The 55484-nt window shown below is 63.9% G+C and carries 58 protein-coding genes and 1 tRNA gene (2 of these 59 running past the window's edge); 39 read left to right on the top strand and 20 right to left on the bottom strand.

What is annotated here, in order from left to right; genetic code table 11:
* Together B2W22_RS08835 and B2W22_RS08830 are read left to right on the top strand one after the other, a co-directional pair.
* On the top strand, positions 1 to 123 hold the final stretch of the coding sequence (locus B2W22_RS08835) for an AroM family protein (RefSeq protein WP_286937243.1). It extends 567 nt beyond the left edge of the window; the window shows 123 of its 690 coding nt (coding positions 568–690); its start codon lies off the left edge, out of view; it ends in the stop codon at positions 121 to 123.
* Positions 124 to 236: 113 nt separating this feature from the next.
* A complete protein-coding gene (locus B2W22_RS08830) occupies positions 237 to 1226 on the top strand; it encodes a Bug family tripartite tricarboxylate transporter substrate binding protein (RefSeq protein ID WP_286937241.1) in 990 nt (329 codons plus the stop codon).
* A 219-nt stretch (positions 1227 to 1445) separates the two neighbouring features.
* On the opposite strand, the gene coaBC is transcribed toward B2W22_RS08830, so the two are convergent.
* The 4 genes from coaBC to B2W22_RS08810 form a co-directional block, all read right to left on the bottom strand.
* Entirely contained in the window at positions 1446 to 2642 is a 1197-nt protein-coding gene (gene coaBC, locus B2W22_RS08825) for a bifunctional phosphopantothenoylcysteine decarboxylase/phosphopantothenate--cysteine ligase CoaBC (RefSeq protein WP_175123442.1), read from the bottom strand.
* Positions 2643 to 2915: 273 nt separating this feature from the next.
* The gene (gene lspA, locus B2W22_RS08820; protein ID WP_175123441.1) at positions 2916 to 3446 is read right to left on the bottom strand and encodes a signal peptidase II; all 531 of its coding nucleotides are present in this window, start codon (positions 3444 to 3446) and stop codon (positions 2916 to 2918) included.
* A 2-nt stretch (positions 3447 to 3448) separates the two neighbouring features.
* A complete protein-coding gene (gene ileS, locus B2W22_RS08815; RefSeq protein ID WP_175123440.1) occupies positions 3449 to 6316 on the bottom strand; it encodes an isoleucine--tRNA ligase in 2868 nt (955 codons plus the stop codon).
* Complete coding sequence (locus B2W22_RS08810; RefSeq protein ID WP_175123439.1) at positions 6306 to 7271, bottom strand: bifunctional riboflavin kinase/FAD synthetase; 966 nt, start codon at positions 7269 to 7271, stop codon at positions 6306 to 6308. Before B2W22_RS08810 ends, ileS begins: the two co-directional genes overlap by 11 nt.
* Before the next feature lie 146 nt (positions 7272 to 7417).
* Between B2W22_RS08810 and purN the strand changes: the two genes are divergently transcribed.
* Both purN and B2W22_RS08800 read left to right on the top strand, forming a co-directional pair.
* A complete protein-coding gene (gene purN / locus B2W22_RS08805) occupies positions 7418 to 8083 on the top strand; it encodes a phosphoribosylglycinamide formyltransferase (RefSeq protein WP_239214021.1) in 666 nt (221 codons plus the stop codon).
* Between the two features lie 1189 nt (positions 8084 to 9272).
* Complete coding sequence (locus B2W22_RS08800; protein WP_175123688.1) at positions 9273 to 10700, top strand: RsmB/NOP family class I SAM-dependent RNA methyltransferase; 1428 nt, start codon at positions 9273 to 9275, stop codon at positions 10698 to 10700.
* On the opposite strand, the gene B2W22_RS28505 is transcribed toward B2W22_RS08800, so the two are convergent.
* Both B2W22_RS28505 and B2W22_RS28500 read right to left on the bottom strand, forming a co-directional pair.
* The gene (locus B2W22_RS28505; protein ID WP_239214023.1) at positions 10684 to 10911 is read right to left on the bottom strand and encodes a hypothetical protein; all 228 of its coding nucleotides are present in this window, start codon (positions 10909 to 10911) and stop codon (positions 10684 to 10686) included. The two genes, B2W22_RS08800 and B2W22_RS28505, sit on opposite strands and share 17 nt — an antisense overlap.
* A 493-nt stretch (positions 10912 to 11404) precedes the next feature.
* Positions 11405 to 11581, bottom strand: a complete 177-nt coding sequence (locus B2W22_RS28500) for a hypothetical protein (RefSeq protein ID WP_370633070.1) — start codon at positions 11579 to 11581, stop codon at positions 11405 to 11407.
* On the opposite strand from B2W22_RS28500, the gene B2W22_RS08790 reads away from it, so the two are divergent.
* The 3 genes from B2W22_RS08790 to B2W22_RS08780 are packed head-to-tail and all read left to right on the top strand — an operon-like array spanning position 11501 to position 15240.
* Positions 11501 to 12637, top strand: a complete 1137-nt coding sequence (locus tag B2W22_RS08790) for a DesA family fatty acid desaturase (protein WP_370633069.1) — start codon at positions 11501 to 11503, stop codon at positions 12635 to 12637. The two genes, B2W22_RS28500 and B2W22_RS08790, sit on opposite strands and share 81 nt — an antisense overlap.
* A complete protein-coding gene (locus B2W22_RS08785; RefSeq protein ID WP_175123435.1) occupies positions 12634 to 14928 on the top strand; it encodes a UvrD-helicase domain-containing protein in 2295 nt (764 codons plus the stop codon). Before B2W22_RS08790 ends, B2W22_RS08785 begins: the two co-directional genes overlap by 4 nt.
* Positions 14929 to 14934: 6 nt before the next feature.
* Positions 14935 to 15240, top strand: coding sequence for a chorismate mutase (locus B2W22_RS08780; RefSeq protein ID WP_175123434.1), 306 nt, complete (start codon positions 14935 to 14937; stop codon positions 15238 to 15240).
* A gap of 91 nt (positions 15241 to 15331) precedes the next feature.
* On the opposite strand, the gene B2W22_RS08775 is transcribed toward B2W22_RS08780, so the two are convergent.
* The 5 genes from B2W22_RS08775 to dapC all read right to left on the bottom strand — a co-directional run bounded on the left by B2W22_RS08775 (position 15332) and on the right by dapC (position 21446).
* On the bottom strand, positions 15332 to 17266 hold the full coding sequence (locus B2W22_RS08775) for an ABC-F family ATP-binding cassette domain-containing protein (protein WP_175123433.1): 1935 nt from the start codon (positions 17264 to 17266) through the stop codon (positions 15332 to 15334).
* Positions 17263 to 18168 (bottom strand): 50S ribosomal protein L3 N(5)-glutamine methyltransferase, encoded by a 906-nt coding sequence (gene prmB, locus B2W22_RS08770; RefSeq protein ID WP_175123432.1) that lies wholly within the window; start codon positions 18166 to 18168, stop codon positions 17263 to 17265. Before prmB ends, B2W22_RS08775 begins: the two co-directional genes overlap by 4 nt.
* A gap of 96 nt (positions 18169 to 18264) precedes the next feature.
* Positions 18265 to 19404, bottom strand: coding sequence for a succinyl-diaminopimelate desuccinylase (dapE, locus tag B2W22_RS08765; RefSeq protein ID WP_175123431.1), 1140 nt, complete (start codon positions 19402 to 19404; stop codon positions 18265 to 18267).
* Entirely contained in the window at positions 19404 to 20225 is an 822-nt protein-coding gene (gene dapD / locus B2W22_RS08760) for a 2,3,4,5-tetrahydropyridine-2,6-dicarboxylate N-succinyltransferase (protein ID WP_175123430.1), read from the bottom strand. Before dapD ends, dapE begins: the two co-directional genes overlap by 1 nt.
* A gap of 24 nt (positions 20226 to 20249) precedes the next feature.
* Positions 20250 to 21446 (bottom strand): succinyldiaminopimelate transaminase, encoded by a 1197-nt coding sequence (gene dapC / locus B2W22_RS08755; RefSeq protein WP_175123429.1) that lies wholly within the window; start codon positions 21444 to 21446, stop codon positions 20250 to 20252.
* Between the two features lie 47 nt (positions 21447 to 21493).
* On the opposite strand from dapC, the gene B2W22_RS08750 reads away from it, so the two are divergent.
* Positions 21494 to 21580, top strand: a tRNA-Leu gene (locus tag B2W22_RS08750).
* A gap of 272 nt (positions 21581 to 21852) precedes the next feature.
* The gene (locus B2W22_RS08745) at positions 21853 to 23178 is read left to right on the top strand and encodes a diguanylate phosphodiesterase (RefSeq protein ID WP_246282937.1); all 1326 of its coding nucleotides are present in this window, start codon (positions 21853 to 21855) and stop codon (positions 23176 to 23178) included.
* A 20-nt stretch (positions 23179 to 23198) separates the two neighbouring features.
* On the opposite strand, the gene B2W22_RS08740 is transcribed toward B2W22_RS08745, so the two are convergent.
* Positions 23199 to 23480: a hypothetical protein gene (locus B2W22_RS08740; RefSeq protein WP_286937233.1), complete on the bottom strand. Its 282-nt coding sequence runs from the start codon at positions 23478 to 23480 to the stop codon at positions 23199 to 23201.
* Between the two features lie 262 nt (positions 23481 to 23742).
* Here B2W22_RS08740 and aqpZ point away from each other — a divergent pair, with 262 nt between their 5' ends.
* The 3 genes from aqpZ to B2W22_RS08725 all read left to right on the top strand — a co-directional run bounded on the left by aqpZ (position 23743) and on the right by B2W22_RS08725 (position 25827).
* A complete protein-coding gene (gene aqpZ / locus B2W22_RS08735) occupies positions 23743 to 24456 on the top strand; it encodes an aquaporin Z (protein ID WP_175123427.1) in 714 nt (237 codons plus the stop codon).
* Positions 24457 to 24592: 136 nt separating this feature from the next.
* Entirely contained in the window at positions 24593 to 25450 is an 858-nt protein-coding gene (gene kdsA, locus B2W22_RS08730) for a 3-deoxy-8-phosphooctulonate synthase (RefSeq protein ID WP_175123426.1), read from the top strand.
* A gap of 68 nt (positions 25451 to 25518) precedes the next feature.
* Positions 25519 to 25827, top strand: a complete 309-nt coding sequence (locus B2W22_RS08725) for a DUF3892 domain-containing protein (protein ID WP_175123425.1) — start codon at positions 25519 to 25521, stop codon at positions 25825 to 25827.
* A gap of 14 nt (positions 25828 to 25841) precedes the next feature.
* Here B2W22_RS08725 and B2W22_RS08720 read toward each other — a convergent pair whose 3' ends face one another.
* A complete protein-coding gene (locus B2W22_RS08720) occupies positions 25842 to 26327 on the bottom strand; it encodes a GNAT family N-acetyltransferase (protein ID WP_175123424.1) in 486 nt (161 codons plus the stop codon).
* A 161-nt stretch (positions 26328 to 26488) separates the two neighbouring features.
* Between B2W22_RS08720 and B2W22_RS08715 the strand changes: the two genes are divergently transcribed.
* Positions 26489 to 28138, top strand: a complete 1650-nt coding sequence (locus B2W22_RS08715) for an intermembrane transport protein PqiB (protein ID WP_286937231.1) — start codon at positions 26489 to 26491, stop codon at positions 28136 to 28138.
* A gap of 196 nt (positions 28139 to 28334) precedes the next feature.
* Positions 28335 to 28592: a hypothetical protein gene (locus B2W22_RS08710; protein WP_175123422.1), complete on the top strand. Its 258-nt coding sequence runs from the start codon at positions 28335 to 28337 to the stop codon at positions 28590 to 28592.
* A 10-nt stretch (positions 28593 to 28602) separates the two neighbouring features.
* Here the strand turns inward: B2W22_RS08710 and B2W22_RS08705 are convergent, their stop codons facing one another.
* Positions 28603 to 28911, bottom strand: a complete 309-nt coding sequence (locus B2W22_RS08705; protein WP_175123421.1) for a hypothetical protein — start codon at positions 28909 to 28911, stop codon at positions 28603 to 28605.
* A gap of 157 nt (positions 28912 to 29068) precedes the next feature.
* Between B2W22_RS08705 and B2W22_RS08700 the strand changes: the two genes are divergently transcribed.
* On the top strand, positions 29069 to 29467 hold the full coding sequence (locus B2W22_RS08700; protein WP_175123420.1) for a RidA family protein: 399 nt from the start codon (positions 29069 to 29071) through the stop codon (positions 29465 to 29467).
* Positions 29468 to 29500: 33 nt separating this feature from the next.
* On the opposite strand, the gene B2W22_RS08695 is transcribed toward B2W22_RS08700, so the two are convergent.
* Complete coding sequence (locus B2W22_RS08695) at positions 29501 to 30415, bottom strand: LysR family transcriptional regulator (protein ID WP_175123419.1); 915 nt, start codon at positions 30413 to 30415, stop codon at positions 29501 to 29503.
* A gap of 121 nt (positions 30416 to 30536) precedes the next feature.
* Here B2W22_RS08695 and B2W22_RS08690 point away from each other — a divergent pair, with 121 nt between their 5' ends.
* The 3 genes from B2W22_RS08690 (at position 30537) to B2W22_RS08680 (ending at position 32507) form a co-directional block, all read left to right on the top strand.
* The gene (locus B2W22_RS08690) at positions 30537 to 31694 is read left to right on the top strand and encodes a DSD1 family PLP-dependent enzyme (protein WP_175123418.1); all 1158 of its coding nucleotides are present in this window, start codon (positions 30537 to 30539) and stop codon (positions 31692 to 31694) included.
* Positions 31695 to 31719: 25 nt separating this feature from the next.
* Positions 31720 to 32106 carry a RidA family protein gene (locus tag B2W22_RS08685; protein WP_175123417.1) on the top strand — a complete coding sequence of 129 codons (387 nt, stop codon included), beginning with the start codon at positions 31720 to 31722 and terminating at the stop codon, positions 32104 to 32106.
* A gap of 95 nt (positions 32107 to 32201) precedes the next feature.
* Positions 32202 to 32507: a hypothetical protein gene (locus B2W22_RS08680; protein ID WP_175123416.1), complete on the top strand. Its 306-nt coding sequence runs from the start codon at positions 32202 to 32204 to the stop codon at positions 32505 to 32507.
* Positions 32508 to 32532: 25 nt separating this feature from the next.
* On the opposite strand, the gene B2W22_RS08675 is transcribed toward B2W22_RS08680, so the two are convergent.
* Complete coding sequence (locus tag B2W22_RS08675) at positions 32533 to 32832, bottom strand: DUF2513 domain-containing protein (protein WP_175123415.1); 300 nt, start codon at positions 32830 to 32832, stop codon at positions 32533 to 32535.
* 123 nt (positions 32833 to 32955) lie between these two features.
* Here B2W22_RS08675 and B2W22_RS08670 point away from each other — a divergent pair, with 123 nt between their 5' ends.
* The 5 genes from B2W22_RS08670 to B2W22_RS08650 all read left to right on the top strand — a co-directional run bounded on the left by B2W22_RS08670 (position 32956) and on the right by B2W22_RS08650 (position 35571).
* Positions 32956 to 33354: a hypothetical protein gene (locus B2W22_RS08670; protein WP_175123414.1), complete on the top strand. Its 399-nt coding sequence runs from the start codon at positions 32956 to 32958 to the stop codon at positions 33352 to 33354.
* Positions 33355 to 33447: 93 nt separating this feature from the next.
* Complete coding sequence (locus B2W22_RS08665) at positions 33448 to 33768, top strand: hypothetical protein (protein WP_175123413.1); 321 nt, start codon at positions 33448 to 33450, stop codon at positions 33766 to 33768.
* A gap of 371 nt (positions 33769 to 34139) precedes the next feature.
* On the top strand, positions 34140 to 34343 hold the full coding sequence (locus B2W22_RS08660; RefSeq protein ID WP_006220190.1) for a cold-shock protein: 204 nt from the start codon (positions 34140 to 34142) through the stop codon (positions 34341 to 34343).
* A 135-nt stretch (positions 34344 to 34478) separates the two neighbouring features.
* On the top strand, positions 34479 to 35042 hold the full coding sequence (locus B2W22_RS08655; protein ID WP_175123412.1) for a DUF924 family protein: 564 nt from the start codon (positions 34479 to 34481) through the stop codon (positions 35040 to 35042).
* Between the two features lie 322 nt (positions 35043 to 35364).
* Positions 35365 to 35571 carry a cold-shock protein gene (locus tag B2W22_RS08650; protein ID WP_042794090.1) on the top strand — a complete coding sequence of 69 codons (207 nt, stop codon included), beginning with the start codon at positions 35365 to 35367 and terminating at the stop codon, positions 35569 to 35571.
* Between the two features lie 96 nt (positions 35572 to 35667).
* Here the strand turns inward: B2W22_RS08650 and B2W22_RS08645 are convergent, their stop codons facing one another.
* On the bottom strand, positions 35668 to 36213 hold the full coding sequence (locus B2W22_RS08645) for a TIGR00645 family protein (protein ID WP_175123411.1): 546 nt from the start codon (positions 36211 to 36213) through the stop codon (positions 35668 to 35670).
* 256 nt (positions 36214 to 36469) lie between these two features.
* Between B2W22_RS08645 and B2W22_RS08640 the strand changes: the two genes are divergently transcribed.
* From B2W22_RS08640 to lon, 5 genes are all read left to right on the top strand, one after another.
* Complete coding sequence (locus B2W22_RS08640) at positions 36470 to 37225, top strand: M48 family metalloprotease (RefSeq protein ID WP_175123410.1); 756 nt, start codon at positions 36470 to 36472, stop codon at positions 37223 to 37225.
* Between the two features lie 164 nt (positions 37226 to 37389).
* The gene (gene tig, locus B2W22_RS08635; protein ID WP_175123409.1) at positions 37390 to 38700 is read left to right on the top strand and encodes a trigger factor; all 1311 of its coding nucleotides are present in this window, start codon (positions 37390 to 37392) and stop codon (positions 38698 to 38700) included.
* A gap of 4 nt (positions 38701 to 38704) precedes the next feature.
* Complete coding sequence (clpP, locus tag B2W22_RS08630; RefSeq protein WP_175123408.1) at positions 38705 to 39358, top strand: ATP-dependent Clp endopeptidase proteolytic subunit ClpP; 654 nt, start codon at positions 38705 to 38707, stop codon at positions 39356 to 39358.
* A gap of 102 nt (positions 39359 to 39460) precedes the next feature.
* A complete protein-coding gene (clpX, locus tag B2W22_RS08625) occupies positions 39461 to 40759 on the top strand; it encodes an ATP-dependent Clp protease ATP-binding subunit ClpX (protein WP_056562435.1) in 1299 nt (432 codons plus the stop codon).
* 258 nt (positions 40760 to 41017) lie between these two features.
* Positions 41018 to 43468, top strand: a complete 2451-nt coding sequence (gene lon, locus B2W22_RS08620) for an endopeptidase La (RefSeq protein ID WP_175123407.1) — start codon at positions 41018 to 41020, stop codon at positions 43466 to 43468.
* A gap of 202 nt (positions 43469 to 43670) precedes the next feature.
* On the opposite strand, the gene lexA is transcribed toward lon, so the two are convergent.
* Complete coding sequence (gene lexA / locus B2W22_RS08615) at positions 43671 to 44321, bottom strand: transcriptional repressor LexA (RefSeq protein ID WP_175123406.1); 651 nt, start codon at positions 44319 to 44321, stop codon at positions 43671 to 43673.
* A gap of 148 nt (positions 44322 to 44469) precedes the next feature.
* A complete protein-coding gene (locus B2W22_RS08610) occupies positions 44470 to 45669 on the bottom strand; it encodes an amino acid aminotransferase (RefSeq protein ID WP_105239416.1) in 1200 nt (399 codons plus the stop codon).
* A gap of 75 nt (positions 45670 to 45744) precedes the next feature.
* Between B2W22_RS08610 and uvrB the strand changes: the two genes are divergently transcribed.
* From uvrB to B2W22_RS08555, 11 genes are all read left to right on the top strand, one after another.
* Entirely contained in the window at positions 45745 to 47811 is a 2067-nt protein-coding gene (gene uvrB / locus B2W22_RS08605; RefSeq protein WP_175123405.1) for an excinuclease ABC subunit UvrB, read from the top strand.
* 252 nt (positions 47812 to 48063) lie between these two features.
* Complete coding sequence (locus B2W22_RS08600; RefSeq protein ID WP_006386176.1) at positions 48064 to 48555, top strand: low molecular weight protein-tyrosine-phosphatase; 492 nt, start codon at positions 48064 to 48066, stop codon at positions 48553 to 48555.
* A 192-nt stretch (positions 48556 to 48747) separates the two neighbouring features.
* Positions 48748 to 49287 carry a Fe-S cluster assembly transcriptional regulator IscR gene (gene iscR / locus B2W22_RS08595; RefSeq protein ID WP_056318865.1) on the top strand — a complete coding sequence of 180 codons (540 nt, stop codon included), beginning with the start codon at positions 48748 to 48750 and terminating at the stop codon, positions 49285 to 49287.
* Positions 49288 to 49305: 18 nt separating this feature from the next.
* Complete coding sequence (locus B2W22_RS08590) at positions 49306 to 50517, top strand: IscS subfamily cysteine desulfurase (RefSeq protein WP_286937218.1); 1212 nt, start codon at positions 49306 to 49308, stop codon at positions 50515 to 50517.
* Positions 50518 to 50550: 33 nt separating this feature from the next.
* Complete coding sequence (gene iscU / locus B2W22_RS08585) at positions 50551 to 50955, top strand: Fe-S cluster assembly scaffold IscU (protein WP_175123403.1); 405 nt, start codon at positions 50551 to 50553, stop codon at positions 50953 to 50955.
* Between the two features lie 2 nt (positions 50956 to 50957).
* Entirely contained in the window at positions 50958 to 51281 is a 324-nt protein-coding gene (gene iscA, locus B2W22_RS08580; protein WP_175123402.1) for an iron-sulfur cluster assembly protein IscA, read from the top strand.
* A 3-nt stretch (positions 51282 to 51284) separates the two neighbouring features.
* A complete protein-coding gene (gene hscB / locus B2W22_RS08575; protein ID WP_218344765.1) occupies positions 51285 to 51797 on the top strand; it encodes a Fe-S protein assembly co-chaperone HscB in 513 nt (170 codons plus the stop codon).
* A gap of 72 nt (positions 51798 to 51869) precedes the next feature.
* Positions 51870 to 53732 carry a Fe-S protein assembly chaperone HscA gene (gene hscA, locus B2W22_RS08570; protein ID WP_286937217.1) on the top strand — a complete coding sequence of 621 codons (1863 nt, stop codon included), beginning with the start codon at positions 51870 to 51872 and terminating at the stop codon, positions 53730 to 53732.
* 9 nt (positions 53733 to 53741) lie between these two features.
* Positions 53742 to 54083 (top strand): ISC system 2Fe-2S type ferredoxin, encoded by a 342-nt coding sequence (gene fdx, locus B2W22_RS08565; RefSeq protein ID WP_013394592.1) that lies wholly within the window; start codon positions 53742 to 53744, stop codon positions 54081 to 54083.
* Positions 54083 to 54277, top strand: a complete 195-nt coding sequence (gene iscX / locus B2W22_RS08560) for a Fe-S cluster assembly protein IscX (protein WP_175123399.1) — start codon at positions 54083 to 54085, stop codon at positions 54275 to 54277. The genes fdx and iscX overlap by 1 nt, the downstream gene beginning before the upstream one ends.
* Before the next feature lie 139 nt (positions 54278 to 54416).
* Positions 54417 to 55301, top strand: a complete 885-nt coding sequence (locus tag B2W22_RS08555) for a methylglyoxal synthase (RefSeq protein WP_175123398.1) — start codon at positions 54417 to 54419, stop codon at positions 55299 to 55301.
* 3 nt (positions 55302 to 55304) lie between these two features.
* On the opposite strand, the gene B2W22_RS08550 is transcribed toward B2W22_RS08555, so the two are convergent.
* Positions 55305 to 55484, bottom strand: the final stretch of a protein-coding gene (locus B2W22_RS08550; protein ID WP_286937213.1) for a LysR family transcriptional regulator. Its footprint extends 762 nt past the window's final position; only the last 180 of its 942 coding nucleotides appear in the window; its start codon lies off the right edge, out of view — the gene reads right to left on this strand; its stop codon occupies positions 55305 to 55307.

Here is a 55484-nt window from a genome sequence, read left to right as displayed (position 1 = left end):
ATCGTCATGCACTGCATGGGCTACGCGCAGTCCATGCGCCAGGCCGTGGCGCAGGCATCGGGCCGCCCCGTGCTGTTGTCCAACCGCCTGGTCGCGCAGGCCCTGGCACAAATACTGGAATAACGCCGCCGGACGCAATCCCGAAGTTCCGGCCGCACAGGTTCGCGCGGCCGGTCCGGGCGAGCGGCGAGAGGAGACGAAGCCGACTTCGTCAATCAATCGTTGGGAGTTTTTTTATGATCAGCCGTACCTTGCACCGCGCCGCTGGCGCTCTGTTCGCCGTCGCCGCGCTGTCGGCCACTTCGGCGTATGCCGCCGACGCCTGGAAGCCCGCCAAACCCGTGCGCCTGCTCGTGGGCTTCGCGCCGGGCGGTTCGGCCGATACGCTGGCCCGCCTGCTGGCTGAGCCGCTGTCGGCCCGCCTGGGCCAACCGGTCGTCGTCGAGAACCTGGCCGGCGCCGGCGGCAACATCATGGCGTACCGCCTGAGCCAGGCGCCCGCCGACGGCTACACCATCGGTATCGCCGCGGCCGGTTCGATGGCCATCACCCATGTCCTGAATCCCAAGGGCACGAACTACAAGCCCGCCGACTTCACGCCCATCACGCTGGCCGCGGTGCAGCCCAATGTGGTCATCGTGAACAAGGACGTGCCGGCCAACAACCTGGCCGAACTGAAGGAATATTTCCAGAAGACGCCGACGGCTACGTACGGCACCGCGGGGGTCGGCATCTCCAACCACCTGATCGCCGAGACCATGCTGTACAAGCTGGGCGTCAAGGTGCCGCACGCCGCCTACCGCGGCGCCGCGCCCGTGATCACCGATTTGCTCGGCGGCCACATCGCCATGACGATGGACAACATTTCGACCGCTGCACCGTTGGCGTCGCAAGGCAAGGTCAAGGCAATTGCGGTAGCGTCGATCAAGCGCGCCGCGCAATTGCCCAACGTGCCGACGCTGGACGAGCAAGGCCTGAAGGGCTTTGACATGCCGACGTGGCAAGGCGTGTTCGCGCCCGCCGGTCTGCCCGCCGACGTGCTGGCCGCCTATTACGCCGCACTGCAGGACGTGCTGAAGCAACCCGCGCTGATCGAGAAGATGGCCGGCCTGGGTTCGGAGCCCGTCACCGGCATGACGCCCGAGAAGTTCAGCGAGTTTCTTGAAAACGACCGCAAGCAATGGGCGGAGATCGTCAAGGCCGCGAACATCAGCCTGGAGCAGTAAGGCGCCGCAAGCGGCTTGAACCGCTGCAAAGCAAAACGCCAGACCCGAGAGGGCCTGGCGTTTTTTTTGGAGCGTCGGAGAAGAGGCGGCGGCTCGTCGGAGCATGACGCGCGGCTGGCCGGCGATTATCGGATCCTGCCTAGGCTCATCGGAGCTTGCGCAAGCCAATCGGCGCTTACGCAGGCTCGGCGCGGCGTAGCGCGGCAATGCGCCGCCGCGTCAGGCCGGCATGCGCGCCGCGATCTCCGCGATGAGACGGCGCGCGGCATCCAGCTTGTTGCCGGCGGGCAGCGGGTGTGTGCCTTGCGCGTCGAACAGCACCAGTTCGGTGGTGTCGGCGTCCATGACCTTGTGCGCCAGATTGCCGACCAGCAGCGGGATGCCTTTGCGCGTGCGCTTGGCTTCGGCGTGCTCGGCCAGCTTTTCCGTTTCGGCGGCAAAGCCCACGCACCAGGGACCATTTTCGAGCTTGGCCACTTCGGCCAGGATGTCCGGATTGGGTTCGAATTCCATCAGCGGCGCGCCGCCGCCTTCGCTGGTTTTCTTCAGCTTCTGCGTGCTGACGTTCTTGACCCGCCAGTCGGCTACAGCGGCCACGGCGATGAAGATGTCGGCATCGCCCACACTGGCCATCACGGCGTCGTGCATCTGGCGCGCGGTGGTGACGGGCAGGGCGGTTACGCCGCGCGGGATGGGCAGGAATGTGGCGCCGGTGATGAGGGTGACGCGGGCGCCGGCCTCGCGGGCGGCGCGAGCCAGTGCATAGCCCGTCTTGCCGGAAGACCGGTTGCTCAGCACACGCACCGGGTCCACGGGTTCAGAGGTGGGGCCTGCGGTCAGCAGCACGTGGCGGCCGGCCAAGAGCTTGGGCTGGAAGAAGGCGATCAGGTCGGTCAGGATCTCATGGGCTTCGAGCATCCGGCCGTCGCCGGTTTCGCCGCAGGCCTGTTCGCCCGCCGAAGGTCCCAGCACGGTGACGCCGTCGCCGCGGAGGGTTTCGACGTTGCGCTGCGTGGCCGGGTTGGCCCACATCTCGCGGTTCATGGCGGGCGCCACCAGCAGCGGACAGGCGCGGGCCACGCACAGCGTGGACAACAGGTCGTCGGCCATGCCGTGTGCCACCTTGGCCATGAAGTCGGCGCTGGCGGGCGCGATCAACACGGCGTCCGCGCCGCGCGTCAGGTCGATGTGCGCCATGTTGTTGGGCACGCGCGCGTCCCAGGCGTCCACGAACACGGGTCGGCCCGACAGTGCCTGCATGGTGACCGGCGTGATGAAGTGCGTGGCCGCCTCGGTCATCACCACATCCACCGTGGCGCCTTGTTCGGTCATGCGCCGCACCAGCTCGGCGATTTTGTAGCAGGCGATGCCCCCGGTCAGACCGAGGACGATGCGTTTGCGGGCGAGATCGAGCATGAGGACGGGACGGCGGGTTAACGCCGCGTAATCGTGGAAGTGAGAGGGATTTTATTCTGCATTGCCGCAATGCGCCGTTCGTCATGCATTAGAGGGGGCATCAAACCGGACGAAAGCCGCGGAAGGCGCAGCATGGGGTAGGCCTGACGAAAGCAGAAAGGGGCGCAAAGAGGGCTGCTGAATGGGGGTGCAAACAGGCGCTTCGAAAAGGCGTTGCAAAGAGGCACTGCAAAAAGGCGGCGCAAAAAGGGGGGGCGTTGCCCCCCTGTCGCGTCACGCTTGAGGCTTGCGGGCACGAAGCAGTTCGTCCAGCACCAGCAGCACGGCGCCGCAGGTGATACCGACGTCCGCAATGTTGAAAGCGGGGAACTGCCAGTCGTTCCAGTAGAAGAGCAGAAAGTCCACCACGTGGCCATACACCACGCGGTCGATGACGTTGCCGATGGCGCCGCCCAGGATGAGCGTGAGCGCCAGGCTGAAACGCGGTTGGCCGTGCGTGCGGCGCAGCATCCATATGATGACCACTGCCGCCACGCAGCCCAGCCCCGTGAACAACCAACGCTGCCAGCCTTCTTCGGACGCCAGGAAGCTGAAGGCGGCGCCGCGGTTGAACACCAGCGTGAAGTCGAAGAAGGGCAGGATGTTGACGCGCTCGCCGTACTGGAATGACGTGTTGAAGTAGACCTTCGTCAACTGGTCCAGCACGATGATCAGCAACGCCAGCGCCAGCCACCCACCCACGCGCGCGGGCGCGGCGCGGGCGGGGGCGGTGCCCGTCACTCCGGGTTCGGCGGGGCGGGCCATGTTCAAGCCTTGTCGCGGGCTTCGCCCGAGCCGAACAGGTTGGACACGCAGCGGCCGCAGATCTCGGGATGATCGGCGTCCTGGCCGACGTCAAGACGCCAGTGCCAGCAACGTTCGCACTTCTTGTGGGCCGACGGCGTGACCTCGATGCGGGTGTCGCCTTCGCCCGCGTGCACCGCGGCGCGCGAGACGATCAGGACGAAGCGCAGGTCATCGCCCAGGCTGGCCAGCAGTTGCTGGTCTTCGCCGTTTGCGTACAGGTCGACTTCGGCCTGCAGCGACGAACCGATATCGCCCGCCGTACGCACTTCTTCCAGCTTGCGCTGGACCTCGGCGCGGATGGCGCGCAGGCGCGTCCACTTGGCGGTCAGGGCATCGGCGTCCGCAAACGGCGGCAGCACGTGATAGACCTCGGTGAAGATCGTGGCGCGGGCGGCGTCGGCCTGGTTCTTCAGGGCGGACGCAACCAGTTCCTTCCAGGCCTCTTCCGCCGTGAACGACAGGATGGGTGCCATCAGCTTGAGCAGCGTCTGCGTGATGTCCAGCAGGGCCGTCTGCGCCGAGCGGCGGGCGCGGCTGTCGGGGGCCGACGTGTAGAGGCGATCTTTCAGGATGTCCAGGTAGAACGCACCCAGGTCTTCCGAGCAGAACGTCTGCAAACGCGAGACGGCCGGATGGAAATCGTAGCGTTCGTAGTTGGCCTGCACTTCCGACTGCATCTGTGCCGTCATGGCCAGCGCGTAGCGGTCGATCTCGAAGAGTTCGCCGTAAGGCACCGATTGCGACACGGCGTCGAAGTCGGCCAGGTTGGCCAACAGGAAGCGCAGGGTGTTGCGGATGCGGCGATAGCCTTCCACCACACGCTTGAGGATTTCGTCGGAGATCGACAGCTCGCCCGAGTAGTCGGTGGAGGCCACCCACAGGCGCAGGATTTCCGCACCCAGGGAATCGGAGACCTTCTGCGGGGCAATCACGTTGCCAACCGACTTGCTCATCTTGCGGCCCTGGCCGTCCACCACGAAGCCGTGCGTCAGCAGGGCCTTGTAGGGCGGCTGGCCGTACAGCATGCAGCCGGTCAGGAGCGACGAATGGAACCAGCCGCGATGCTGGTCCGAGCCTTCCAGGTAGAGGTCGGCGGGCCAGGCGAGTTCAGCGCCATGCGAACCGGCGAATTCGCCGTCCTTGCCGCCCAGCACCGTGGCGTGCGTGCTGCCCGAGTCGAACCATACGTCCAACGTGTCGCGGTTCTTTTCGTACTGGTCGGCTTCGTCGCCGAGAAGCTCGCGGGGATCGAGCGCCTGCCAGGCCTCGATGCCGCCCTGTTCGACGCGCTGCGCCACCTGTTCCAGCAATTCGGACGTGCGCGGATGCAGTTCGCCGGTTTCCTTGTGCACGAAGAACGCCATCGGGACGCCCCACTGGCGCTGGCGCGACAGGGTCCAGTCCGGACGGTTGGCGATCATGGCATGCAGACGGGCGCGGCCCCACGCGGGGTAAAACGCCGTGGCGTCGATGCCGGCCAGCGCCGATTCGCGCAGGGTCGGGCTGCCGTCCTTGGGCGCGACATCCATGCCCGCGAACCATTGGCTGGTTGCGCGGTAGATGATCGGCGTCTTGTGGCGCCAGCAGTGCATATAGCTGTGCTTGTGCTTTTCGACGTGCATCAGCGCGCCGGCTTCCTTGAGCGCTTCGACGATCTTGGGGTTTGCGTCCCAGATCGACAGGCCGCCAAAAAGCGCCAGGCTGTCCACGTACTTGCCGTCGCCCATCACCGGGCTGATGAAGTCGGTGTCCTTCATGCCGTGCTCCTTGCACGACACAAAGTCTTCGATACCGTAAGCCGGCGCCGAGTGCACCACGCCGGTGCCGGAGTCTGCCGTGACGTAGTCGCCCAGGTACACGGGCGCCTTGCGATCGTAGGCGGCGTTGAACTGCGCCAGCGGATGGCGGAACTCGATGCCTGACAGGGCCTCGCCGGGCGCCGTGGCGATGACTTCGCCTTCGAGGTCCCAGGATTTCAGGCAGGCTTCGACGCGTTCCTTGGCGATGAGCAGCAGGGGACCGAACTTGGGCGTGGCAGCCGAAGTGACCCGCACCAGCGCGTATTCGATTTCGGGATGGACGTTCAGCGCCTGGTTGGACGGAATGGTCCAGGGCGTCGTCGTCCAGATCACGATGGCGCCGTCGTCCACCGAATCCAGGCCGAAGGCTTGGGCCAGCCGCTTGTGGTCGGCGAACGGGAACGCGACGTCGACGGCGGGATCCACGCGATCCGCGTATTCGACTTCAGCCTCGGCCAGCGCCGAGCCACAGTCAAAACACCAGTTCACCGGCTTCAGGCCACGGAACACGTAGCCCTTGTCCAGGATGCGGCCCAGCGCACGGATCTCGTCGGCCTCGTTGCTGTAGTTCATCGTCATGTACGGACGATCCCACTCGCCCAGCACGCCCAGGCGCTTGAAGTCCTTGCGCTGGCGATCGATCTGTTCGAGGGCGTAGGCGCGGGCCTTGGATTGCACTTCCGCCACGGGCAGGTGCTTTCCGTACTTCTTTTCGATCTGGATCTCGATGGGCATGCCGTGGCAGTCCCAGCCCGGCACGTAGTGCGCGTCATAGCCGGCCATGTTGCGGCTCTTGACGATGATGTCCTTCAGGATCTTGTTGACCGCGTGGCCGATGTGGATGTCGCCGTTCGCATAGGGCGGGCCGTCATGCAGCACGAAGCGCGGCCGGCCGCGGCTGGCCGCACGGATCGCCTGGTAGACGTGGTTTTCCTCCCATTGCGCAATCCAGGCGGGCTCGCGCTTGGCGAGGTCGCCCCGCATGGGGAAGGGGGTATCGGGCAGGTTGAGGGTCTTTTTATAGTCCATGAACGGCAAAATAGGCGCGCGCGTTTCGCGCGTCTTCGGCGATGGCGGCAGTCAGGGAAGGGAGATCAGGAAATTTTTCTTCGTCCCGCAGCTTTTGCAGGAATTCAACGCGTACGAGTTTACCGTAAGCGTTGACGGACTCGTCGAGCAGGTGTGACTCAAGCAGCACTCTGCCGCGGTCCTCGACCGTCGGGCGCACGCCCAGGCTCGCCACCGCCGGCAGCGCGCGGTCGGCCAGCCCATGAACCTGCACGACGTAGATGCCCGACCGCGCGGCGCATCGTTCGGCCACACGCAGGTTCATGGTGGGATAGCCGAGCGTACGGCCGAGCTTCTGGCCGTGGATCACGTGCCCGCTGATATGGAACGGATGGCCCAGCAGATGGCGCGCGCGTTCCAGGTCGCCCACGGCCAGCGCGGTGCGCACCTCGGAACTGGAAATGCGGTGACCTTGACGGTCGGTCACGTCCGCCAGCGTCTGGACCTCGAAGCCATGCACCATGCCGGCTTCGCGCAGCAGGTCGATATCGCCGCTGCGCTTGTGCCCGAAGCGAAAGTCCTCGCCCACGAGCAGCCATTTGGTCTGCAGCCCCTGCACCAGAAGGTGCTCAATGAAGGCGTTGGCCGACATTTCAGCCAGCCGGGCATTGAACCGCTCGACCACGACCTGCGATATGCCGTAGCGCGCCAGCGCGGCCAGCTTGTCGCGCAGCCCCGAAATGCGGGTCGGCGCCAGTTCCGGACGCTGGTTGAGGGTGGCGAAATACTCCCGCGGGTGGGGCTCGAACGTCATCACGGCCGGCGTCAGCCCGCGTTCGCGGGCCACCTGGCAGACGCGGGCAAGCATGGCCTGGTGCCCGCGATGGACGCCGTCGAAATTGCCGATTGTCAGCGCGCAAGGGGCGCGCCGTTCGGGCGGGGGCAGGGATCGGTAGATGCGCAGCGATGGTTTCACGAGCGAGAGTTTACAATTTTGGATTACGGGTTTGTTCGTATCCCGCCCGCAGGGGGTGCTCAGCCGCCTTTGCGGGCACGGCGTGCGCAGGGCGCGCGCCTGATTTCGGGACTGGAACCGCCCGTTTTCCCTTGGAATTGTTCATCTTGCCGGAAACTTCTTCTATCAAGCGCCGCCTCGTCATCCTGATCTCGGGGCGGGGCAGCAACATGCAGGCGCTGGCCGAGGCCTGCCGCGACGAACACTGGCCGGCGGAAATCGCCGCCGTGATCGCCAGCCGTCCCGACGCCGGTGGCCTCGAATGGGCCGCCGCGCAGGGCATTCCCACAGCGGCCCTGTATCACAAGGACTACGCCAGCCGCGAAGCCTTCGATACCGCGCTGGCCGCCGAAATCGATCGCTATGCGCCCGACTACGTCATCCTGGCCGGGTTCATGCGCGTGCTGACGCCCGGCTTCGTCAATCATTACGCCGGCCGTCTGGTCAACATCCACCCCTCGCTGCTGCCCGCATTCCCCGGCCTGCACACCCATGCGCAGGCGCTGGCCACCGGCGTGCGCGTGCATGGCTGCACGGTGCATTTCGTCACCCCGGTGCTGGACCACGGGCCCATCATCGCCCAGGGCTGCGTGCCGGTCCTGGCGGGCGACACGCCTGACTTGCTGGCCGAGCGCGTGCTGGCCGTTGAGCACCAGGCCTTTCCGGCTGCCGTTCGCTGGCTTGCCGAAGGCCGGGTTACCCTGACAAACGATCACCGCGTGGCCGTCCAGGGCGACCCCGTGCGCCTTTTTTCCTGGTCGCCGGCCGCTTGAACGGCCCTGAAAAGCATTTTTCGGGCGGAACGCTTCCGCCCTATTGGAATACACCATGACTAAACCCCAATCCCCGCGTTCCCGCCCGGCCGGCTCCTTCGGCGCCGCCTCGGAAGGCCGCGACGGCCGGTCTTTTTTCTCGCGTCCCAAGGGCGACGCCCGCAAACCGGCGCCGCGTGACCGGGCCGAATCCGGCGACCGCGCGCGCGACGAGCGCACGAGCGATCGCGGCGGCTACGGCCAGGACCGCGGCGAGGGCCGGGGCCGCCCCGACTCCCGCTCGTCGTTTGGCGGACAGCGCAATGAAGGGCGCGGCAGCGAACGCGGTTCGTACAGCCAGGACCGCCGCGAAGGACAGGGGCGCCCGGATTCGCGTTCGTCGTTTGGCGGTCAGCGTGGCGAAGGGCGTGGTTCCCATGGACAGGATCGCGGCGAAGGCCGAGGCAGCGAGCGCGGTTCGTACAGCCAGGACCGCCGTGAAGGTCAGGGACGCCCGGACTCCCGCTCGTCGTTTGGCGGCCAGCGTGGGGAAGGCCGGGGCTCCTTTGGTCAGGATCGCGGCGAAGGCCGTGGCGGCGAACGCGGGTCGTACAGCCAGGATCGCCGTGGAGGTCAGGGGCGCCCGGACTCGCGCTCGTCGTTCGGTGGCCAGCGCGGCGAAGGTCGCGGCTCCTTCGGCCAGGATCGCGGCGAAAGCCGTGGCGGCGAACGCGGTTCGTACAGCCAGGACCGCCGTGAAGGTCAGGGACGCGCGGACTCGCGCTCGTCGTTCGGCGGCCAGCGCGGCGAAGATCGTGGCTCCTTCGGCCAGGATCGTGGCGAAGGCCGTGGCGGTGATCGCGGGTCGTACGGCCAGGATCGTCGTGAAGGTAAGGGGCGCCCGGACTCGCGCTCGTCGTTCGGCGGCCAGCGAGGCGAAGGTCGCGGCTCCTATGGACAAGATCGCGGCGGTGCCCGTGGCGGCGAACGCGGTTCGTATGGACAGGATCGCAGCGAAAGCCGAGGCGGTGAACGCAATCCGTACGGCCAGGACCGTCGCGAAGAGCACGGACGTTCGGATGCCCGCTCCTCCTTCGGCGGCCAGCGCGGCGAGTCGCGCGGCGGCGAGCGCGATCACGCCCCGCAAAAGCCCCAGTCCAATCGACCCCGCCTGTCGCACGCGGCCATCCGGATCGATCAGGTGCAGCGCGTGCTGGGCGAAATCCTGCAATGGACCTATCCGGCCGACGCCGCGCTCTCGCACTGGCTGCGCCATCACCCGAACCTGGGCGCGCGCGACCGTTCCGAAGTCGCCGAGGCCGTCTATGACGTGCTACGCCACCTGCGCCGCTACCGCCAGTACGGCGAAAGCGGTGTCGGCCCCGCGTCGCGCCGTCTTGCCATCCTGGGCCTGAACGCGACCCTGGGCGCCGAGTTCCTGCAGGAGGGGATGGATGCCGCCGAGGCAGAGTGGCTGCAACGGGTCACGCGAATCGACGTCGCGACCTTGCCCCGTGCCGTGCGCGGCAGCATTCCCGATTGGCTGGACGAGCGCCTGAGCGCCATGGAAAGCCCGGAGACGCTGGTGGAAGCCCTGAACCGCCAGGCCAGCCTGGACCTGCGCGTGAACCCGCTCAAGGCCGAGCGCGACGCCATGCTGGCGGAACTGCAACAAGGCGCGGGCCGGTATGAGCCCACGGCCATGCCTTTTTCGCCCTGGGGCATTCGCATGGAAGGCCGGCCCGCCATCAACCGGTGGCCCCAATTCGAAAATGGCAGCATCGAGGTCCAGGACGAAGGCAGCCAGCTGCTGGCCCTGCTGGTCGCCCCACGCCGTGGTGAAATGATCATCGATTTCTGCGCAGGCGCCGGCGGCAAGACGCTGCTGCTGGGTGCGCTGATGCGGTCGACCGGCCGGCTGTACGCCTTCGACGTCTCGGCGGCCCGCCTGGCGCGCGCCAAGCCGCGCTTCGCCCGTAGCGGCCTCTCGAATGTGGTCCCGGTGGTGATCGACAACGAGAACGACGCCCGTGTGAAGCGCCTGGCCGGCAAGGCCCAACGCGTGCTCGTCGACGCGCCCTGCAGCGGCATCGGCACCCTGCGCCGCAATCCGGACCTGAAGTGGCGCCAGCACCCCGAGGCGCTGGCGGAGCTGGGCCAGCTACAGGAACGCATCCTGAACAGCGCCGCCCGCTGTGTCGCGCCCGGCGGCCGCCTGGTCTATGCCACGTGCAGCCTGCTGGCCGAGGAAAACGAAGTCCAGGCTGACCGCTTCCTGGCCAGCCATCCGGACTTCGAACGCGTGGATGCCGCCGAAATCCTGGGCGCCCGTTGCGAGTCCCTGAAACTGGAAGGCCCGTACGTGCAACTGCGTCCGGATCTGCACGGCACCGACGGCTTCTTTGCCGCTGTGTTCGAACGCAAGAAGAAGGGCGCCGGGACGGATGCCGCCGAGGCGGCTGATGCCAACCTCGCCGACGAGGACGACCGGATCGACGCGGCCGATGGCGCTGAGGCCGAAGCCCAAGCGGGCGCCGACGCTCAGACCGATACTGCCGAGGAAACGGCCGTCGAGGAAGCCGAAGTAAAAGCTTCCGACGTCAAAGAAACGGAAACCGCGGTCAAGGACCCGGCGTAACGCCCACCGTTGCGCTGTAGCGGCGGGTTCCGATGGTCTTGTTCTGGTACTTCACTTCCCAGGACAGGGTATCGGAACCCGGCTGGTCGGCTTGGTACACAATCTGCGCCACCGGCACCGATTTGTACGCGCAGCGCCCGGAATTATTGGACTGCCCGCGCGTCTGCTGGATGCTGGCCTTGCCCAGCGTCGGCATCTGGGTGATGGACACGCGCGGCGCCCGCAGCGCCAGGCAGTCCGACCCGCGGATCTCATAGTAAGAAGCCAGGACGGCGACGTCCCCAGACTTCAGCGTTTGCGCTGAAGCCGGGGCGGATATCGCCACACCGAGCGCGGCCAAAACAGTTAAAAAACGGTGACGCATTGTGGTGGGCGACATTCGTGGGAGAAAGGAGACAGTGTGCGGGCGGAACGGGGTGCAGTGTGCCCCGGGATCGTGGCGCCTTCAAGACTGCGGGTTTGCCTGACTGGAACTTTAAACGCCAAATGGTGCCAAAACCCGGTGCGACTGCGAATTTCAGGCCGTCCCCCTCTGGGCAAAGCCGCCGCAACCGCACAAGTAAAGCCTCTGCGCGCGCTCAAACCGCTCGCAGGGCGGCTTTTTGGCTCAAAACCGCGCCTTAGTCCTTGATTTCTCTCAATAACTATTTTGAAACTAGATTGTCATCAGACGGCTAAGGTACGCTAAACTTTCAGCCACCTTCTCATGCGAGGCTCATAACAGCTTTATGGATTACATCCTCTCCTTCATTGCCGGCGGCCTGACCCAAGCGACTTGGTGGCAGATCGTCGTTTTCACTTTGGTCGTGACGCACATCACGATTGTTGCGGTCACGGTTTTTCTCCATCGCAGCCAAGCGCACCGCGGTCTGGATCTCCATCCGGCTGTCATGCACTTCTTCCGCTTCTGGCTCTGGATGACGACCGGTATGGTCACCAAGGAATGGGTGGCTATTCACCGCAAGCATCACGCCAAATGCGAAAAGGAAGGTGACCCGCACTCGCCCATGCTGTTCGGCATCTGGAAGGTTCTGTTCCGCGGCGCCGAGCTGTACCGCGAAGAATCGAACAACAAGGAAACCATGGCCAAGTTCGGCCACGGCACGCCTGACGACTGGCTCGAGCGCAACGTCTACAGCAAGCACAGCCTGTGGGGCGTGCTGACCATGCTCGCCATCGACGTCGCCCTGTTCGGCGCGATCGGCGTCACGGTCTGGGCTGTCCAGATGGCCTGGATTCCCTTCTGGGCCGCCGGCGTCGTCAACGGCATCGGCCACTTCTGGGGCTACCGCAACTACAACAGCCCGGACACCAGCACCAACGTGTTCCCGTGGGGCATCGTGATCGGCGGCGAAGAGCTGCACAACAACCACCACGCCCACGGCACGTCGGCCAAGTTTTCGGCCAAGTGGTACGAGTTCGACATCGGCTGGTGCTACATCAACATCCTGAAGTTCTTTGGCCTGGCCAAGATCAAGAAGGTTGCGCCCAAGCTCAAGCTGGACGACTCCCGCACGGGCATCGACCTGCGCACGCTGCAAGGCGTGATCACGCACCGCTACGAAGTCATGGCCCGCTATGCGGACGTGATCAAGAGCGCCGCCCGTGAAGAACTCGCCAAGCTGAAGGCTTCGCGCCAGGAAGGCAACGCCGAATGCGGCTACACCAAGCTGCACAGCGTGCGTCGCGCCATCCATCGCAACGAAGATATCCTGCAGCCCGAGCAACTGGCTGCCGTGGACAAGGCCATCGCCCAGAACAAGTCGCTGTCGACGCTGGTGCAGATGCGCCGCGAACTCGGCCGCATCTGGGAAAGCTCCAGCGCCAGCAGCGAACAGCTTCTTCACGACCTGCAGGCCTGGTGCCAGCGCGCCCAGCAAAGCGGCATCGCTGGGCTTGAGCAATTCGCTCAACATCTGCGCCGCTATGCGGCATGATGCTAGAGAAGCTAAATCCTGAACAACGCGCCGCAGTAACGTTAGAACCGCAGCACGCCCTGGTCTTGGCCGGGGCGGGCAGCGGGAAGACGCGGGTGCTCACCACCCGCATGGCCTGGCTGATTCAAACCGGCCAGGCTTCGCCTTTTGGGCTGCTGGCGGTCACGTTCACCAACAAGGCCGCCCGCGAGATGCTGGCGCGGATGTCGGCGATCCTGCCGATCGATACGCGCGGCCTGTGGATCGGCACGTTCCACGGCTTGTGCAACCGCATGCTGCGGGCGCATCATCGCGACGCCGGCCTGCCTCAGAGTTTTCAGATCCTCGACGTCACGGACCAGCTTGCGGCCATCAAGCGCCTCATGAAGGCCAACGGCGTCGACGACGAAAAGTACCCGCCCCGCGACGTGCAGCGCTTCATCAACGGCGCCAAGGAAGAGGGGCTGCGTCCGCCGGACGTCGAAGCCTATGACGCCCATCGCCGCCGCCTGATCGAGATCTACCAGCTTTACGAAGCCCAGTGCCAGCGTGAAGGCGTGGTCGACTTCGCCGAATTGCTGCTGCGCGCCTACGAGCTGCTGTCGCGCAACGCGCCCGTGCGCGAACACTATCAACGCCGTTTCCGGCACATCCTGGTCGACGAGTTCCAGGACACCAACACGCTGCAGTACAAGTGGCTGCGCCTGTTGGCTGGCGGCGGCGCGGCCATTTTTGCCGTGGGCGACGACGACCAGTCCATCTACGCGTTCCGCGGCGCGAACGTCGGCAACATGGCCGACTTCGAGCGCGACTACGCGCATGGCACCGTCATCCGCCTGGAGCAGAACTACCGGTCCTACGGTCACATCCTGGATTCGGCCAACGCGCTCATCGGTCACAACTCGGGCCGCCTGGGCAAGAATCTCTGGACCGACCAGGGCGAAGGCGAGCCGGTGCGCGTCATCGAACAGCCGTCCGATGGCATGGAAGCGCAGTGGATCGTGGACGAAATCCGTTCGCTCATCCACGAAGGCAGCGACCGCCGCGAAATCGCCGTGCTGTATCGCAGCAACGCGCAGTCGCGCGTCATCGAACACGCCATCTTTTCCGCCGGCATTCCGTACAAGGTCTACGGCGGCCTGCGCTTCTTCGAACGCCAGGAAATCAAGCACGCGCTCGCCTACCTGCGCCTGATGGCCAATCCGCACGACGACACCTCGTGGATGCGGGTGGTCAACTTCCCGACGCGCGGCATCGGGGCGCGCACGCTCGAGCAATTGGCCGACGCCGCCCGGCAGCATGACACCAGCCTGTATGGCGCGGTGGCGCTGGTCGGCGGCAAGGGCGGTTCGAATCTGGCGCAGTTTGCGCAACTGATTCATCGCCTGATCGAAGAAACGCGCGAGCTGCCGCTGCCCGAAATGGTCGAGCACATGCTCGAAGCCAGTGGCCTGAATGCGCACTACAAGGCCGAGCGCGAAGGCGCCGAGCGGCTGGAGAACCTGAACGAACTGATCACGGCCGCGGCCGTGTTCGCGTCCGAGGAAAACTACGACGGCATGCCCGCCGGCGTGGTGCCCGACCACGACACGTCGTCGACGCTCATGCCGGGCGTGGTGGACGCGCCGGCGGTAGCGGGCGACAACCTGACGCCGCTGGCCGCGTTCCTGTCGCATGCGGCGCTTGAGGCCGGAGACAACCAGGCCCAGCAAGGCCAGGACGCCGTCCAGCTCATGACGGTGCATGCCGCCAAAGGCCTGGAGTTCGACGCCGTGTTCATCACCGGTCTGGAGGAAGGGCTGTTTCCGCACGAGAACAGCATTCTCGAGCCCGCCGGCCTGGAAGAAGAACGCCGCCTGATGTACGTGGCGATCACCCGCGCGCGTCAGCGCCTGTACATCAGCCTGGCGCAAAGCCGGATGCTGCATGGCCAGACGCGCTATGCGATGCGCTCGCGCTTCCTGGACGAAATTCCCGAGCAGCATCTGAAGTGGCTGACGCCCAAGGCTGGACTGGCGCCGATCAGCGCCACGGGCGCGGGCTGGGGTGGCGGCAACCGGGGCGATGCCTTCGGCCGCAAGCCAACCAACACCATTGCGCCGCGTCAACCCCGTGGCGTCGCAACCGGCGTCACGGTGGGCGACAAGCAGTATCGTGTGGGGCAGGGCGTCCGTCACGCGCGTTTCGGCGACGGCACCATCATCGGTCTGAGCGGCGCGGGTCAGGACGCACAGGCGGAAATCCACTTCCGCGACGTAGGCGCCAAAACGTTGGCGCTGGGCATCGCCAAGCTCGACATTGTTCAGGGTTGACTACATATGGCTACCAACGATTCCCCCAAAGCCGAGCTGGCGGCCCTGCGCGCCGAAGTCGACGAGATCGATCAACAGATCATGTTGCTGCTTGGCGTGCGATTCCGTTGCACCGACATGATCGGCGAACTCAAGACCAACCACGGCATGGACCTGGTCGATCCCAAGCGCGAAGCCCAGCAGGTCGAACGCATCCGCCGTTTGGCGCTGGAAGCGGGCGTTCCGCCCGATCTGGCTGAAACCATCCTGCGCGAAGTCATCGACACGGTAATCGACAACCATACCCGCTTGCGAGAGCGTCCGTACTCGTAACCGCAGGCGCGCGCCAGCGCTTCCAACGCAAGCGCGCAGCACGCTCAAACCCAAAGAAATCGGCCCCGGATTGGGGCCGATTTCATTTGGATCAGGCTTCGCTCTGGTCTATCTCTTCCAGCGAGCCTTGCAGCTCAAGCCACTGCTCTTCCAGTTCCCCCATCCGCTTGCCGTGCTCGCCATGTTCCGCCATGACCTTCTGGCGTTCGGTGCGACGCGCGTCGGAATACAGGTCCGGATCGGCGATCACCGCATCCAGGGCGGCCAATTTGCCGCGCAGCTTTTCCATCTCGGTTTCGACCTTGGCCAGCTTGGACTCCAGCGGCTTGCGCAGTGCAGACAGGCGTTGCCGCTGTTCGGCCTCGGCGCGACGTTGCGCCTTGCGATCCACGACAGGCTCGCCGCTGCTTTCAGCGTTTTCACGCGCCTCGGCCCGCTCGTCCGCGTTGCGCGCGGCCAGCCAGTCGCGGTAGTCCTCAAGGTCGCCGTCGAACTCGCGCACCGCACCGTCCGCCACGATCCAGAAGCTGTCCACCGTAGTCCGCAACAGATGCCGGTCGTGCGACACCAGCAGCATGCTGCCGCCGAAGTCCGCCAGCGCGGTGGCGAGGGCCTCGCGCGTCTCCACGTCCAAGTGGTTGCTGGGTTCGTCCAGCAGCAGCAGGTTGGGCTTTTGCCAGACGATCAGCGACAGCGCCAGCCGCGCCTTTTCGCCGCCCGACATCGGGCCGACCTTGCTGGTGACCGTATCGCCCGAAAACCCGAACCCGCCAAGATAATTGCGCAGCTCCTGCTCGCGCGCCTCGGGCGCCAGGCGGGCCAGGTGCGCGATCGGCGTGCTGTCCACGTCCAGCATGTCCAGCTGGTGCTGGTGGAAATACCCGATAGCCAGGCCACGCGAGGCGCGGCGCTCGCCCGCCTGCACGGGGATCTCTTCGGCCAGGGTCTTGATCAGCGTGCTCTTGCCGGCCCCATTGGCGCCCAACACGCCCACGCGGCTGCCGGCGCGCACCATCAGCGTCACGTCGCGCAGGATGGGCACCGCGTTGCCTTCGGCGTCCGTGTAGCCCGCGGACAGGTGTTCCAGCGTCATCAGCGGATCGGGCACCTGTTCGGGTGACGGAATGCGGATGTCGATGCCCGCTTCGGCCTGCAGCGGCGCCAGCACCTGCATGCGCGCCAGCGCCTTCACGCGGCTCTGCGCCTGCTTGGCCTTGGAGGCCTTGGCCTTGAAGCGGTCGATGAAGCCTTGCAGCCGGGCCGTCTCGCGCGTCTGGCGCTCATAGGCAATGTTGGATTGACGCAGGCGCTCGGCGCGTTGCGTCAGGAAGTCGCCATAACCGCCGCGATAACGCGTCAGCTTGGCATGGTCGAAATGCAGAATGGACCGCGCGACGGCATCCAGGAATTCGGTGTCATGGGAGATCAGCATGACGGTGCCTTCGTAGGCGCCGAGCCACTTCTCCAGCCACAACATGGCGTCCAGGTCCAAGTGGTTGGTGGGCTCGTCCAGCAGCAGCAATTCGGACGGAGCCATCAGCGCGCGGGCCAGCGCTAGACGCATGCGCCAGCCGCCGGAAAAGCTCTCGACGGGCTGCGTCCATTCGGCAGGCTTGAAGCCCAGGCCGGCCAGCAGTTGCTCGGCGCGCGAGGCGGCGCTCCATGCGCCGGCTTCCACCAGCGCGGCTTCCACTTCCGCGATCTGCGTGCCCTGGTCGTCGGACAGCGTCGCGCGCTGCGCCTGCAACGCGCGCAGGTGCGTGTCGCCGTCGATGACGAACTCGCGGGCAGGGCGGTCGTCGGCGTGAAGTTCCTGCTCCACGCTGGCGATGCGCCAGCCGGCGGGAAGCGACAAGGTGCCGGCGTCCAGGTCCAGCGCGCCGGTCAGCAGCGCGAACAGCGAGGACTTGCCTGCGCCGTTCTTGCCTACGATGCCGACCCGTTCACCGGGGTTTACAACGAATTCGGCGCCGTCCAGCAGCACTTTCGTGCCGCGGCGCAAAGTCAGTCCAGAGGCGCGTATCACAGGCTCAGTTGCTCGCGGGTAAGCAGCAGGAGCTGGTCCGAGGCTTCCTCGGTGTCCAGCCAGACGGGCGAAAGCTGCGGGAAGGCGGCCTCGAAGAAATCGCGCTCATGGCCGATTTCCAGCACCAGCACGCCGTTTTCCGACAGGTAGCGTGGCGCGGCGTCCAGGATGCGGCGCACGAGGTCCATGCCGTCGTCGCCGCCGGCCAGCGCCAGTTGCGGTTCGTGCAGATACTCCTGGGGCAGGGCGCGCATCGAACCGCTGTTCACGTAGGGCGGATTGCAGACGATCACGTCGTATTCGCGCGCGGGCAGGTTGTCGAAGAGATTGCTGGCGTGCAGGTCCAGTCGATCGGAAAGGCCGTAGTCGTCGACGTTGCGGCGGGCGACTTCCAGCGCGTCGGCGGAAACATCCACGGCGTCCACGTGCGCGTAGGGAAAGGCCAGCGCCGACAGGATCGCCAGGCAGCCCGAGCCGGTGCACATGTCCAGCACGTTCTCCACCGCCAGCGCATCCTGCACCCACGGCGACAGCCCCTGGTCCAGCAGCTCGGCGATCGGCGAGCGCGGCACGATGACTCGCTTGTCGACGTAGAACCGATGACCGCGAAGCCAGGCTTCGTTGGTCAGGTAGGCGGCGGGCACGCGTTCGGTCACGCGGCGGTCCAGCAGGTCTAGCACGCGCTCGCGCTCTTCGCGCACCACCCGGGCATCCAGGAACGGATCCAGCGTGTCCAGCGGCAGGTGCAGCGCGTGCAGTGTCAGGTAGACCGCCTCGTCCCAGGCATTGTCGCTGCCGTGTCCCAGCGAGACCTGGGCGCCATTCAGGCGCGACACGCCGTAGCGGATCAGGTCGCGCACGGTCTGCAGTTCTTCGCGGGAGGTTGCGTTCGTATCAGGCATTCAATTCACCGCCCCAGGGGGAAAACGGAAAAACGCCCCCGGCAGGGGGGGCTAAAAAGATCGCGCGGCGGGACTTGCATCCCGCCGGCGCGTGCATCATGCGGGCAACAGCAGGTTTTCCAGCGTGCGCCGATAGATGTTCTTGAGCGGTTCCAGCGAGGCGACCTCGATGCGCTCGTTCACCTTGTGGATCGTGGCGTTGCCGGGACCGAACTCGATGACCTGCGGGCAGATCTTGGCGATGAAGCGGCCATCCGACGTGCCGCCCGTGGTCGACAGCTCGGCGGTCACGCCGGTTTCGGCATGGATCGCCTTGACCAGTGCATCCGTCAACGATCCGCGCGGGGTCAGGAACGGCTCGCCGCCCAGTTCCCACTCCAGGTCGTATTCCAGGCCATGCTTGTCCAGCACGGCATGAACCCGCTGCTTCAGGCTTTCCGGCGTGCTGGCGGTCGAGAAGCGGAAGTTGAACAACGCCACGGCCTCGCCCGGCACCACGTTCGTGGCGCCCGTACCGGAGTTCAGATTCGACACCTGGAACGTCGTGGGCGGGAAGTATTCATTGCCCTGGTCCCATTCGATGTTCACGATGTCGGCCAGCGCGGGCGCAAGCTGGTGCACCGGGTTGCGCGCCAGATGCGGGTAGGCCACGTGGCCCTGGATGCCCTTGACCGTGAGCTTGCCCGACAACGAGCCGCGGCGGCCGTTCTTGCAGGTGTCGCCCAGCACGTCGCCCGACGTGGGCTCGCCGACGATGCAGTAATCCAGCTGCTCGCCGCGCGCTTTCAAAGCGTCGCAGACGATGGCGGTGCCATCGATGGACGGGCCTTCCTCGTCGGAGGTGATCAGCAGCGCGATCGAACCGCCATGGTCCGGATGGGCCGCCACGAACTCCTCGGCCGCCACCACAAAGGCGGCGATCGAGCTTTTCATGTCGGCCGCGCCGCGGCCATACAGCCAGCCGTCGCGTTCGGTAGGAACGAATGGATCGCTGTTCCACTTTTCGCGCGGGCCCGGGGGCACCACGTCGGTGTGGCCGGCAAAGACCGTCAGCGGGGCGGCGCTGCCGCGCCGGGCCCACAGATTGGTTACGCCGCCCTGCGCGATGGTCTCGCAGGTGAAGCCGATGCGTTCGAGCCGGGCGGCAAGCGCCGCCTGGCAGTCTTCGTCCGCAGGCGTCACCGAGGGACGGGCGATCAGGTCCTTGACCAGATCCAGTACGGCCGAATTGCTCATCAAGCCCTCAGCAGATCGTTGATGCTGGTCTTGGCGCGGGTCTGCGCATCGACACGCTTGACGATCACGGCGCAGGCCAGGCTATGCGAACCGTCAGCCGACGGCAGCGAACCGGGCACCACGACCGAGCCGGACGGCACGCGGCCGTACGTGATCTTGCCGGTGGCGCGGTCATAGATCTTGGTGCTTTGCGACAGGAACACGCCCATGGCCAGCACCGAGTTCTCTTCGACCACGACGCCTTCCACGACTTCGGAGCGCGCGCCGATGAAGCAGTTGTCTTCGATGATGGTGGGGTTGGCCTGCAGGGGCTCGAGCACGCCGCCGATGCCGACGCCGCCCGACAGGTGGACGTTCTTGCCGATCTGGGCGCACGAACCGACGGTGGCCCACGTGTCGACCATGGTGCCTTCGTCAACGTAGGCGCCGATGTTCACGTACGAGGGCATCAGCACCACGTTGCGACCAATGAACGAGCCGCGGCGGGCGACGGCCGGCGGCACCACGCGGTAGCCGCCTTGCTTGAACGCGTTGTCGCCGAACTCCGAAAACTTGAGCGGCACCTTGTCGTAGAACTGCAGGGGCGCCTGGCCCATGATGGCGTTCTCGTTCAGACGGAACGACAGCAGCACGGCCTTCTTGATCCACTGGTGCACGACCCAGTCGTCATTGATCTTCTCGGCCACGCGCAGGCGGCCCAGATCCAGACCGTCGATGGTGTGCTCGACGGCTTCGCGCACTTCGGCGCTGGCGTCGACGGGCGACAGGTTGGTCCGGTTTTCCCAGGCTTGTTCAATGGTGGTCTGCAGGTCGAGAGTCATATCGGCTCAGCTTTTAAAGGTTGGTCAAACAGAGGTATGTACAAAATGGGCGATGCGCTCGGCCGCCTGCACGCAGTCGGCCAAAGGCGCCACCAGGGCGATGCGGATGCGTCCCTGGCCCGGATTGAAGCCATGGGCCTCGCGTGCCAGGAAACTGCCCGGCAGCACGGTAACACCGGTGCGGCCATAGAGGTCGCGCACGAACGCCGTATCCGAACCGGGCGTTGCCGCCCACAGATAAAACGAAGCTTGCGGCCGTGACACATCCAGCACCTTCTGCAGGATGGGCACGACCGCATCGAATTTTTCGCGGTACTGGCGCCGGTTTTCCTTTACGTGGGTCTCGTCCGTCCACGCGGCAATACTGGCCGCGGACACGATCGGGCTCATCGCACTGCCATGATACGTGCGATACAGCAGAAAACGGCCGATCAGCGCGGCATCGCCGGCCACGAACCCGGAGCGCAGGCCCGGCACGTTGGAGCGCTTGGACAGGCTGGAAAACGCCACCAGATTGCGGTAGTCGTCCCGGCCCAGGCGGCGCGCCGCCTGCAAACCGCCCAGCGGGGGATCGCCTTCGTCCAGGTAGATCTCGGAATAGCACTCGTCCGACGCAATCACGAAGCCGTAGCGGTCGGACAATTCGAACAGGGTTTTCCATTCTTCCAGCGACATCACGTTGCCCGCGGGATTGCCCGGCGAACACACGAACACCAGGCGCGTCTTCTTCCAGATGTCGTCCGGCACCTGGTTCCAGTCGCTGCCGAAATTGCGCACCGGATCGGCGTTGACGAAGTAGGGCGTGGCGCCCGCCAGCAGCGTGGCGCCTTCGTAGATCTGATAGAACGGATTGGGGCAGATCACCACCGAACCCGCCGACGGATCGATCACGGTCTGGGTGAATGCAAACAGCGCCTCGCGCGATCCCAGGGCCGGCAGCACCTGCGTGTCGGCATCAGGCGCCGGAATGCTGTAGCGGCGCGCCAGCCATTCGGAAATCGCGCGGCGCAATGCCGGATCGCCCTTCGTGGAGGGGTAGACCGACAGCCCGGCCATGCTGTCGCGGATGGCTTGCGCGACGCGCTCCGGCGCGGCGTGTTTGGGCTCGCCGATCGACAGGTTGATGGGCGCAATACCGTCCGGTTGCGAGCTGGCGGAGGCTAGCAAAGCCCGCAGTTTTTCGAACGGGTAGGGGTGTAGGGCATCGAGGCGCGGATTCATGACGCAAGATTTTAACAAGCAAGCTACAATAGCGGGCTTGGCCTATTGCGAAGGTGGCGAAATTGGTAGACGCACCAGGTTTAGGTCCTGACGCCGTAACAGGTGTAGGGGTTCGAGTCCCCTCCTTCGCACCACCAAATCCCCCCATGATTTCAATGATTTAGGTTTTTAACCTGTCATTTCCAAAATCATTGGGCCGGTCAGGCCGAACCCGCTTCAGTTCGTGGAAAGTGTCCGGTTGCCCGCCGGTTTCCCTGAGTTTTTCAGGCCGGTTTGTCCAGACCCACTCTGGAATTCCCAGGCCAGAGCGGCACCCAGTGGCGCCATTAAGCCGTGGCCCCATCCACGCAGTCCGTCGGCAGCGATTCATGCGCCGCGTTGACCGCCGATCCATCGACGTGCCGCAGTGACGGCCCGATCGAACAGATTCCCCACAGATCACGCCTGCTCGCTTGAACATTGGCCTTGCCGCGAGCCTTTCCCCGTCCGACCCGTTTGCATAGAGCACGCCATGCTATCGACACTGATATACCGCAGCCGTGCTGTCACTTCGATGAACGCGCAGGATCTGACCGACCTGCTGACGCCCGCCCGAGCTCGCAACGCCGCCCTGCAGGTGACCGGCATATTGCTCTTTGACGGCGTTCATTTCGTCCAGTTGCTGGAAGGCCCCGACGAGGCGGTCAACCTGATATTCGATGCCATCCGGCGCGACGATGCCCACAAGAACGTCGTGCTGCTCATGCAGGATCACGGGCCTACCCGCCGGTTTGGGGGGGATGCGATGGCGCTGCTTGACCTGCGAGCGCTCGATCCCCAACAGGTTTCCGCGCGCATTCTGGCCAAGATGAAAAAGCCGGGGCGCTGGCCGGGCGGTGACGACCGGGTGGTAAAGATTCTTGGCTGGTATGCCGATGCGCATGGCACGGACCATATCGTCGAAGGCGACGACGCGGCCAACTGGCGGTTTGCGGCCAGCGGTGTTCCTTTGGCGCAGGAAGATCCCGCAGCGCCTGCGCGGCCGTATCCCTTTGCGCTGCAACCCATCGTCGATCCCCTGCGGCGCGAGATCACCTCCCTTGAATTCCTGATCCGCGGTCAATCGGGCGGATCGCCGGAACAATTGTTTGCCAGCCTGGATCCCGCGGACCGTTATCGCGTGGATCTGGAATCCAAGGCCTCGGCATTCGAGCTGGCGCGGCGGCTGGGCCTGACCGATGTAAAGCTGTCGGTCAATCTGTTGCCCATGTCACTGATTGAGGATCCGGCCGCGGTCGACCGCCTGGTGGATCAGATTGCGGCGTGCGCGCTGTTGCCACAGCATGTGATCGTCGAAATCACCGAACAGGAAGCGATCGAGCGGCCGCGAGCCTTCAGGGATGCGATCGAACGGCTGCGCCGCGCCGGCATCGGCGTTGCGATCGATGATTTCGGGGCAGGCTATGCGGGCCTGTCGCTGCTGGCCGAGTTTCAGCCGGACAAGCTCAAGATCGACCGCCAGCTCATTCAGAACATTCATCAGGACGGACCGCGCCAGGCAATCGTCTGCGGCATTGCCCGCACGTGCAGCGCAATGGGCATCACGCCTGTCGCCGAAGGCGTGGAGCGGATCGAGGAATGGTGCTGGTTGCAGGCTGCTGGAATCGAGCGGTTCCAGGGCTATCTGTTTGCCAAACCGGCGCTCAATGCCGTTCCTGAAGTGCAGTGGCCTGAACGCGTCCGGCTGGACTGATTCGTCTCAGACAGCGCACTTTACCGCCGAGCCGCTTTGGGCAACCACGCCGTGAACCAGGCCGCTGCGCCAAGCGCCGCCAGGATGACCACCGTGCCCACGGTGGTGGTGAAAGCCGGCACGTACATCATCGCCAGATCCGCCAGCACGATGACGACGAACGCGCCTGCCCAAGCCCACGCGATCCGTTCCGCGGTGCGCCGGAACGCCGGGCGGGCGGCCACGAGCGCGGCGTGGGTGCCGACCCGGTGCTCCAACAGCGCAAAGGTGATGAAGGGAACAAAGGCGAGCAGCAGTTTCACGGTGATCCTCCGGCGAAGGCGTCCCGCTGAAATTAGCATCCGCTGTTTGTTTCCGCCAACGAAATCGCGCCCGCCAACCCAGCCAGCGAATGCAGTCCCATCCGCCATCCGAACGATCCCAAGCGGCGTGCGCCCCGGCTATGTTGTCGAGCAGCGTCACGCCTGACGCGCCGGCGTACAAGAATCGTCAAGATTTTCGATTCTTGAATATTGCCTCGCGCGCTTGCCGATACCTTAGGGCTTTCGTTACTGAGGGATGGACATGTATTCACTACCCAAGCGTTGCGGCGCAGAGTTCTTCGGCACCTTCTGGCTGGTGCTGGGCGGTTGCGGCGCGGCGGTGCTTGCCGCCGGTTTTCCCCAACTGGGCATCGGATTCGCGGGCGTTGCGCTGGCGTTCGGCCTGACCGTCCTGACGATGGTCTTCGCTGTGGGCCATATATCTGGCGGGCACTTCAATCCTGCTGTCACAGTCGGCCTGGTGGCCGGCGGACGCTTCCCCGCCCGAGAAATCCTGCCGTACGTCATCGTTCAGGTCCTGGGCGCCATCGCCGCTGCGGCGGTCCTGGCCTGCATCGCCAACGGCAAGCTGGGTTTCGACCTGAGGGCCAGCCACTTCGCCGCCAATGGCTATGGCGCCTATTCACCGGGCAAGTACACGCTGCTGGCCGCGATGGTGACCGAAGTGGTGCTGACGGCCGGCTTTATCTTCGTGATTCTCGGCGCCACCAGCAGGCGGGCGCCGGCCGGCTTTGCGGCCATTCCCATTGGCTTTGCGCTGACCCTCATTCACCTCATCAGCATCCCGGTCACCAACACGTCGGTGAACCCGGCACGCTCGACCGGACCGGCGCTGTTCGTGGGGGGCTGGGCGTTGGAACAGTTGTGGCTGTTCTGGCTGGCGCCAATCGTCGGCGCGGTCATCGGCGCGGTGGCCTACCGGCTGGTCAGCGACCCGGCGATCGAACGCGCCTGACAGGGCGGAAACGCGGCGCGGGGGATCACTTCAGAGCCGCTGTGAGCTGAAAATGGGGCCGGTCAGATGATGGCTCGAGGAGGCAGGTTGTACATTACGCACTATCACCTGCTTCACCTTTACAGGATCGCCCATCATGACCGCCCCAGAAGTCGTTATCTCCCCCTCGATCGCCTGCGCGAACGACCGGCCCTTCGTGCTGTTCGGCGGCATCAATGTGCTGGAATCCAAGGATCTGGCGCTGCGCGCGTGCGAGGAGTACCAACGCGTCACCCGCAAACTGGGCATTCCCTACGTATTCAAGGCGTCGTTCGACAAGGCCAATCGCTCGTCCATCCATTCGTACCGCGGTCCTGGCCTCGAAGAAGGCATGAAGATCTTCGAAGCCGTGAAAAAGGAATTCGGCGTGCCGGTCATCACCGACGTCCACGAACCGTGGCAGGCGGCGCCGGTGGCCGAAGTTGCCGATATCCTGCAACTGCCGGCCTTTCTGGCGCGCCAGACCGATCTGGTCGTCGCGCTTGCCAAGACGCAGCGCGTGGTCAACATCAAGAAGCCGCAGTTCCTCAGTCCCGCGCAGATGCTGAACATCGTCGAGAAGTTCACCGAGGCCGGCAACGACAAGCTGATTCTGTGTGATCGCGGCACCAGCTTTGGCTACGACAATCTGGTCGTCGACATGCTGGGTTTCGGCGTCATGAAAAAGGTGTCCGGCAACCGCCCGCTGATTTTCGACGTGACCCACGCGCTGCAGCAGCGCTCGTCGCTGGACGCGGCATCCGGCGGTCGTCGTGAACAGGTCGCAGACCTGGCGCGCGCCGGCATGGCGGTCGGGCTGGCGGGCCTTTTCCTGGAAGCCCACCCCGATCCCAAGAACGCGAAATGCGATGGCCCCAGCGCGTTGCCGCTGGACAAGCTCGAGCCCTTCCTGACGCAACTCAAGCAGCTCGACGACCTGGTGAAGTCCTTTGCGCCGATCGACATCGAACCCTGACGCGCTTGCGGTCATCACACGGCCGCCAAGCTGTTATACGATCCAGGCCAAACATTAGGGAGGCCTGGATGTCTTTGTATGTGATCGTCGCCGTGCGCAAAGAGGCCGGAAGTGGCCATATCGCCTACGTGCGTTGGGGGCAGGCCGTGCGCGGCGTTCCCGGCTGGATCTCGGAGCCCACGACGGCCGCAGCCGCCGAAGTCATTGAACTCATCAAGGAAGGCGCCGAGGTCGAGACCGCGATCAGTGTCGACGGCCTCACCGTCGCTTCGCGCGCGGTGCGTGTGCTGGTGGACGCCGGCGGGCGCGAACACCTTGCATCGGTGCCGGTGCCCAGTTCCACCTTGCACACGCTGTTCGACCTGCCGGAGTTCTAACCGGTGCGGCTGCCCTAGCGGCGGCCCTCGGCAAAGTTGACCAACGCGTCGCCGGCCATCCGATAGCGCACCCACTCATCCTGCGGCAGCGCGCCGATGGATTGATAGAAGTCGATGGCGGGCTGATTCCAGTCCAGCACACTCCACTCGAGCCGTCCGCAGCCGTTCGCCACGGCCTCGCGTGCCAGATGGCGCAGCAGGTCGCGTCCCGCGCCGATTCCACGGTGCTCGGGCGTGACGTACAGGTCCTCGAGATAGATTCCGTTTTTTCCGAGCCAGGTGGAGTAGCTGTAGAAATAGACGGCGTAGCCAATGGCCTTGCCGTCCAGCAGGCACATCAACGCCCGGGCGGGGGCGCCTTCGGCAAACAAGGTACGTTCGACGTCGTCGGCGCTGGCGATCACCTCATGCGCAGCGCGTTCATAGACGGCCAGTTCGGTAATGAAGGCATGGATCTGGGCCGCGTCCGACGGTGCGGCAGGACGAATTTCGATATTCACGGATCTTTCCTGTTTGTTGGGATGGCTATCCTACTCGCTATTGGCGCAGCGGGCAGGCCGGAACGTGGGGAATACCCTTGTTGCGCGGCGGACCGCCCGGCGCGACGCTTTATCGGGATTGCACCCAGAGTCCAGACGCGTGCTCACGAAGGATGCCTTCAATGCCCGAGACTGCTCCTGCTGTCGCACACAAGCCGCCGCCCGCCGGCCGCAGACGGCGGTTTTCCTGGATCTGGCTGGTGCCTATTGTTGCGGCGCTGGGCGGCCTGCTGCTGGTGCTGAAAGTCTGGATGGACGCAGGGCCCGAGGCCACGATCAGCTTCCAGACGGCGGAAGGGCTGGAGGCCGGCAAGACACAGGTGCGGTACAAGGAAGTCAACGTCGGCACAGTCCAGCGTGTGGCGCTCAACGAGGACCGGACCGGCGTGATTGCGACGGTGCAGCTCAACAAGGACGCGGCTGGGCTCTTGCAGGAGGGCACCGTGTTCTGGGTGGTGCGGCCGCGCCTGACGCTCAGTGGCGTTTCAGGCCTGAACACGTTGCTGTCCGGCGCCTACATCGGCCTGGATCCCGCCGGCCGTAATGGCGACAGCGATCCGCGCAAGGCGACCAAGTTCGCTTTCGTCGGTCTGGAAATCCCGCCTGAGGTGACGCAGGACAGGCCGGGCAAGCGCTTCACCCTCAAGGGCCAGGACCTCGGTTCGCTGGACATCGGATCGCCTGTCTATTTCCGGCGCATCGCGGTAGGGCAGGTGGTGAGCTATCGCCTCGATGCCACGGGCCAGGGCGTCGATATCCAGGTGTTTGTCGATGCGCCCAACGACGCGTTCGTCAACGAAGGCACGCGTTTCTGGAACGCCAGCGGGGTGGACTTCTCGGTGGACGCAGGCGGGCTGCAAGTGCGGTCTCAGTCGTTGGTGTCGGTGATTGTGGGCGGCGTCGCCTTCGACTCGGTCGAGACCCGTTTACATACCGCAGCCAAACCGGACGCCGCGTTCGTCATCTATCCCTCAGAGGCTGCGGCGCGCGCGCAGCCGGACGGCACGCCGCTGCGCATCCGCATGCGGTTCGACCAATCGGTGCGCGGACTGTCCGTGGGTGCGCCCATTGACGCGTTTGGCGCGTCGGTCGGACAGGTGGATGCCATCGGACTGGAACTCGATCGCACCACGCAGCAGTTCTATGCCCTGGTGGATGCCACCCTCTATCCGGAACGGCTGGGCGCCAAGACGTTTGAAGAAATCAAGGAGTTTTCGGGCTCTACGGTCACGCATCCCAGCGGCAAGCTGATGGCGGCCTTGATCGACCAGGGATTACGGGCGCAATTGCGCATCGGCAATCTCCTGACAGGCCAGTTGTATGTCGCCTTTGCGGTCTTCCCGGACGCCGAGCCCGTGACGTTCAAGATGGAGGAGGCGCCTTTCATTCCCACGGTGCCGAACAATCTGGACCAGTTGCAGCTGCAGATCAACAGCATCCTGACCAAGCTGGACAGGATTCCCTTTGAAGGTCTGGGCGCTGAACTCAATAACCTGCTGCAGGGCACGTCCAAGCTGGTGAAGCGGCTGGACACACAACTTGCGCCCGAGGCGACCGCGACGTTGCGCCAGGCAAGCCGGTCGCTCGCCGCCGTCGGTGGGCTGCTCAGCCCCGATGCCGGCCTGCCCGTCAACACGAGCGCATTGCTGCAGGAACTGGCGCGCACGGCGAGGTCGCTACGGGAGTTGGCAGACTACCTGCAGGCTCACCCGGGGTCACTGCTGCGGGGGCGCGCGCCGGATCCGGTGACGAGCCGGTCGACGGCACGGTGATCGGCGTAAGCAGCCTTGCATCGTGTTTCCTGGCCCGCAGGTGTCCAATACCCGCGGACCACCTGCCGCATCAAAGTGTGGGCGGCCACCCTTGGTGTCTGACACCGGTTTGCATCGGGAACGCCACTTGCTGTATGACGCCGGGGCGCCGGTGGGTTGCGGACCGAGCGGCTCCCCGTCAGAGCGGAGACTCAGCATGGACCATAGTGAAATGATGGCGCGCATGATCACGTTGCCGGTGTCGCCGGGCAGATTCGACGGGTGGGACGGCGTGCTTTCAACCCTTGCGGACTGCCTTATGCAGGTGCAGGGTAAGCTCACGGAAGCCGATGTGAAGCGCTTTCTGGACGTGGGCGCGCTGGTGTATCGGACCTGCTGTCAGGACGAGGCGCGCCAGCGCTGGACGGCCGAGGAACTGGCTGCCTATCACCGCAAGGCGCCTGCAGACGCCTGAGGTGCGCGGTTCAAAAAAGGCACTGCCTCAACGCAAAGGTCCTGCCAAACGCGCGGACCTCGTCGCCGTCCACCGATGCCGCCACATCCCAGTGGTCGCCTCGCGTGACAAGAATGGATTGGCTTGAAAAGGCGTGACGAAGCGCAAACTGCCAGAACGCGCCTTCCGACCCTTCGGGCGCCAGATCATGCGGCCCGATCTGCAGCCGGGACGGCCGGGGGGTTGCACCCATCGACCACTTCAGCGCGATCAACAAAAACGCGAAACGCGCGGATGCAGAAGCGGGTTGAATGCACAGGACTCGAATCTTCTCGCTCATGGCCATCACCCTGGCTGAACAGATGAGCCAGCGTAGCAAACGCCGTGCCGCGCATCCATACCGCGTTTGGTCGATTCAGCGCAGCGCTCGTGTGCCGACGCATGCCTGGTTGATAGAATGGCCGGCCGCCCAGCGCCGTCTTGCCCAGGAGATTCTCATGTCCCGAATCGTCGTCAATCCCGATACGGTATTCAATTCCGTGCAGTACGGATTCAGCCAGGCGGTAATCGTGACTGGGCAGCGCCGTATGCTGCTGTCCGGCCAGGTCGGCGTGGACGCCGATGAGAAGACGGTCGGTCCGGGGCTTCAGGTGCAAACCGAGGCCGCGCTGGACAACATCGAGCGCGTGCTGGCGGCGGCCGGCGGCAGCTTGTCGCAGGTCATCATGCTGCGTATCTACATCTGCGATTCGGTCAGCACCGAACAGGAAGTCGTGGCGCAGGCGTTGCGGGACCGCTTCAAGGTCGATCCGCCGGCGTCCTCCTGGATCATCGTCAGCGGGCTGTCGCTGCCGGAATGGTTGATCGAGATCGAAGCGGAAGCGATGCTCGACTGAACAGCGGGTTGCGGCTTTCCATGTGCGCGTCTGCTAGGCTGACGCCTTGTGCCATGGCGGCTGGGCAAAAGCTGCGCGCAGGGACGCCAGAAATCCCGCCGTGCGCGCGGACAACTCCTGCCGTGACTTCACCAACGCCACGACATTCGCGTCGGGCAGATTCCAGCCCGCCATCAACGGCACGAGTTCACCCGTGCGCAGGTGCGCGGTCACGTCCCATTCCGACCGCGCAATGATGCCGTGTCCGGCCCGCGCCCATTCCAACGCCGTCGCGCCGGCATTGCACGACATGACGGGCGCGATGCGCACGGCGACCCCCGCGCCGCGGGCACGCCTGAACCGCCACAGGGTTACGTCCTCGTCGTTTTCGCGCAAGGCGATGCAGTCGTGGTTGCGCAGGTCCTCCGGCGTGGTCGGCGAGCCACGGCGCGCCACGTATGCGGGCGATGCGCACAGGATGCGCCGGTTGGGCGCCAGCGGGTAGGCGACCAGCGTGGAGTCGCGCAATTCTCCGATATGAACCATCACGTCCCAGTTATCCGACGCCAGCCGGGGAGGGCCGTCCGACAATGTCAGACTGGCCGTGACGTCTTCGCTGCGCGACCGGAAATCCGCGACCAATCCGGCGATGTAACGTTGCCCGAAGCCCAGCGGTGCAACCACCCGCAGGTGTCCCGCCACGACGCCGCGGCGTCCCGCAAGTTCGTCGGCCAGCAAGGTCAGGTCATTGCAGATCTGCGCGGCCCGCATGGCCAATAGACGGCCTTCTTCGGTCAGCGCGATGCCTCGGGCCGACCGATTGACCAGCCGTACGCCCAGCCGCTTTTCCAGCGCGTTCAGGCGCTGGGTGATCGCTGGTGGTGTGACGTCCAGCGCGCGCGCTGCTTGCGCAAGCGAGCCGGCGGTCGAAAGGCTCAGGAAAAAGCGCAGGTCGTCAGTGGCAATCATTCAGTTACGGCTTAATGGGACATTAAGTTGCAATTAAACAAGGTAAGCGCCTTCCGCGCCATACTGCGTGCTGATTCCCGCGGGCCCGTCGTGCCTGCCGCTCACTCGCAAAGAGATTGCCATGACCCTCGAAACCGTTGCATTCACGCTGGATGCCCTGGAAACGCCCTGTCTGCTGCTCGATGAAACGCGCATGATGCGCAATATCGCGCGGCTGAACGCCCTGATGGCCGGCCACGGCGTCCGTTTGCGTCCCCATCTGAAAACGCCCAAGTCCATCGAGGTCGCCCGCCGGCTGATGACGACGCCGCAAGGGCCAGCCGCCGTCTCGACCTTGCAGGAGGCCGAACAGTTCGCCGCCGCTGGCGTCACGGATCTGCTGTATGCGGTGGGCGTGTCGCCGTCGAAGCTCGACCGCGTGCTGGCTTTGCGACAGCGCGGCGTCGATCTGACCGTTGTCGTCGACAGCATCGAGGCCGCGCGCGCGGTGTCGGCGCGTGCCAAGGCTGCCGGCGATCCCATCCCGGCGCTCATCGAGATCGATTGCGACGGCCACCGTGCCGGCGTGCAGCCCAAGGACACGGACCAACTGCTGGCAATCGCGCGTGTGTTGCACGAAGACGGGGCGTGCCTGCGCGGTGTAATGACGCACGCGGGCGAATCCTATGGCTGCCGCAGCGTCGAGGCGATTGCGGACATGGCCGAACAGGAACGCTGGGCCGCCGTGAGCTGCGCAGAGGCGATCCGCGGCGCGGGCCTGCCGTGCCCGGTCGTCAGCGTCGGTTCGACGCCCACCGCGCATTTTGCGCGCAATCTGGATGGCGTGACGGAAGTCCGCGCCGGCGTGTACGTCTTCTTCGACTTGGTCATGGCCGGGTTGGGCGTGTGCAGCGTGGACGACATCGCTGCGACGGTGCTGACCACCGTCATCGGCCATCAGCCCGAGAAGGGCTGGATTCTGGTCGACGCGGGATGGATGGCCATGTCGCGGGATCGTGGCACCGCCAAGCAGCCGGTGGACCAGTTGTACGGGCTGGTGTGCGATGTAGACGGCAAGGTCTATCCGGACGTGCTGCTGGCCGAAACCAACCAGGAGCAGGGGATCATCAAGGTGCGCCCTGGCAGCAACGCGGTCCTGCCGGACCTGCCCATCGGCGCCAAACTGCGCATTGTCCCGAATCACGCGTGCGCGACGTGCGCGCAGCACGACGCCTACGAGGTCGTGCGCCCCGGCGAGCCGGGCTTAGTGGCACGCTGGGAACGCTTCCGTGGCTGGTGAGCCGCGCATCAAAATGGATTTCGGCATGGACTTCATTCAAACGCCCGACGCCACGCCGCCGGCCGGGCATTATTCCCAGGCGGTTCGCGCCAACGGCTTCGTCTTCGTATCGGGGCAGCTGGGTTTTTTGCCGCCGGCCGGACCCGGCGTGCGCCCCGTGCTGGCGGCGGACGCGGCTGGCCAGACGAGGGAAGCGCTGCGCAGCGTGCGGGCCATTCTCGAAGCCGCAGGCTCGTCGTTATCGTCCGTGGTCAACGTCACCGTTTACATCCCGGACGTCAGTCTGTGGGATGAGGTCAACGCGGTGTACGAAGCGTGCTTTGGCAGCCACCGCCCCGCGCGCGCCATCGTGCCCACGCGCGAACTCCATTACGGCGCGCTGGTGGAAATCAGTGTCGTGGCGGTGGGCTGACCGAGTTCTGCGGGGCAAGGGCGGACGCGAGCGGCCGGCAAACAGGCGGCGCCTATAATGCGAGCGCCTCAATGCCCTTGGCGGAGACCGTCCACATGCACTACGAGTATCTGTTCTGGTCCATGGCTGCCATGGTGGCCGCCGCACTTGCCGGCGGCGCCTTGTGCGGCCGCCTGCAGTCCGTCAAGCAACTGGTGATCGGCTTGCTGGCGTGGGCGGCGGCAATCTTCGCGGTGGTGCTGCTGCTGGCGCGCCAGGGCGGGTTCGATGAACTGGCGGCGATGCTGTCCATCGCCGCCTTCATGTTCAGTCTGGTGATCGGCGCCGCGGCGGCGCTGCTGACGCGGCGTATCCGGCTACACCGTCAACAACAGCAAATGCCTCAATCGTTGCGCCAATGACGCGCAGAGCGGCCGGCCGGGCCTATCATTCCTCCGGGTCGAAGTCCTCATCCTCTTCGTCGTCCTCATCCTGCTCGAGGGCGTCGTAACCCTTCCAGGTAATCCGCCAGCGCGTCGCACCGGCGTTCGCCGAAGTCTCGCTGACCTGCTTGACCAGGCCAGCGTCTTCCAGCAGGTCCAGGTGATGCGCGATGACCTGCAGGCCTTGCTCTTCGGGATGCGGCGCCAGCGCGGCGTTCTTGATGTCGTGCGTGCTGAGGTTGGGGCCGGGGGCGTCGCGCAGGGCGCCCAGAATCGTGACGACCAAATCGAAATCGCGTTGCATGTTGTTCACCATGTAGGGGTAAAAGAACACGCCGACGATAGCAGACTTCGGCTGCAGCAATAGGACTGCGCGCGCGCCTGCGTTACAGTCCGGGGTTCTTGCTAAACCACATTCGAAAACACCATGAAAAAACCCGCAGAACGGGATTGCCTGGCGGTCGTCCCCGGCTACACGGGCCAGTCCGCCAAGCTGTTCCTCTCGCGCGGCGAGGATGAGCGCATCGACGGCGTGACCGTCTACGACCTGCTCGGCCACGTCAAACAGCAGGGCGACGCCGAGGCCGCCGCCGCCTGGGTGGGCGAATGGCTCGCCAAAGAGGCTGACAACCGCAAGGCCCGCCGCACGCAGCTCCAGGCCCAACTTTTCCTGTGCAAGCTGGCCGGTGACGAGAAGACCGCCTTCCTGGCTGCGCAAAAGCCGCTGGCCCGCGTGTTGGCTGAAGCCGGGGTGCGCTGCCGTAGCGTGGCGGCCACGTCCGGGGCCGCCCGCCAGTCTCTGGGCCCCCTGTCCAAGAAACGTTAGCCTAAGGCTGTTATAGTCGCGCCTGGGCGTGCGTGAGCACCTGCATGGTGCAGCGCCCTGGCGGGCTCAGCCCGCAAATCAAGGAAGATGGAAATGGAAATACTCAGTCGGCACGTTGCCGACGTAGCGGGCGGCGTCGAGCTGCACACCACGCTGGATGGCGAAAGCATCAGCGTCTATGTCGTGATGGGCATAGATGATCTCAATGCGATCGCAGACATCGTGCCGCGCGAAAAAGTCGATGCAGGAGCGGACATACACGCCGCCAATGTCGACAATGTTGATAATGCGCAAGAACAGATCGACCAAGTGCTGGAAAATATGAATCCCGGCGACGTGGCGGTTTTCCTTTGCTCGGGTCCCGATGCTTTTGGCGCGGCGCTCGACTTGTTGGGTTTACCTATCGACGAGTAAGCCTGACGGCAAACCATAGTGTCATCCAAACGGCGTATTGCAGGTCGTACGCGCTTTTGATGGCATTTATATAAGCCTTGTTTGTTTTTTTATGATGTATTGGTGTTAACACCAATGCAGGGACTCGTTTACCCTTTAAAAACGTGCGAAATAACTGCGCAGTTTCTCTTTGTTGCATTATTGGCACGTATTTTTTAGGATTATGTTGACTTGTGAGGGGAACATAACGATAGTGTCGGCACACGATCACAAGCGTTGCGATTTTCGATCAGTGCCGTGCCTTTTCCGGCTCAGCGTTATTGTTCTACTGTCCCCTCCTTGATTGATTCGTGACCTCCGGGCATTTGCCCATTATCTCTAGGAAATACAGTATGGAAACCGGCGTCGTTAAGTGGTTCAATTCGGAAAAGGGTTATGGCTTCATCACCCCGGAAGCGGGCGGCAAAGACCTCTTCGCTCACTTCTCCGAAATTCAGGGCTCGGGCTTCAAGTCTCTGGAAGAGAACCAGCGCGTCAGCTTTGTGACGGCCAATGGCCCCAAGGGCCCGCAAGCCACGAAGATTCAAGTCCTGTAAGGATCTGAGTTTTCTCAAGAAGGCCCCTCGCGGGGCCTTTTTTGTTTTCTGCGCGGTATCCTTGACGGCCGATTCTCCTCGCGGCCAACGCTTCGGCGGCGGCAGCGCGTCCAAATCCCCCGAGCCATCGCCGCCATGACCACCATACCGCCAAAGCCGTTCGCCCTGCAACCCGACGATGTAGTCGCATTCTGGCTGGACGCGGGTCCCGCGCAGTGGTTCAGCAAAAGCGCCCAGTTCGATGCGGCCTTTCGAGCGCGCTTCGAAGACGCGCATATGGCGGCCGCTTCCCGCCGGCTCGATGCCTGGCTGGACGAACCCGCCGGCGCGATCGCGTTGATGATCCTGCTGGACCAGTTTCCTCGCAACGCCTACCGCGATACCGGGCATATGTTCGCCACTGACGCGCTGGCGCTGCATTTTGCCGAACGCGCCATCGCGGCGGGCCATGATCTTGCAGTCGACGCCTCGCTGCGCCAGTTTTTCTACATGCCGTTCGAACACGCCGAGAACCTGGCGGCGCAGAATCGGGCCATCGCGTTGATGGAGCCGCTGGGCGCGGAAGCCGTGCGATGGGCCGTCCTGCATCGCGACATCATCAAGCGGTTCGGGCGCTTCCCGCACCGGAATGCGGCATTGGCACGGCAGACGACCCAGGCCGAACGCGAGTTCCTGGAATCGGGTGGTTTCGCAGGGTAGGGCGCGCGGCACGCACAGAGCTTTCAAAACGGCGCAGTGTCCACGTGTATCGGTACGTGGCAAGTTGAAAATGTTGAGCGTGCCGCCCGGGCCGGCTTGCGCTCTTTAGCGGGTGTAGCGGGCTTTTCGGGGCGCGAATCCAGCCCTTTCGGACATTTGACGTTTTTCCGGGTTCACCAATAAACTGGTTTCAGCGAGATTCTCAAGCGACGCGGTCTGCGTTCTCCTTGGTCGCCGTCAGTGGTGCCGCGGTTGCTATCCTCTCCCATCCTTGAAGATCTGGCGTCCCGCGAGCAATCGCTTTTTAGGTCAAGGACATCCCATGGCAACCGGCATCGTCAAGTGGTTCAACGCCGAAAAGGGTTATGGCTTCATCATGCCCGACGACGGCAGCAAGGATCTTTTCGCTCACTACTCCGAAATCCGTAGCGAAGGCTATAAGTCGCTACAAGAAAACCAGCGGGTCACTTTCGACGTTGGAACCGGCCCCAAGGGTCCCAGCGCCAAGAACATCAAGGTCGCGGCCTGAGCTTCTTGGGTAGTGTTCCGGGTTCTGACCCGGTGTTCTATCCATAAAAAAGCCCCCACGTTTTGCGCGTGGGGGCTTTTTTTGTCCTGGCTTGGCTTAGTGCTTGGCTGAGCTGCCGGTCGACAGCTTGTCGACCAAGGCGATCCCCAGCGCCGACAGGATGAAGATGGCGTGGATGATGGTCTGCCACATCACGCCGGCTTCGGTGAAGCGCGCGTTCGGCGTGCCGATGGTGCCGGCTTCGATGAAGGTGCGCAGCAGGTGGATCGACGAGATGCCGATGATGGCCATCGCAAGCTTCACTTTCAGCACGCTGGCATTGACGTGGCTGAGCCACTCCGGCTGGTCCGGATGGTTCTGCAGGCGCAGGCGCGACACGAACGTCTCGTAGCCGCCCACGATGACCATCACCAGCAGGTTGGAGATCATGACCACGTCGATCAGTCCCAGCACGATCAGCATGATTTCCATTTCGCCGAAGCTGGTGGCGTGGGTGACCAAATGCCAGAGTTCCTTGAGGAACAGCATCACATAGACGCCCTGCGCGACGATGAGGCCCAGGTACAGCGGTAGCTGCAGCCAGCGCGAACTGAAGATGAGGCTGGGAAGCAGGCCTAGGCGGGGAGGGGGATTCGGGATCATGTTGGGTGCGAGCCGTTGGGTTTGCGAAAAAAAGCGCGGCGGCAATTCTATCAACGCCATGGGACAGCGGACATCTCTTTTGACCGGCTTTAAAAGGGCCTCGCGATGCTTAGCATGGCAGCCCTCGAATTGCTCGGCTATTTGGTAAGAGAAAATCGCATTTGCGAAACTCTGTGCCGGAATGCTTCGAAAGCTGTGGGCGTATATAGAATTGCCGCCTCGTTTGCATAGAACAAGTCAATAGGAGTTTGTTCCCATGAAGATCCGCTACACCGTCGCCGCGTTGGCCGTTGCGCTCGCCCCTTACTCGGCCGCACATGCGTTGGACATCGGTGGGCTCGTCGGCGCCGGCGCCAAGGTCGTCCAGGCGGCCACGCTGAGCGATGCCGAGATCAAGACCCTGTCGGACAAGGCGTGCGCGCAAAGCGATTCGCAGGAAAAGATCGCCGCGCCGGGCAGCAAGTACGACGCCCGTCTGCAGAAGATCGCCAAGGCGCTGGGCAGCACGGTCAATGGCCAGAAGGCCAGCTACAAGGTCTATGTCACCAAGGACGTCAACGCGTGGGCAATGGCCAACGGCTGCATCCGCGTGTATAGCGGTCTCATGGACATGATGACGGACGACGAAGTGATGGGCGTGGTCGGCCACGAAATCGGTCACGTGGCGCTGGGCCACACCAAGAAGGCGATGCAGACCGCCTACACGGTGTCGGCTGCGCGTGACGCGGCGGGTGCGGCTGGCGGCGCGACGGTGGCGCAGTTGAGCTCCTCGCAACTGGGCGACCTGACCGAGAAGTTCATCAATGCGCAGTTCTCGCAATCGCAGGAAAGTGCGGCGGACGATTATTCGTTCGACCTGCTGCAGTCCAAGAAACAGAATACGCGTGGCCTCGTGACCGCGTTCCAGAAGCTGGCCGAGCTGGACGGCGGCAAGAGCGATATGATGAGCTCCCACCCGTCCTCGGCCAAGCGTGCACAGCACATCGAAGACCGCATCGCCAAGGCCAAGTAACCACTCGGCCAGGGGTCCGTCCTCGCTTTTTGGGCGATAAACGGGGCGCGAGCATCCGGGCAAATCCGGGGCTCGCGCCCCTTTGCGTCAGGGTTCCGGAAGTTTCCGGTAAAATGCCGCGTTTATCCGCCCGTAATCTCATCTCTCGGAAAATAGGTCTTTTAATGCAGCCTGTGGTTGAAACCCTCTCCGGCCTGGAGCGCCGTGTTGATCTGGCCGTCTCGGTGGCCGACGTCGAAAAGGAAGTCCAGGCGCAATTGAAGCGCGTGGCTCGGACCGCCAAGGTCCCCGGCTTCCGTCCGGGCAAGGCGCCGCTCGCCATGCTCGAGCGCAGCCATGGCCCCAGCATCCGCTACGACGTGATCAATAGCCAAGTTGGCCGTGCCTTTGAACAAGCCATCGACGGCGCCAAGTTGCGCGTTGCCGGCGCCCCGAACCTCGAGCCCAAGACGGAAGGCGTTTCCGACGACACGCTGGCGTTCACCGCCACGTTCGAGGTCTACCCCGAAGTCGCCGTGCCGGACCTGTCCGAACTGGCCGTCACCCGCTACGAAACCGCCGTCACCGACGCGGAAGTCCAGCAGACGCTGGACGTGCTGCGTAAGCAACGCGCCACGTTCGAAGCCCGTGAAGGCCGCGCCAGCGCCGACGGCGACCGCGTCACCCTCGACTTTGCCGGCACCATCGACGGCGTGCCGTTCGAAGGCGGCAAGGCCGAAGACTTCCCGTTCGTGCTCGGCCAAGGCCGCATGCTGCCGGAATTCGAAGAAGCCGCCCGCGGCCTGAAGGCTGGCGAAACCAAGGTTTTCCAGCTCAAGTTCCCGGATGACTACCAAGGCGTGGAAGTCGCCGGCAAGACCGCCGAATTCACCATCACCATCAAGGAAGTGGCTGAAGGCGTCCTGCCCGAACTGAACGGCGAATTCGCCAAGTCGCTCGGCCAAGCCGAAGGCGACGTCGAAAAGCTCAAGGCCGACATCCGCAGCAACATCGAGCGCGAAGTCAAGGTCCGTTCGCAAGGCCGCACCAAGGCCAGCGTCATGGACGCCCTGGTCGAAGCCGGCAAGTTCGACGTGCCGAAGGCTCTGATCGACAACGACGTGCAAGGCCGTATCGCCGCTGCCCGCGAAGAACTGAAGCAGCGCGGCGTGCCTAACGCCGAATCCGTGCCGATCCCGGCCGAGGCTTTCTCGACCGAATCCGAGCGCCGCGTCCGCTTGGGCCTGCTGGTGTCCGAACTGGTCAAGCAAGCTCAGCTGCAAGCCAAGCCGGAACAGGTGCGCGCACGCATCGAAGAATTCGCCCAGAACTACGAACAACCCGCCCAGGTTGTCAGCTATTACCTGGCAGACCGCCAGCGTCGTGCTGAAATCGAGGCTATCGTGCTCGAAGACAACGTCGTCGCGCATGTTCTGGAAAAGGCCAAGGTCACCGACGAAAAGGTGGCTTTCGATCAGTTGATGGGGATGGCGTAACACTATGCAGAGATTCACCGATTTCTATGCGGCAATGAATGGCGGGTCTTCGGTGACCCCCACCGGCCTGGGCTACATTCCCATGGTGATCGAGCAGTCGGGGCGCGGCGAGCGCGCCTACGACATCTATTCGCGTCTGCTCCGCGAACGGCTCATTTTCCTGGTGGGTCCGGTGAACGACGCCACGGCCAACCTGGTCGTGGCTCAGTTGCTGTTCCTGGAATCGGAGAATCCTGACAAGGACATTTCCCTGTACATCAACTCGCCCGGCGGGTCGGTGTACGCGGGAATGGCCATTTTTGACACCATGCAGTTCGTCAAGCCGGACGTGTCCACCCTGTGCACCGGCCTCGCGGCCAGCATGGGCGCGTTCCTGCTGGCGGCTGGCAAGAAGGGCAAGCGTTTCACCCTGCCCAACTCGCGCATCATGATTCACCAGCCCTCGGGCGGCGCCCAGGGGCAGGCTTCCGACATCCAGATCCAGGCCCGCGAAATCCTGGACCTGCGCGAGCGCCTCAACCGCATCCTGTCCAACAACACCGGACAGAGCATGGAGCGCATCGAGCTGGACACGGAACGTGACAACTTCATGTCGGCCGAAGATGCGGTATCGTATGGCCTGGTGGACAAGGTCATGGCCTCCCGGTCCGAAGGCTGACTTCCCGGTTGAACCAGACCCGCTGCCATCATGTTTGAGTAAGCGCATGCGCTAGGCCATTTACCCGGCCTGGCGCATCTTTACCTGAGATACGAAAGAAATATGCCTGAAAAAAAGGGATCGGCAGACGCTAAGGTGCTGCATTGCTCGTTTTGCAATAAAAGCCAGCACGAAGTCCGCAAGCTGATCGCGGGTCCGTCGGTGTTCATCTGCGATGAATGCATAGATCTGTGCAACGACATCATCCGCGAAGAGGCGCAGGCCACCGCGCGCGCGGCGATTCGTTCCGAGCTGCCCACTCCGGCTGAAATCAAGACTTTCCTCGACCAGTACGTCATTGGGCAATCGTCGCCCAAGCGCATGCTGGCCGTGGCCGTCTACAACCACTACAAGCGCATTCGCCACGGCGAAATCAAGGGCGACGAAGTCGAGCTCTCCAAGAGCAACATCATGCTGATCGGGCCCACCGGCTCCGGCAAGACGCTCCTGGCCCAGACGCTGGCTCGCATGCTGAACGTGCCCTTCGTCATGGCCGACGCCACCACGCTGACCGAAGCCGGTTATGTGGGTGAAGACGTCGAAAACATCATTCAGAAGTTGCTGCAGAACTGCAACTATGAAGTCGAAAAAGCCCAGCGCGCCATCATCTACATCGACGAGATCGACAAGATTTCGCGCAAGTCCGACAACCCGTCCATTACCCGCGACGTGTCGGGCGAGGGCGTGCAGCAAGCCTTGCTGAAGCTGATCGAAGGCACGGTGGCGTCGGTGCCCCCGCAGGGCGGGCGCAAGCACCCCAACCAGGATTTCGTGCAGGTCGACACGACCAACATCCTGTTCATCGTGGGCGGCGCCTTCGACGGACTGGAAAAGGTCATCCGCGACCGCACTGAAAAGTCCGGTATCGGCTTCTCGGCGTCCGTGCGCGCCAAGTCCGAGCGCGGCGTCGGTGAACTGTTCTCCGAAGTCGAGCCCGAAGACCTCATCAAGTTCGGTCTCATCCCCGAACTGGTCGGCCGTCTGCCCGTGGTCGCCACGCTGGACGAGCTGGACGAAGCCGCGCTCGTCCAGATTCTGACCGAGCCCAAGAACGCCCTGCTTAAGCAATTCCAGAAGCTGTTCGCCATGGAAGGCGCCGAGCTCGACGTTCGCCCCGCCGCACTGAAGGCCATCGCCCGCAAGGCGCTGCGTCGCAAGACGGGTGCTCGCGGCCTGCGTTCCATCATCGAGCAGGCGCTGCTCGACACCATGTACGACCTGCCCTCGCAGGGCAACGTCAAGCGTGTGGTGCTCGACGAAAACGCCATCGAAGGCGAGGGCAAGCCCTTGCTGATCTACGCGGATGAAAACGCCGCGCCAGAGAAGCCGGAGCGCGGCGAAGTCCGCGACGCCGCCGCCTGATATTTCAAAAAAGCCCGTTCTCGTAACGGGTTTTTTTGCCTAGGGCGCTTCTCCATCCACGATCACACTTTTCAGCCGGCCGCCATGGCCGCATACTGAAGACGGTTCCAGGGCCTTTTTGGGGCCTTTTGGTGATCCAGGCGGCCGAGATCTTGAATTTTCGGCTATTGTTCCCATAACAGACGTAATTGACGAGTTTGCTCGGGTATTACCCGGGTGTCCCGTCCCCATACGCCGAGTCATACCGAGGAACCTCATATGTCTGCCAGCCAGACCCTGCCTTCCGACCCGATCGACCTTCCCCTGCTGCCGCTGCGCGATGTCGTAGTGTTCCCGCATATGGTCATCCCGCTGTTCGTCGGCCGTCCGCGCTCCATCCGCGCGCTCGAGGTCGCGATGGAAGCGGGCAAAAGCATCATGCTGGTGGCTCAAAAGTCCGCCGGCAAAGATGACCCCACGCCTGAAGACGTATACGAAATTGGCTGCGTCGCCGGCATCCTGCAAATGCTCAAGCTGCCCGACGGCACCGTGAAGGTGCTGGTTGAAGGCACGCAACGCGCGCGCATCAACACCATCGAAGACGCCGATTCGCACTTCACCTGCCAGGTGTCGCCTATCGAACCGGACGCCATGCAGGGCTCCGAAACCGAAGCCTTGCGCCGCGCCATCGTTGCGCAGTTCGAGCAGTACGTGAAGCTCAACAAGAAGATCCCGCCCGAGATCCTCACCTCGCTGGCTGGCATCGACGATGCAGGCCGCCTGGCCGACACGATCGCCGCGCATCTTCCCCTGAAGCTCGAGCAGAAGCAAAAGATGCTCGAGATCACCGGCACCTCCGAACGCCTCGAAGGCTTGCTCACGCAACTCGAAACCGAAATCGACATTCTCCAGGTCGAGAAGCGGATTCGTGGCCGCGTGAAGAAGCAGATGGAAAAGAGCCAGCGCGACTACTACCTGAATGAGCAGGTCAAGGCCATTCAGAAAGAGTTGGGCGAAGGCGAAGAGGGCGCGGACATCGAAGAGCTTGAAAAGAAGATCATCGCTGCCCACATGCCCAAAGAGGCGCGCAAGAAAGCCGATGCCGAGCTCAAGAAGCTCAAGCTCATGTCGCCCATGTCGGCCGAAGCCACTGTGGTGCGCAACTATATCGACACGCTCATCAATCTCCCCTGGAGAAAGAAGAGCAAGATCAACAACTCGATCAGCAACGCCGAGACGGTGCTGGACAACGACCACTACGGTCTCGAAAAGGTCAAGGAACGGATCCTCGAATATCTTGCCGTGCAACAGCGCGTAGACAAGGTGAAGGCGCCGATTCTGTGCCTGGTCGGCCCTCCGGGCGTCGGTAAGACCTCGCTTGGTCAGTCGATCGCCAAGGCCACGAACCGCAAGTTCGTGCGTATGGCCTTGGGCGGCGTGCGTGACGAAGCCGAGATCCGCGGTCACCGTCGTACGTACATCGGCTCGATGCCCGGCAAGATCGTGCAGAACATGTCGAAGGTTGGCGTGCGCAATCCGCTGTTCCTGCTTGATGAAATCGACAAGCTGGGAATGGATTTCCGCGGCGATCCCTCGTCGGCCCTGCTCGAAGTGCTGGACCCGGAACAGAACCACACATTCCAGGACCACTACATCGAGGTCGACTTCGATCTCTCCGACGTCATGTTCGTGGCCACCAGCAACACGCTGAACATTCCGCCGGCCCTGCTGGATCGTATGGAAGTGATCCGCCTGTCGGGTTACACCGAGGAAGAAAAGATCCACATCGCCCGCGACCATCTGCTGCCCAAGCTGATGAAGAACAACGGCGTGAAGGATACCGAGCTGACGGTCGACGACAGCGCGCTGCGCGATATCGTGCGTTACTACACCCGCGAAGCCGGTGTCCGTGCGCTCGAACGCGAAGTGGGCAAGATCTGCCGCAAGGTCATCAAGCAATTGCTGACCCAAAGCGATCGCGCCAAGGCCGAGGGCAAGACGCTCGAGGTCAAGGCGGTCAACGTCACGGCCGACAACCTCAGCGATTACCTCGGTGTGCGCCGCTACGCGTTTGGCATGGCCGAAAAGGAAAACCAGATCGGTCAGGTGACCGGCCTGGCGTGGACGGAAGTCGGCGGCGACCTGCTGACGATCGAAGTTGCGGACATGCCCGGTAAGGGCGTCATCCAGCGTACGGGTTCGCTCGGCGATGTGATGAAGGAATCGGTCGAAGCGGCGCGCACCGTCGTGCGTTCGCGGGCTCGCCGCCTGGGCTTTGCCGACAGCGTCTTCGAAAAGCACGACATGCACGTGCACGTGCCGGAAGGTGCGACGCCCAAGGACGGTCCGTCCGCGGGTATCGCGATCACCACGGCCATGGTGTCGGCCCTGTCGCGCATCCCGGTGCGCGCCGACGTCGCCATGACGGGCGAGATCACGCTGCGCGGCGAAGTGCTGCCAATCGGCGGCCTGAAGGAAAAGCTGCTCGCGGCTCACCGCGGCGGTATCAAGACGGTTCTGATTCCGGAAGAAAACGTCAAGGATTTGGCGGAGATCCCGGACAACGTCAAGAACCACCTCGAGATCGTGCCGGTGCGTTGGATCGACAAGGTGCTGGAACTGGCCTTGGAGCGTCTGCCGGAGCCGTTGGCCGAGGAAGAAGCCGTCAAGGAGCCCCTGGTTGCCAAGCCGGCTGAACCCGGCTCTACCGACCCGGTCATGAAGCACTGATGGCGTCTTGAACGCCAGGGCGCTCTGGAAAGAGGGCGTCCGAAGCCCAAGGGTGTCTAAAGTCTTACGGACCGCCCCAAAGCAAAAAACCCCGCTCGGTGAGCGGGGTTTTCTTTTGGATGTGGCGTACCGGTAGCGAGGTATGGCGTAGGCGGCGTAAGCCGCCTGCAGGGCTTGGCTATGAGCAGGACAAGGTTCCGGCCTAGTGCAGCGCTTGCGTGCGGATAAGACCCACCGCAATGCCTTCCAGCGCGAATTCCTGATCGGCCTTGACCACGATGGTTTCGAAGTCGGGATTTTCGGGCAGGAGCTCGATATGGCCGTTCTGGCGTTGAAGGCGCTTGACCGTGACATCGTCGCCGATACGAGCCACCACGATTTGGCCATTGCGGGCTTCAGAAGCCTTTTTGACAGCCAGCAGATCGCCTTCAAGGATGCCTGCGTCGCGCATGCTCATGCCGCGGACTTTAAGCAGATAGTCGGGCGCCTGGGCAAAGAGGCTGGGGTCTACGCCGACTTCGCGTTCGACATGCTCGGCCGCAAGAATCGGGCTACCTGCCGCAACACGGCCGACCAGCGGCAAGAGAAGCTGGGCGAGGGCAGGGATGGGGAGTGAGGCCTGGGCGGGCGCGGTGGCGGCGTCCTTCAAGCGGATGCCCCGCGAGGCGCCGGCCGTGAGCTCGATGGCGCCCTTGCGTGCCAACGCCTTAAGGTGGTCTTCGGCGGCGTTGGGAGAGCGAAAACCCAGGGCCTGGGCGATCTCGGCACGCGTCGGCGGAAAGCCGGTGCGCGTGACCGTTTGCCTGATGAGGTCCAGGATTTGTTGTTGGCGATCCGTGAGTTTGCTGGCCATGGCGATGATCCGGTGCGAGCGGACTGTACATATATACAGCGCCATTCTGGGGGACGCAGCGCAAAAAAGCAAGCCGGTCTCGAATGCAGCAAAAACGGGACCCGCAGGTCCCGTTTCTGGCTGAAGACGGCTTGGGCCGCCTGGTGATTTACAGCACAGCTGCGATTCCGGCTGCCACCTTGTCGATGTTGCCGCTGTTCAGCGCGGCCACGCAGATGCGTCCGCTGGACACGGCGTAGACGCCATGTTCTTCACGCAGACGGTCCACCTGAGCGGCGGAGAGGCCCGAGTACGAGAACATGCCGCGCTGCTTCAGCACGAAGCTGAAGTCCTGCTTGCCGCCGTGCTCTTTGATCTTGTCGACCAGTTGCGCGCGCATCAGGCGGATGCGATCACGCATGCCGGCCAGTTCTTCTTCCCAGAGGGCGAACAGCTCGGGCGTGTTCAGCACCGTGGAGACCACCGTGCCTCCGTGCGTGGGCGGGTTGGAGTAGTTGGTGCGGATGACACGCTTGAGCTGGCTCAGCACGCGCGTGGCTTCGTCCTTGCTGCCGGCCACGACGGTCAGCGCGCCGACGCGCTCGCCGTACAGCGAGAACGACTTCGAGAACGACGAGCTGATGAACATGGTCATGTCCAGGTCCGCGAACAGGCGCACGACCGAGGCGTCTTCCGTCAGGCCGTCGCCAAACCCTTGGTAGGCGATGTCCAGGAACGGGACCAGGTTGTTTTCCTTGACGACAGCGGCGATCTGCTTCCACTGGTCGGGGGTGGGATCCGCGCCCGTGGGGTTGTGGCAGCACGCATGCAGCACGACGACGGTCTTGGCGGGCGCGGCCTTCAGGTCGGCCAGCATGGCTTCGAAATTCAGGCCGCGGGTGGTGGCGTCGTAGTAGGCATAGGTGCCGACTTCAAAACCGGCGCGTTCGAACAGGGCGCGGTGGTTTTCCCAGCTGGGATCGCTGATCAGGACCTTGGAGCCCGGCAGCAATTGGCGCAGGAAATCGGCGCCGATCTTCAGGGCGCCAGTGCCGCCCAGAGCTTGCGTGGTCAGCACGCGACCAGCGGCAGCCAGCGCGGAATCCTTGCCCAGCAGCAGCGCCTGAGCACCGGCGTTGTAGCCGGCGATGCCTTCGATCGGCAGATAGCCGCGAGCGGCGGCGGCTTCGATGCGGGCGGTTTCGGCCTTGCGCACTGCGCCCAGGAGCGGGATCCGTCCCTGATCATCGTAATACACGCCCACGCCCAGGTTCACTTTACCGGGGCGGGTGTCCGCGTTGTATTGTTCGTTCAGGCCAAGAATGGGGTCGCGCGGCGCGAGCTCGACGGAATCGAATAGGGTGCTCATGGGACTCTGATGAGGTGGGTGGACGCAGTACGAAGTGCTGTGGATAATGGGGGGTTTACCCTGGAACAGTCTAGCATGCCTAAGAGCGCAATAGACCCGAGCGCGGGGGCTCCCGCCGCAGGTCCGGGATTCGTCGATTTCCCTGACAGCCCGTTTCACCTCTATCAACCCTATCCGCCTGCGGGGGACCAGCCCACGGCTATCGCAGGGCTGACGCAGGGTGTCGAAGACGGCCTCATGTACCAGACGCTGCTGGGCGTGACCGGGTCAGGCAAAACCTACACCATGGCCAACGTGATCGCGCGCATGGGCCGCCCGGCGCTGGTCCTTGCGCCCAACAAGACATTGGCCGCGCAGCTCTACGCCGAAATGCGCGAGTTCTTCCCGAAGAACGCGGTGGAGTATTTCGTCTCTTACTACGATTACTACCAGCCCGAGGCCTATGTGCCGACGCGCGACCTGTTCATTGAAAAAGACTCGTCCATCAACGAACACATCGAGCAGATGCGGCTGTCGGCCACCAAAAGCCTGCTCGAACGGCGCGACACGATCATCGTGGGCACGGTGTCGTGCATCTACGGTATCGGCAACCCGGGCGACTATCACGCGATGGTGTTGATCCTTCGCGCGGGCGACCAGATCGCCCGCCGCGAGATCCTCGCGCGCCTGGTCGCCATGCAGTACACCCGTAATGACGCCGAGTTCACGCGTGGGGTCTTCCGCGTGCGTGGCGAGACCATCGACATCTTCCCGGCAGAAAGCGCCGAGCTCGCGTTGCGCGTGACGTTGTTCGATGACGAAATCGAAACGCTCGAACTGTTCGATCCTCTGACGGGTCGCATCCGCCAGAAGCTGCCGCGCTTCACCGTCTATCCCGGCTCGCATTACGTGACGCCGCGCGACACCGTGCTGCGCGCCATCGAAACCATCAAGGAAGAGCTGCGGGAACGCGTCAAGCGGTTCGTCGACGATGGTCACCTGGTCGAGGCTCAGCGTCTTGAGCAACGCACCCGCTTCGATCTGGAAATGCTGCAGGAGCTTGGGTTCTGCAAGGGCATCGAGAACTACTCGCGTCATTTGTCAGGCGCCGCGCCGGGCGACCCGCCACCGACCCTGATTGATTATTTGCCGTCCGACGCGCTGATGTTCATTGACGAGAGCCACGTCACGATCGGCCAGCTCAGCGCTATGTACCGCGGCGACCGGTCCCGCAAGGAAACGCTGGTGCAGTACGGTTTTCGCCTGCCGTCGGCGCTGGACAATCGTCCGCTCAAGCTCGAGGAGTTCGAGACGCGGATGCGCCAGTGCGTATTTGTTTCGGCAACGCCTGCTGCATACGAACAGGAGCACGCGGACAACGTCGTGGAGCAGGTGGTGCGTCCCACAGGCCTTGTCGACCCTATCGTCCAGGTGTTGCCCGCTCGCACGCAGGTGGACGACCTGCTGGGCCAGATCAAGGCGCGTGTTTCTCAAGGCGACCGCGTGCTGGTCACGACGCTGACCAAGCGGATGGCCGAAGACCTGACGGACTTCCTGAGCGAGCATGGCGTGAAGGTGCGCTACCTGCACTCGGACATTGACACGGTCGAGCGCGTCGAAATCCTGCGGGACCTGCGCCTGGGCACGTTCGACGTCCTGGTGGGGATTAACCTGCTACGCGAGGGTCTGGATATTCCGGAGGTGTCGCTGGTGGCCATCCTGGATGCCGACAAGGAGGGCTTCCTGCGCTCAGAGCGCAGCCTCATTCAGACCATCGGCCGCGCGGCCCGCAACCTGAACGGTCACGCGATTCTCTATGCCGACCGGATCACGGATTCGATGAAACGCGCCATGGACGAGACTGCCCGCCGGCGCACGAAGCAGCTTCAATTCAACGTCGACAACGGCATCACTGCGCGCGGCGTCCACAAAGCGGTGCGCGAATTGATCGACGGTATCGTGGCGCCTGCCCAACACGACACGCTGGAAGCGGCAGTTCCCGCGGAATTGTTGAAGGACGAGAAGGCCCTGGCGCGCGAGATCAAGCGACTGGAAAAGCTGATGATGGACCACGCCCGCAATCTCGAATTCGAACAGGCTGCTGCCGCCCGAGACTCGCTCAATGCCCTCAAGCAGCGTGTGCTGCTGGACGGGGCAGTGTAGGGCAAGGCCGAACGTTTCAATTCATGTCTGTTCGCTTACGGCAAGCTGAAAAAGCTCAAAAAGTGGTGCGCTGCCATCATGGTGTAACCATTCCGGAATTTTGCGCGCGTTGCGTCTCATGGGTTACCTGAACACAAGCTTGCAACTCCATGATTTATTTGGGATTATGTGCCACATTAATTTGCGCTACGTCAATTGCGCAGGTGCAAAAAAAGCTTGCCTTATCTCGGGTTTTCCCGCACACTTGCTTCCATGATGACCAAGGTACTTTTCGTTTGCATGGGCAATATCTGTCGCTCGCCGAGCGCAGAGGGCGTGTTTCGCCATTTGGTGAATGACGCGGGTTTGGGCGATGTTGTGCGCATCGACTCCGCGGGCACGCACGCGTTTCATATCGGCGAGGCGCCTGATGCCCGGGCGCAGGCTGCGGCACGTAAGCGCGGCTACGAGATCACTCACTGCGAGGCGCGTCAGGTCACCGCGGAAGACTTCCGTGACTTTGATCTTATCCTCGCCATGGACTGGGACAATCTGTCCGCCATGCAGCAGCAATGCCCCAAGGCGTACCAGCACAAGCTGATGCTCCTGATGCGCTTTGCCAATGAATTCGAAGAAGCCACCGTGCCCGATCCGTACTACGGTGGCGCCGACGGTTTCGGCAAAGTCCTGGACTACCTCGAAGATGCCTGCCAGGGTGTTCTCGAACTGGTCCGCAAGCGCGCTACCCAGTACCAGGCTGCCTGATCGGCCGGTTGCAGAGTCGCTCGCAGAGCGGCTCTCAGGGCACAAGGTAGTAAAAAACCGCGCAGATGCGCGGTTTTTTGTAGCCGGGAGCCATACCAAATTAGTCGGGAATAGGCTATACTTGAGCCAATTACTCGGGTATTGACCGCTGGATTCGCTGGCGGCCACTGCCGGAATCACAGGGAATTCACCATGCGGCTAACTACCAAAGGGCGTTTCGCCGTGACTGCCATGATCGACTTGGCTATGCGGCAGCATAGCGGCCCGGTCACTCTTGCGGCCATCAGCCAGCGTCAGAACATTTCGCTTTCGTATCTGGAACAGCTCTTCGGAAAACTCCGTCGTCACGAGCTCGTGGACAGCGTCCGCGGCCCGGGCGGCGGTTATTCGCTTGCGCGCCTGGCGCGCAACGTGACTGTTGCAGACATCATCTTCGCCGTCGACGAACCGCTGGACGCCACGAGCTGTGGCGGCAAGCGGGACTGTACGAGCGGCAACGACGGCAAGCCGGGCAAGTGCATGACGCATGAACTCTGGGCTACGTTGAATCGCAAGATGGTGGATTACCTGGATTCGGTGTCCCTGCAGGATCTCGTCGACCAGCAGCGTGTGCGCCAATTGCAGGAAGCGACCAATCAAGCGCAGGCCTGCGCAGTGCGCGTGAACCGGGTGGGAGGCGCAACCGCCGCCAACGCCCCGACCACCACTGTTGCTGCCAACGCCACCGTATAAGAAGTAGGAGTTGTAGAAATGACCACCCGTCCGATCTATCTGGATTATTCGGCCACGACGCCTGTCGATCCCCGCGTTGTTGATGCCATGGTGCCGTGGCTGTACGAAAACTTCGGCAACCCGGCGTCGCGCAGCCATGCGTTTGGCTGGGAATCCGAAGAGGCCGTCGAACGCGCCCGCGAACAAGTCGCCAAGCTGGTCAATGCCGACCCGCGCGAAATCGTCTGGACCTCCGGCGCCACCGAATCCAACAACCTCGCCATCAAGGGCGCGGCAAACTTCTATGCCGAGCGCGGCAAGCACATCATCACGGTCAAGACCGAACACAAGGCGGTTCTGGACACCTGTCGTGAGCTGGAGCGCCAGGGCTTCGAAGTCACCTATCTGAACGTCAAGGACAACGGCCTGATCGACCTGGAGGTCTTCAAGGCTGCGCTGCGTCCCGACACCGTGCTGGTGTCCGTGATGATGGTGAACAACGAAATCGGCGTGATCCAGGACGTGGAAACGCTGGGTGAAATCTGCCGCGAAAAGGGCATCATTTTCCACGTCGACGCCGCTCAGGCGACCGGCAAGGTGGAAATCGACCTGCAGAAGCTCAAGGTCGACCTGATGTCGTTCTCGGCCCACAAGACTTACGGCCCCAAGGGCATTGGTGCGTTGTACGTGCGCCGCAAGCCGCGTATCCGTATCGAAGCGCAGATGCATGGCGGCGGTCATGAGCGCGGTTTCCGCTCGGGCACGCTGGCCACGCACCAGATCGTCGGCATGGGCGAAGCCTTCCGCCTGGCGCGCGAAGAAATGGGCACCGAGAACGAGCGCATCCGCATGCTGCGTGATCGCCTGTGGAATGGCCTGTCGGAGATCGAAGAGGTCTACCTGAACGGCGACATGGACCAGCGCGTGCCGCACAACCTGAACGTGAGCTTCAACTACGTCGAAGGCGAGTCCCTGATCATGGCGATCAAGGAGCTTGCGGTTTCCAGCGGTTCGGCCTGCACCTCGGCCAGCCTGGAGCCTTCGTACGTGCTGCGCGCCCTGGGCCGCAACGATGAACTGGCGCACAGCTCGATCCGCTTCACGCTGGGTCGTTTCACGACCGAGAAGGAAGTGGACTTTGCGGTCGAACTGATCAAGAGCCGGGTTGGCAAGCTGCGCGATATGTCTCCGCTTTGGGAAATGGCCAAGGAAGGCATCGATTTGAACACCGTGCAGTGGGCCGCGCACTAAGCGCCCGCGCCTTGATATACGTGGAGAATTAACATGTCTTACAGCACCAAAGTTCTGGATCACTACGAAAACCCCCGCAACGTCGGTTCGTTCGACAAGTCGGACGACTCGGTGGGCACCGGCATGGTCGGCGCGCCGGCCTGTGGCGACGTGATGAAGCTGCAGATCAAGGTGAACGAAGCTGGCGTTATTGAAGATGCGCGCTTCAAGACCTACGGCTGTGGCTCGGCCATCGCCTCCAGCTCGCTCGTGACCGAATGGGTCAAGGGCAAGACGCTGGACCAAGCCATGAACATCCGCAACACGCAGATCGCCGAAGAACTGGCGCTGCCGCCGGTGAAGGTGCACTGTTCCATCCTGGCCGAAGACGCGATCAAGGCCGCGGTGCAGAACTACAAAGAAAAGCATTCGGCCACCGCCGAAGCTGTGGCGGGCTGATCATGTCCGTTACCCTGACCCAACAGGCTGCCACCCACATCGGCCGCTACTTGCAGAAGCGCGGAAAGGGTATCGGCTTGCGGCTCGGCGTTAGGACGACGGGCTGCTCCGGCATGGCCTACAAGTTGGAGTATGTCGACGCGGTCGAAGCGGAAGATGTCGTCTTCGAGAGCTTTGGCGTGAAGGTCTTCATTGACCCCAAGAGCCTGTCGTATCTCGATGGCACGGAGCTGGACTACGCCCGTGAGGGCCTGAACGAAGGCTTCAAGTTCCGCAACCCCAACGAGAAGGCGACCTGCGGCTGCGGCGAGTCGTTCACGGTGTAAGTCTTGGCTGGTGACGATCACTTCAGCCTGTTTGGCTTGCCGGCACGATTCGACCTGGACGGCCAGGCGCTTGAGCACGCCTGGCGCACCGTCGCCGCGAAGGTGCACCCCGACCGCTTTGCCACGGCCAGCCCCGCGGAACGCCGCGTGGCGATGCAATGGGCGGCACGGGCCAACGAGGCCTATCGCGAATTGAAGGATCCGCTGCTGCGGGCCCGCTACCTGTGCGAGCAGGCCGGCGTGGACCTGCAGACCGAAAGCAACACGTCCATGGACGGCGCTTTCCTGATGCAGCAGATGACTTGGCGCGAGATGCTGGATGACGGGCGCGACGACGCTAACGTTCTGAACGCGTTGCAAGCCGAACTGGACGAGGCGCGTGCCGAGATGCGCGCCACGCTGACGCGCCTTCTGGATGACGAACGCGATTACGCGGCGGCCGGGCGCAAGGTGCGGGAATGGATGTTCGTGGAAAAGCTGGCGCAGGAGCTGGCCCACGTGCAGCCCGCGGGATAGCCAACGGCGCGCTGGGGCGTTCCCGTCAAGGGCGCCTGTCCGGCGCGGCCTACTGACCAGAAAAACAGAATCATGGCCTTATTGCAGATTTCCGAGCCCGGTGAGTCGCCCGCGCCGCACCAGCGCAAGCTGGCGGTCGGGATTGACCTGGGCACCACCAATTCGCTGGTCGCTGCCGTGCGCAGCAGCGTGGCTGAAGTGCTGCCCGATGCGCAAGGCCATGCCTTGCTGCCGTCGGCGGTGCGCTATTTCCCCGGCGGCAAGGTCACCACGGGCCGCGAGCCGCTGGCCCAGCAGGCCGAAGATCCCCTGAACACGGTTGTGTCCGTGAAGCGTTTCATGGGCCGGTCGCTGGAAGAGGCGCAGGCAACGCGCGCGCCTTATGAGTTTGTCGATGCACCCGGCATGGTCCGGATCCGCACGGCGCAGGGCGATCTGAGCCCGGTTGAGGTGTCCGCGCAGATCCTGGCAGTGCTGCGCCAACGTGCTGAAGACGTGCTGGGCGACGAGCTGGTGGGCGCGGTCATTACCGTGCCCGCGTATTTTGACGACGCGCAGCGTCAGGCCACGCGCGACGCCGCGCGCCTGGCGGGCCTGAACGTGCTGCGCCTGTTGAATGAACCGACCGCGGCCGCCATTGCCTACGGGCTGGATAATGCCGCCGAGGGTGTCTACGCCGTTTATGACCTGGGCGGCGGCACGTTCGATATTTCCATCCTGCGCCTGACGCAGGGTGTGTTCGAAGTGATTTCCACAGGCGGCGATACGGCGCTTGGCGGCGACGACTTCGATGTCCTGATCGCGGATCATGCCGTGGCGAAGCTGGGCTTGGGCGAACTGTCGCCCGCCGAGCGCCGCGGTTTACTGATGGCGGCGCGCGCCGCGCGTGAAACGCTGTCGGACGCCGACGTGACGAGCCTGAAGCTGACGCTGTCGGGCGGACGCGACGTCGATCTGACGCTTACCCGTGATGAATTTGAATCGCTGGCCCAGCCGCTGATCGAGCGCACGCTGGACACAGCGCGCCGCGCGCTGCGCGATGCGGCGCTGAAGGCCGCCGACGTGCGCGGCGTGGTGATGGTGGGTGGTGCGACGCGCATGCCTGTCGTGCGCGCCGCGGTGGCCAAGGTGTTCGGCACGGAACCGCTGACCGATCTGGATCCGGATCAGGTCGTGGCGCTGGGCGCCGCGCTGCAGGCCAATCTGTTGGCGGGCAACAGGGCGCCGGGCGAAGACTGGCTGCTGCTGGACGTGATTCCGCTGTCGCTGGGCCTGGAAACGATGGGCGGCCTGGTCGAACGCATCATTCCGCGCAACAGCACCATCCCTGTGGCGCGCGCGCAGGAATTCACGACGTTCAAGGATGGCCAGACGGCCATGAGCATCCACGTGGTGCAGGGCGAGCGCGACCTGGTGGCGGATTCCCGTTCACTGGCGCGCTTTGAACTGCGCGGCATTCCGCCGATGGTGGCGGGCGCCGCACGTATCCGCGTGACCTTCCAGGTCGACGCGGATGGCCTGCTCAGCGTCACGGCGCGCGAGCAGAGCCAGGGCGTCGAGGCAATGGTGTCGGTCAAGCCGTCTTACGGTCTGTCCGACGACGAGATCGCGCAGATGTTGGCCGATAGCGTGGCGCAGGCCGACACGGATGCCAAGGCGCGCATGTTGCGCGAGCAGCAGGTTGACGCGCGCCAGTTGGTGGAATCGGTGCAGGCGGCGCTGGCCGTTGACGGCGACCTGCTCGAGCCGGAAGAACGCAAGCGGGTGGACGAGTGCCTGGACGCCGCGATCGCGGCGCAGCAGGCGCAGGACGTGGACACCGTCACCCAAGCCGTGCAGGCCCTGTCCGCCGCGACCGACGACTTTGCCGCACGCCGCATGGACCGCAGCATCCGCGCCGCGTTGGCCGGCCGCAAACTAGACGAAATCGCCTGATAAGAAGTTATGCCGAAACTGACTGTATTGCCTCATCCCGACTACTGTCCCGAAGGCGCGGTGATCGAAGATGCGCCCAAGGGCGTGTCGATCTGCCGCGTGCTGCTGGACAACCACATCGATATCGAGCACGCCTGCGAACTGTCGTGCGCCTGCACGACCTGTCATGTGGTGGTCAAACAGGGATATTCGTCGCTGGAAGACGCCACGGACGACGAGGAAGACCTGCTGGACAAGGCCTGGGGCCTGACCCCCACGTCGCGTCTGTCGTGCCAGGCGCTGGTGACCGATGCCGACCTGACGGTCGAGATTCCCAAGTACACGATCAATCACGCCAAAGAGGGCCATTGATGAAGTGGACCGACACCTACGAGATTGCGGCTGCGCTGTACGACGCGCACCCTGACGTGGACCCGAAGGTGCTGCGTTTTACGCAGTTGCGCGAATGGGTCATGGCCTTGCCGGGCTTCAGCGACGATCCCGCCCACAGCGGCGAGAAGATCCTGGAGGCCATTCAGATGGCCTGGATCGAAGAAGCCGACTGATCGTGGCTGCACAAGACGCTCCCTGTAGGGAGCGTTTTTTTTGGGCGAAGCCGCGGTCTCGCGCATGACATGCTCGCGTCGCGCGCGCCACGGTATTATCGGGGATCCGTTTGTTTGTCCTTTCCAGCCGAGTCCACCGATGCCCGCTGCCCAATTGCGTTTTGGCCTGGCCGCCAATCGTTTGCACCATGAAACCCCCGACGCTGCCCTGTTCACCTGGCTGCGTGCGTGTTCGTCCACCATCCGCGAGCTGGGCGTGCAGTTGCACACGGTGGGGCGTACCCATGATGCGATCGTGCGCGAGGGCATGCTGCAGGGTTATCCCGGTCTGATCCGTTACCCGTACGGCCGCGAGGGCGGCCTGATGAAGCTGGTGGCGCGCGTGACCGAAGGTCGTGACGGCCAGGCGCCGTTTGATGGCGCGATCTACCTGATCGATCCCGTTGACCCGTCGTCGATTTTCCCCGAAGCGCTGGCGCTCAAGCGGCAGTGCATCACGCATGGCCGTCCGTTCATTTCGACGCTGGCGGGCGCCATCGAATGGATGGAGGTCGAACGCATACACGCCGGGCTGGCGCCGGATGCATCCGTGTCGCGCCATTTCAATTTCTCGGGTCAGACGCTGGCGATGATTGCCCACGACGCGCTCAAGGACGAGATGGTGGCGTTTGCCAGCGAGCATTTCGATGTGCTGTCGCGCTTTGCCCGGCGCGTGGCCACCGGCACGACCGGCGGCCGGCTCAATGAGCTGGCGTGGTCGCGCGGCTGGCCCAAGGACACGCCGTGGGTGCATCGCTACCTGAGCGGCCCGCTGGGCGGCGATGCGCAGATTGCGGAGCTGGTGCTTGAGCACCAATGCCAGCGCGTCATCTTCTTTGAAGACCCCCACGTCGCACGCCAGCACGAGGCCGATATCCAGCTGCTGGAACGGGCGGTGCGCGTCGTCACCGAGTCCGCCACCTGCGCCACGTCGCCCACGGTCGCGCGCCGCTGGGCGCAAGCGGTCGAAAAGCGGATCGTCTGAGCGCTACGCGCGCGCCGCGGCAGGCCCCGCGTCGGTGATGATGCGGGCGACGCGGTCCGCGACGGCTGCGGCCGCCAGCGACAGCGGCAGCACATCGGAACGGCACAGGAATACCGGGCGGGTCAGACGGGGCCGGCTGATCCGCCGCAATTGCACGAGGCCGCGCTCGGCCTCCTGGCGTAC

Source organism: Achromobacter sp. UBA4530 (assembly GCF_002388205.1).
GTDB classification, from domain to species: domain Bacteria; phylum Pseudomonadota; class Gammaproteobacteria; order Burkholderiales; family Burkholderiaceae_B; genus Achromobacter; species Achromobacter animicus.
This window is presented reverse-complemented; position numbering and strand designations above follow the sequence as displayed.

Bases quoted from the DNA above. Each gene is read 5' to 3' on its own strand.
- B2W22_RS08590 (WP_286937218.1), top strand. From the start codon at position 49,306: ATGACCACCCGTCCGATCTATCTGGATTATTCGGCCACGACGCCTGTC.
- B2W22_RS08670 (WP_175123414.1), top strand. From the start codon at position 32,956: ATGAAAAAACCCGCAGAACGGGATTGCCTGGCGGTCGTCCCCGGCTAC.
- ileS (WP_175123440.1), bottom strand. From the start codon at position 6,316: ATGGACTATAAAAAGACCCTCAACCTGCCCGATACCCCCTTCCCCATG.
- lexA (WP_175123406.1), bottom strand. From the start codon at position 44,321: ATGGCCAGCAAACTCACGGATCGCCAACAACAAATCCTGGACCTCATC.
- B2W22_RS08700 (WP_175123420.1), top strand. From the start codon at position 29,069: ATGTCCCGAATCGTCGTCAATCCCGATACGGTATTCAATTCCGTGCAG.
- B2W22_RS08785 (WP_175123435.1), top strand. From the start codon at position 12,634: ATGATGCTAGAGAAGCTAAATCCTGAACAACGCGCCGCAGTAACGTTA.
- lspA (WP_175123441.1), bottom strand. From the start codon at position 3,446: ATGGCCCGCCCCGCCGAACCCGGAGTGACGGGCACCGCCCCCGCCCGC.
- B2W22_RS08695 (WP_175123419.1), bottom strand. From the start codon at position 30,415: ATGATTGCCACTGACGACCTGCGCTTTTTCCTGAGCCTTTCGACCGCC.
- tig (WP_175123409.1), top strand. From the start codon at position 37,390: ATGCAGCCTGTGGTTGAAACCCTCTCCGGCCTGGAGCGCCGTGTTGAT.
- clpP (WP_175123408.1), top strand. From the start codon at position 38,705: ATGCAGAGATTCACCGATTTCTATGCGGCAATGAATGGCGGGTCTTCG.
- uvrB (WP_175123405.1), top strand. From the start codon at position 45,745: ATGCCTAAGAGCGCAATAGACCCGAGCGCGGGGGCTCCCGCCGCAGGT.
- dapE (WP_175123431.1), bottom strand. From the start codon at position 19,404: ATGAGCAATTCGGCCGTACTGGATCTGGTCAAGGACCTGATCGCCCGT.
- B2W22_RS28500 (WP_370633070.1), bottom strand. From the start codon at position 11,581: ATGGAGATCCAGACCGCGGTGCGCTTGGCTGCGATGGAGAAAAACCGT.
- kdsA (WP_175123426.1), top strand. From the start codon at position 24,593: ATGACCGCCCCAGAAGTCGTTATCTCCCCCTCGATCGCCTGCGCGAAC.
- B2W22_RS08675 (WP_175123415.1), bottom strand. From the start codon at position 32,832: ATGCAACGCGATTTCGATTTGGTCGTCACGATTCTGGGCGCCCTGCGC.
- B2W22_RS08685 (WP_175123417.1), top strand. From the start codon at position 31,720: ATGGACTTCATTCAAACGCCCGACGCCACGCCGCCGGCCGGGCATTAT.
- B2W22_RS08710 (WP_175123422.1), top strand. From the start codon at position 28,335: ATGGACCATAGTGAAATGATGGCGCGCATGATCACGTTGCCGGTGTCG.
- clpX (WP_056562435.1), top strand. From the start codon at position 39,461: ATGCCTGAAAAAAAGGGATCGGCAGACGCTAAGGTGCTGCATTGCTCG.
- B2W22_RS08660 (WP_006220190.1), top strand. From the start codon at position 34,140: ATGGAAACCGGCGTCGTTAAGTGGTTCAATTCGGAAAAGGGTTATGGC.
- B2W22_RS08690 (WP_175123418.1), top strand. From the start codon at position 30,537: ATGACCCTCGAAACCGTTGCATTCACGCTGGATGCCCTGGAAACGCCC.
- aqpZ (WP_175123427.1), top strand. From the start codon at position 23,743: ATGTATTCACTACCCAAGCGTTGCGGCGCAGAGTTCTTCGGCACCTTC.
- iscA (WP_175123402.1), top strand. From the start codon at position 50,958: ATGTCCGTTACCCTGACCCAACAGGCTGCCACCCACATCGGCCGCTAC.
- B2W22_RS08725 (WP_175123425.1), top strand. From the start codon at position 25,519: ATGTCTTTGTATGTGATCGTCGCCGTGCGCAAAGAGGCCGGAAGTGGC.
- B2W22_RS08665 (WP_175123413.1), top strand. From the start codon at position 33,448: ATGGAAATACTCAGTCGGCACGTTGCCGACGTAGCGGGCGGCGTCGAG.
- B2W22_RS08705 (WP_175123421.1), bottom strand. From the start codon at position 28,911: ATGAGCGAGAAGATTCGAGTCCTGTGCATTCAACCCGCTTCTGCATCC.
- B2W22_RS08610 (WP_105239416.1), bottom strand. From the start codon at position 45,669: ATGAGCACCCTATTCGATTCCGTCGAGCTCGCGCCGCGCGACCCCATT.
- iscR (WP_056318865.1), top strand. From the start codon at position 48,748: ATGCGGCTAACTACCAAAGGGCGTTTCGCCGTGACTGCCATGATCGAC.
- dapC (WP_175123429.1), bottom strand. From the start codon at position 21,446: ATGAATCCGCGCCTCGATGCCCTACACCCCTACCCGTTCGAAAAACTG.
- B2W22_RS08680 (WP_175123416.1), top strand. From the start codon at position 32,202: ATGCACTACGAGTATCTGTTCTGGTCCATGGCTGCCATGGTGGCCGCC.
- B2W22_RS08715 (WP_286937231.1), top strand. From the start codon at position 26,489: ATGCCCGAGACTGCTCCTGCTGTCGCACACAAGCCGCCGCCCGCCGGC.
- iscX (WP_175123399.1), top strand. From the start codon at position 54,083: ATGAAGTGGACCGACACCTACGAGATTGCGGCTGCGCTGTACGACGCG.
- B2W22_RS08650 (WP_042794090.1), top strand. From the start codon at position 35,365: ATGGCAACCGGCATCGTCAAGTGGTTCAACGCCGAAAAGGGTTATGGC.
- B2W22_RS08555 (WP_175123398.1), top strand. From the start codon at position 54,417: ATGCCCGCTGCCCAATTGCGTTTTGGCCTGGCCGCCAATCGTTTGCAC.
- B2W22_RS08645 (WP_175123411.1), bottom strand. From the start codon at position 36,213: ATGATCCCGAATCCCCCTCCCCGCCTAGGCCTGCTTCCCAGCCTCATC.
- B2W22_RS08830 (WP_286937241.1), top strand. From the start codon at position 237: ATGATCAGCCGTACCTTGCACCGCGCCGCTGGCGCTCTGTTCGCCGTC.
- B2W22_RS08640 (WP_175123410.1), top strand. From the start codon at position 36,470: ATGAAGATCCGCTACACCGTCGCCGCGTTGGCCGTTGCGCTCGCCCCT.
- fdx (WP_013394592.1), top strand. From the start codon at position 53,742: ATGCCGAAACTGACTGTATTGCCTCATCCCGACTACTGTCCCGAAGGC.
- dapD (WP_175123430.1), bottom strand. From the start codon at position 20,225: ATGACTCTCGACCTGCAGACCACCATTGAACAAGCCTGGGAAAACCGG.
- B2W22_RS08600 (WP_006386176.1), top strand. From the start codon at position 48,064: ATGATGACCAAGGTACTTTTCGTTTGCATGGGCAATATCTGTCGCTCG.
- iscU (WP_175123403.1), top strand. From the start codon at position 50,551: ATGTCTTACAGCACCAAAGTTCTGGATCACTACGAAAACCCCCGCAAC.
- coaBC (WP_175123442.1), bottom strand. From the start codon at position 2,642: ATGCTCGATCTCGCCCGCAAACGCATCGTCCTCGGTCTGACCGGGGGC.
- prmB (WP_175123432.1), bottom strand. From the start codon at position 18,168: ATGCCTGATACGAACGCAACCTCCCGCGAAGAACTGCAGACCGTGCGC.
- B2W22_RS08780 (WP_175123434.1), top strand. From the start codon at position 14,935: ATGGCTACCAACGATTCCCCCAAAGCCGAGCTGGCGGCCCTGCGCGCC.
- B2W22_RS08655 (WP_175123412.1), top strand. From the start codon at position 34,479: ATGACCACCATACCGCCAAAGCCGTTCGCCCTGCAACCCGACGATGTA.
- hscA (WP_286937217.1), top strand. From the start codon at position 51,870: ATGGCCTTATTGCAGATTTCCGAGCCCGGTGAGTCGCCCGCGCCGCAC.
- lon (WP_175123407.1), top strand. From the start codon at position 41,018: ATGTCTGCCAGCCAGACCCTGCCTTCCGACCCGATCGACCTTCCCCTG.